Below are 53,386 nucleotides of genomic sequence, written 5' to 3' on the forward strand. Positions count from 1 at the left end.
CGCCACCGAGGGGGATACCACCACCATCAGTAAAAAGGCTGCCCGACTGCGCAAAACCTTCCTGCCACCACGCCCACCACAAGACGGGGTACGCATCCAACGCAGCGAACAACACGACAAATTCATCATTCGGCTCACCGGCCCAACCAACGACCTGCAGGACCTGGTCACCACCTTTGAAACCCCCGGCGAGGATGGACACCCCATCGACCCGATCGACTGGCTGGTCAATAACCGCCACATCGTCCAAGCCCCCGTCGCGGTACACGCCATTATCACCGACAAGGACATCGACCACGTCCTTTCCGGCACCGACGATAAACCCGACCAAGAACCGGTCGTGGTGACCAACACTGGTGTGAAGATGACCACCAGCCAGGTGCTACGCCGGCATATCCTGCCGGATGGCTACATCACGCTGGCCGCACCACACTTAGGTCCCATTAACACCCACCGGGCACGCCTTGCCTCACCGGTGCAGCGCCTCGCACTGGAGGCGGACTCGCCAACCTGCTGCTGGCCGGACTGCACCACCCCGATCTCGAAATGCCAGGCCCACCATTTGACCGACTACGCCCAGGGTGGTGAGACCCACCCGTCGAATATGTGCTGGCTGTGCCCGCACCACAACGCGGTCAACGGCCAGCCAGACCGGGGCCGGATGGCGCGCATCGACGGCCGGATCGCCTGGATCGGCCCGAAATACGGCACACCGAGATTCACCGGCCGCGACTACATTGATGCCGAAACCATCATCGGCGGACCCGCCCAAGGCGCACCACCTAGAGGATCAGGTTAATCACCACGGTCAACAGCGCGACCACGCCGATGAGCGCCGCCATGTACCAGGAATCGGACTCCTGCGGTTCGCTGTCCTCGGGGATCACTCCACCCGCCGCCGTCGGCGGGGGTTTCGGCGCGCCCGCAAACGCCGGGCTGACGGCGAAGTAGTCGACGAACGCGTCCGCCAGCTCGTCTGCGATGTCGCCGCCGTCAGCGGTCGTGGCCCCCAGCAGCATCGTCTTCGCCTCGCCGTTGAGGTTGTTGCGCCCGGACACGGTCGCGGAGTGCACGCCGAGGAACCCGCGGCCCGGCACCCACACCGGCCCGCCGGAGTCGCCAGCTTTGCCCGGCGCAATGTCCACGAGGAAGGAATTGCCCACCCGCGCGTGGAACACCCCGCACGTGGTCGCCCGCGTCGCCTGGCCGTAGGTGCACACCTGCTCGCCGGGGCGGACCGCATCCAGCGCCACTGCCCCATCGCCGCTGTACTCGTTGGGCCCGACCTCGACGCCCGCGTCCCAGTCGATGCGCGCCCAGTCGTTCGTCGTGCCCTCGCTCGCGGCGGAGGTGGTGAGGGTGCCGGTGGGTGGGGTGAGCGTGCCGTCGGCAAGCAAAAGGCGCACCCGGTCGCCACTTTCCCCGCAGTGCGCTGCGGTGTAGCTGGATGCGCCAAGGTTAAAGCCGACGGTGCACGCGGAACCATTCACGACGATCCCGTCGCCCTGGTCCACCACCGTCGGCTCCGCCGCGGTCGCCGCAGTGTGAGACAGCGCAAGCGCTACTCCACCGCAGGCCACAACGAGTTTTTTCACCCCGCCGAGTCTACCCGAGCACCCGGGTGGGCAAAATAACCGCTAGGAGATGACCACCACCAGGTCGCCGCCCTCCACCTTGGTCGGCTGGCTAAACGCGAGGCGCTCGATCGTGCCGTCCTGGGTGGCGGAAATACCGGCCTCCATCTTCATCGCCTCGATCGTGGCGACCTGGTCGCCGGCCTTGACCTCGTCACCCACCTTGACGGTGAGGTTGACCACGCCCGCGAACGGTGCGGCCACATGGCCCGGGTTCGAGGTATCGGCCTTCTCGGCCTCCGCGACCGTGGACTCGGCGCTTTCGTCGCGCACCAGCATCGGACGGATCTGGCCGTTGACGGTGAGGATGACCTGGCGCATGCCCTTCTCGTCCGGCTCGCCGACGGCGTCGAGGCGCACAGACAGCGGCGGGCGCTGTTCGTCGATCTCGCCGTACCAAATCATGGTCTCCTCGCCCTCGACAAGGCCGTAGAAGAAGGTCTTGTCGGAGAGCTGGTCGGTCACACCGTAGGTGCGGCGGTGTTCGAGGAACTCCGCGTACTGCTTCGGGAACAGCAGCTTGTCCAGCGCCGCGCGGCGGGTGGTGTGGTCCTCGGAAGCGAGGTCGCCCTCGAGCTCGGCCGGGACCTCGACCGTGTGGTCGACGGGGCTGCGGTCGGCGAGTGCCGCGTCGCGAAGCAGCGGCCAGCCGCCCGGAGGCGTGCCCAGCTCGCCCTGCAGGAAGCCGATGACGGACTCGGGGATGTCGTACTTGCGCGGGTTTTCCGCGAAGTCCTTCGGGTCCACGCCCGCGCCCACCAGGTGCAGCGCCAGGTCGCCGACGACCTTCGAGGACGGGGTGACCTTGGTCGGGCGGCCGAGGATCTCGTTGACCGCGGCGTAGTAATCCTCGATCAGCTCGAAGCGGTCGCCCAGGCCCAGGGCGTTGGCCTGCGTGCGCAGGTTGGACAGCTGGCCGCCCGGGATCTCGTGCTTGTACACGCGACCGGTCGGGCCGGGGATGCCGGACTCGAACGGCGCGTAGACCTGGCGCACGGCCTCCCAGTAGGGCTCCATGTCGGAGACAGCCTGCAGCGAGATGCCGGTGTCGCGCTCCGTGTTGGCAAACGCCGCGACGAGGGCGGACATCGACGGCTGCGAGGTCGTACCGGCGAGCGGGGCGGATGCCACGTCAACCACATCAGCGCCGGCGTTGGCGGCGGCGAGGTAGGTGGCCAGCTGGCCGCCCGCGGTGTCGTGGGTGTGCACGTGGACCGGCAGGTCGAAGCGCTCGCGCAGCGCGGTGACAAGCTTCGCCGCCGCGCCCGGGCGCATGAGGCCGGCCATGTCCTTGATGGCAAGGACGTGCGCGCCGGCGTCGACAATCTGCTCCGCCAGCTTCAGGTAGTAGTCCAGCGTGTAGAGGTCCTCGGCCGGGTCGAGCAGGTTGCCGGAGTAGGCCATGGCAACCTCGGCGACGGTGGTGTTGGTCTCCAGCACGGCGTCGATGGCCGGGCGCATCTGGGAGACGTCGTTGAGCGCGTCGAAGATGCGGAAGATATCGATGCCGGAGTTCGCCGCCTCCTGCACGAACGCGCGGGTCACGTTATCCGGGTACGGGGTGTAGCCGACCGTGTTGCGGCCGCGCAGCAGCATCTGGATGTTCACGTTCGGCATCGCCTCGCGCAACTCATCCAGGCGCATCCACGGCGACTCGTGCAAGAAGCGCATGCCCACGTCGTAGGTCGCGCCGCCCCAGGCCTCCACGGAAGTCAGCTCCGGGGTGAGGTGTCCGACATGCTTCGCCGCTGCGACGAGCGTGTTCGTGCGGATACGGGTGGCCAGCAGCGACTGGTGCGCGTCGCGGAAGGTCGTCTCGGTCACGCCGAGCGCGGTCTGGTTGCGCAGCTTCTCCGCCCACTTTGTCGGGCCGAGCTCGAGCAGCTCGTCGCGGGAGCCGCGCGGGGTCTCGCCGTAGTCAGCGGTGGGCAGCTTCTTCGACGGGCGGATGGCCGTCGGGCGCGGGCCGTTCGGCTGGTTGACCGTCACGGAGGCGAGGTAGTCGAGGATCTTGCCTGCGTCGTCGGCAGCCGGCGGGGCCTCAAGCAGGAAGGGGTGCGCGGCAATGTAGCCGGTGTTAATGCGCTCCTTCTGGAAGTCCTGCTGCGACAGCAGCGCGCGCAGGAAGCCGATGTTGGTGGAGACACCGTTGACGGTGAACTCGTTGAGCGCGCGCAGTGCGCGGTCGACGGCGACCTGGAAGTTGCGGCCGCGGCAAGTCATCTTGACCAGCAGCGAGTCGAAGTTCGGGGTGATCACGGTGCCGACGGCCACGGAGCCGTCGAGACGCACGCCAGCGCCGCCCGGGGAGCGGTAGCCGGTCACGGTGCCGGAGTCCGGGCGGAAGCCGTTGTTCGGGTCCTCGGTGGTGATACGGCACTGCAGGGCGGCGCCGTTGACCTCGATGAGGTCCTGCTCCAAGTGGATGTCCGACAGCTTCGCGCCCGCCGCGATGTACATCTGGTTCTTCACGATGTCCACGCCGGTGACCTCCTCGGTCACCGTGTGCTCGACCTGCACGCGCGGGTTCATCTCGATGAAGACGTGGTTGCCCGCCTCGTCGACGAGGAACTCGACGGTGCCGGCGCCCTCGTAGTTGATCTCCTTACAGAACGCCACGGCGTCGGCGCAGATGCGCTGGCGCTGCTCCTCGGTGATGTGCTGCGCCGGCGCGATCTCGACGACCTTCTGGTGGCGGCGCTGCAGGGAGCAGTCGCGCTCGTAGAGGTGGACCACGTTGCCGTAGGAGTCGGCCATGATCTGCACCTCGATGTGCTGCGGGTTAATCACGGCGCGCTCGATGTAGACGTTCGGGTCGCCGAAAGCGGCCTCCGCCTCGCGGGATGCCTCAGCGGCCAGCGCCTCGACGTCCTCCGGCTTCTCAATGAAGCGCATGCCACGCCCGCCACCACCGGCGACGGCCTTGACAAAGACGGGGAACTGGAATTCCTTCGCATACTCGGCCAACTGCTTCGGGTCGGAAGAGGGCTCGGAGTCCTTCAGCGTGGGCAGGCCGGCGCGCTCGGCGGCGTGGACGGCGGCGGCCTTGTCGCCGGTCAGGTCCAGGGTCTCGGCAGACGGACCGATGAACTTGATGCCGTTGGCGGCACAGGCGCGGGCGAGGTCAGCGCGCTCGGAAAGGAAGCCGTAGCCCGGGTAGACGGCGTCGGCGCCGGTCTGCTTCGCGGCGCGGATAATCTCGTCGATATCCAGGTACGCCTTGACGGGCTGGCCCTCGGTACCAATCTGCACCGCCTCGTCCGCGAACGGGCGGTGGAAGGAGTTGCGGTCCTCCCGGGGGTAGACGGCGACTGTCTTCGCCCCGGTCTCAAACGCGGCGCGGAACGCGCGGACGGCGATCTCACCGCGGTTCGCAACCAGAATCTTCTTGAATGCGGGCAGGTCATTGAGAGGAAGCGTGTCCACTGGAGGTAGGTCCTTTCGCTTTTGTGCCAGGAGCGCGCGGTTCGCATGTCGAACACAGCAGATCGATCATACCGCTAATCCCGACTGTAATGGTCATTTTTGTTTGGGAAATCTGCGAAACGGGGGTGGGCCCACACACGCCGCAGCCCGCCGGCGGCGAAGCGGCGCGGCGGGCTGGGGTGAGCGGGGCGTCGAGAAGCGGCAGGCGCTTAGAGGTGACGCTCCTCCGGGCCGTTGTAGGCGGACAGCGGGCGGATCAGGGAGTTGTTCTCGTACTGCTCAATGATGTGAGCGATCCAGCCGGTGATGCGCGCCATGACGAACAGCGGGGTGAAGAACTCGATGTCGAAGCCCAGGATGTAGTAGGCCGGGCCGGACGGGAAGTCCAGGTTCGGGCGGATCTTGATGGAGGTGTTCTCATACATGGTCTTGGCCATGATGTCGTAGATCTCCACCCACTTCTGGGCGTCCTTCTCCGGGTGCTCGGCAGCCAGCTTCTTGAACGCGGCCTCCATGGTGGGCACGCGCGAGTCGCCCTTCTTGTAGACGCGGTGGCCGAAGCCCATGACGAGCTCCTTGTTCTTCAGCTTGTTCAGCGTCCACTCCTCCGCGTTCTCCGGGGAGCCGACGTCAACCATGTTGTGCATGACGAACTCGTTCGCGCCGCCGTGCAGCGGGCCCTTCAGCGCGCCGATGGCCGCGGTGATGGCGGACCAGGCATCCGCCTGCGTGGAGGTGACGGTGCGCGCGGTGAAGGTGGAAGCGTTGAAGGAGTGCTCCGCGTACAGGATGAGCGACTTCTCAAACGCCTCGATGTCGGACTTGATGGTGGCCGGGGAACCCTCCTCGTCGCCGAAGACCATCCAGAGGAAGTTCTCGGCGAAGCCCTTGTCCTTGGTCGGGGCGATGTAGTCCTTGCCCTGGCGGCGGCGGATGTCGGTGGCCACAACGGTGGGCAGCTGGGCGAGCAGCTGGGTACCGATCTTGCGGATGTGCTCAGAGTTCGGGGTGAACTTGTACTCGTCGCGGGTGCCCAGGAAGGACACTGCGGTGCGCAGCACGTCCATCGGGTGGCAGTCCTTCGGCAGGAAGTTGATGACCTGAATGAGCTCCTCGTCGATGTCGCGGTTGGTCATGCAGCCGTTGCGGAACTCCTCGCGGCCTGCCTCGTCCGGCAGCTCGCCGTGCCACAGCAGGTAGGCGACCTCCTCGAAGGTGCAGTTCTCGGCCAGCTCCTGGACCGGGTAGCCCTGGTACAGCAGCGAGTTGGTCTCCGGGTTGACCTTGGAGATGGCGGTGTAGTCGGCGACGACGCCGGCGAGGCCCTTGCGGATTTCCTGATCAGACATGATGTGTACTCCTTTTTGGAAAGAAATGGGTTGGGGGTTGGCTGCTTCTGCCCTACTCGAAGGTGGACTTGTAGCTGTCCTTGGAGTAGGTGAAGACGGATTGGTCGAACTGGTTGTACTCGTTGTAGCGGACCAGCTCGTAGAGGCGCGAGCGGTGCTGCATCTTGTCCAGCCATTCGGTCTGGATGCCGGTTTCTGCGATGTCACGCAGCATCGCTTCGGTCTGTCCCATGGCGATGCGGAAGGTGGTCACCGGCCAGATCACGGCGTTGTAGCCGAGGTTCTGCAGGGTTTCGGCCGAGAGCAGCTCGGTCTTGCCGAACTCCGTCATGTTGGCCAAAAGCGGCGTGTCGACGGCGGCGCGGAACTTTGCAAAGTCCTCCTCCGAGTACAGCGCCTCGGTGAAGATGAGGTCCGCGCCCGCATCCGCGTAGGCTTTCGCGCGCTCGATGGCCTCGTCGATGCCTTCGATGCCGGCGGCGTCCGTGCGGGCGCAGATGACGAACTGGTCGTCGGAGCGCTCGCGCACCGCGGCGGTGATGCGGCGGACCATCAGGTCCCGCGGCACGACCTCCTTGCCGTCGAGGTGGCCGCAGCGCTTCGGGTTGACCTGGTCCTCCAGGTGCAGTGCGGCCAGGCCGGCGGCTTCGAATTCGGCGACTGTGCGGGCGGCGCTCATGGGCTCGCCGAAGCCGGTATCAGCGTCGATGAGCACCGGCAGGTTGGTGGCGCGTGCGATCTGGCCGCCGCGGTTGGCCACCTCAGAAAGCGTGGTCAGGCCGATGTCCGGCAGACCGAGGTCGTTGGCCACCACTGCGCCGGAGACGTAGACGCCTTCGAAGGCGCCGATGTCCTCGATCAGGCGCGCGGTCAGCGGGTTGAACGCGCCCGGCAGCTTCGTGATGGTCTCCGCGGCGAGCGATTCGCGCAGTGCTTTACGACGCTCATGCGGCGTTTTTTCTGGTGCAAACATTTAGAAGATACCTCCCGGGATCTCGGGTGCGTTTGCCTTCGCTTCGTCGTTCACCACGACGTTGAGTTCGGACAGGTCTTTCAGGTTTTCCAGGTCCTGCACGGCTGCGAGGAAGCGGTCCTGCTCCTCCGGGGTGACGATGCCCTCGGCCAGGGTGCGGAACTTGGTGATGTAGTTTTCGCGCTCGAACGGGCGGGCACCGAACGGGTGGGCGTCGGCAACTGCCATCTCGTCTTCGATGACGGTGCCATCCGCGAAGGTGATCACGGCGCGGCAGCCGAAGGCCTTCTCGTTCGGGTCCTGCGAGTGGTAGCGGCGGGTCCACTCCTCGTCTTCGACCGTGGAGATCTTGTGCCACAGCTCGACGGTTTCCTTCCGGCCGGCGCGCTCCGGGGTGTAGGAGTTGACGTGGTGCCAGGTGCCGTCCTCGAGCGCGACGGCGAACATGTACATGATCGAGTGGTCCAGGGTCTCGCGCGAGGCGGTCGGGTCCATCTTCTGCGGGTCGTTCGCGCCGGTGCCGATGACGTAGTGGGTGTGGTGCGAGGTGTGCAGGACGATCGACTCGATGTCGGTAGTGGACTTGCCGGCATCGGCGATGGTCTGCTTCATGCGGCGCGCCAGGTCGATCGGGGCCTGCGCCTGGTACTCGGCGGAGTGCTCCTTGGTGTAGGTCTCCAAAATGGCGCGCTTGGCCTCGCCGTCTGCGGGCAGCGGGACGATGTAGGTGCGCTCCGGGGAGTGCAGCATCCAGGCGATGAAGCCGTCCTCGCCCTCCCAGATCGGGGCCGGGGCGCCCTCGCCGCGCATGGTGCGGTCGACGGCCTCGATGCCCATCTTGCCGGCGAACGCCGGGGCGGAGGCCTTCCAGGAGGAGATCAGGCCCTTGCGAGACTGACGGGTCGCGGTCGTGGTGTGCAGCGCCTGGCCGACGGCCTGGTAGATGGTGTCCACGTCCAGCTCGAGCATGGTGCCGATACCTGCGGCAACCGACGGGCCGAGGTGGGCGACGTGGTCGATCTTCCACTCGTGCAGGCAGATGCCCTTGACCAGGTTGACCTGGATCTCGTAACCGGTGGCAATGCCGCGGATCAGCGCCTTGCCGTCGAGCCCCTTGTGCTGGGCCACGGCGAGCAGCGCCGGGATGTTGTCGCCCGGGTGGGAGTACTCGGCGGCGAGGAAGGTGTCGTGGAAGTCCAGCTCACGCACGGCAGTGCCGTTGGCGAAGGCGGCCCACTCTGCGGAGAAGGAACCGTCGATGCCGAAGATCTGCGCGCCGCCCTCGGCGACCGGGTGCGCCTCGGCCATCGCGCGTGCGGTGGCGACGGGGCGGCGGCCGTAGGAGGCGACCGCGACCGACGCGTTGTCGATGATGCGGTTGATGATCATCTCGCGGGTGTCTTCCGGGACCTCGACCGGGTCAGCGGCAACCTTGGCCATCTTGTACGCAAGGTGCTCTTCGATGGGGAAGTCGTCGGCGGACTTCCGGGTGCGAACTTCATGGTTGATCATTGTGAGTGCAACTCCTCGGCTTGTGTGGGGACGAGTGGGCGTCGATAAGCGATGGCCCTGTTGTCGGAACTCATACTAGGGCCGTAAATGTGTGCCAGGTCATTCTCCAATGTGTGAAAATTAGTGTCACGGGCGCGTAACTTTTGTAAACTTTGTAAACGCACAGTTCAGGACAAGGAAGCAAAGGCGAAACGCGATGGCCAAGCACTACGCGGGGGCAAGAATTCACACGCTGCGTACCACCGAAGGGCTCACCCAGGTGGACATGGCGCGCAAACTCGGCATCTCCACCAGCTACCTCAACCAGCTCGAAAACGACCAGCGGCCACTCACCGTCACCGTGCTTTTGCAACTCACCCAGGTCTTCGGCCTCGACGCCAGCTACTTCTCCCCCGCCTCCGAACAGCGCGTCGCCGGCGAGCTCGCAGAACTGCTCCCCGACGTCCCCGACGCCGACCTCGCCGACATCGCCCTGCGCTACCCCGCCGTCGCCGAAGGCATCAAAGCGCTGCCCGCACTACTCGCCGGTACCGCCAACAACCCGCACATCGTGGTCCGCGACTTCTTCCAGCAGCACAACAACTACTTCCACGACCTCGACTGCGCCGCCGAAGACTTCGCCGCCGGCGCCCACGCCCGCCAACTGCGGCTCACCCGCATCGCCGGCGCGCTCGACCGCGACTACGGCTACACCGTCCGCTTCAACCAGGCAACCGCCGGCGAGCGCTCACTCGCGGATGCCGCAAGCCGCGAAATCCGCGTCCGCGCCGGGCTCACCGAAGCCCAGCAGTGCTTCGAGCTGTCCTACCACTACGCGCGCATCGCGCACCGCCCGCTTCTCGACGCCCACGTCTCCCCCATCGCCGCACCCCGCGCCCGCCAACTGGCCCGCCACGGACTCGCGCAATATTTCGCCGCCGCCGCCACCATGCCCTACTCGCTCTTTTTGGAGGCGGCTGAAGAGACCCGCTACGACATCGACGTCATCTCCGCCCGCTTCGGCACCGGCTTCGAATCCACCTGCCAGCGCCTCGGCACCCTGCAGCGCCCCGGCGCCGCCGCAATCCCCTTCGTATTCATCCGCACCGACCGGGCGGGCAATATTTCGAAGCGGCAGTCCACCACCTCGTTCCACTTTTCACAACGCGGCGGCACCTGCCCGCTGTGGGTCGTACACCGCGCTTTTGAGACGCCAAACCGCGTCACCCGGCAGGTCTCCGTCATGCCCGACGGGCGCACGTACATGTGGGTGGCGCGGATGGTGCAGGGCCCGGCCGTGGAATTCGGCGCGCCCCGGAAAGAAAACGCGGTGACGCTCGGCTGCGACGCAGCCCACGCCGACCGCATGGTCTACGCCGACGGGCTCGACCTCTCACCGGACTCCGCCACCCCGATCGGGCCCGGCTGCGAGACTTGCCCGCGGCACGAATGCCCGCAGCGGGCGTTCCCGGCGCTGTGAACTAGTCCAGGTCTAGTCCAGGTCCGACTTCTTCACCAGGCGGCGCGCCGCCTCCGTCACGGACCCGGACAGCGACGGGTAGACCGCCATGGAATTGGCCAGCTGCGCGACGGTGAGATTATTCGCCACCGCGATGGTTAGCGAGTGGATGAGCTCGGAGGCGGTCGGCGCGACGATCACGCCACCGACGACCTGGCCGGAGCCCTTGCGGGCGAAAATCTTGACAAAGCCGTGCTGCAGCGAGCGCATCTTCGCGCGCGCGTTGGTGGCCAGCTCGAGTTTGTACACGTCGGCGGCGATCTTGCCGTCCTTGATCTCCTGCTCGGTCACGCCCACCGCCGCGATCTCCGGCCGGGTGAACACGGCGTTGCCGACAGTCTTGATGCGCAGCGGTTTCACGCCCTCGCCGAGCGCGTGATCGACGGCGATGCGGCCCTGCTGCGCGGCGACAGAGGCCAGCGGCATGAGGTCGGTGCAGTCGCCCGCCGCGTAGATACCGGCGACGTTGGTGCGGGAAACACGGTCGACGTGGATGTGGCCGGACGGGGTGGTCTCCACGCCCGCAGCTTCCAGGTTCAGGTCGGCGGTGTTCGGGATCGAGCCAATCGACATCATCACGTGCGAGCCCTCGATGGCGCGCCCGTCGGTGGTGTGGACGATCACGCCGTCACCGGTGTTTTCCACGCGCTCGACGCGCGCGTCCTTCTCCAGCTGCACGCCCAGGTTGCCCAGGACGGTCTCGAGTACGTCGGCGGCGTCCGCGTCGTCGTGCGGCAGGATGCGGTTGCGCGAGGCGACCATGGTCACCTTCACACCCAGCTCGGCGAAGGCGGAGACGAACTCCGCACCGGTGACACCGGAGCCGACCACGATCAAGTGGGTGGGCATCTCGATCAGGTTGTACATCTGGCGCCAGTTGAGGATGCGCTCCCCATCCGGCTCCGCACCCTTGAGCACGCGCGGGCTCGCGCCGGTGCAGACGAGTACCATGTCGCAGGTGATTTCCTCGGTCGTGCCGTCGGCAAGCTCGACCTCGAGGCTGTGGGTGGTGTGGCCCTTCTGCTCGTCGGTAAAGCGCGCCCGCCCGTCGATAAACTGCACGCCCACGCGGTCGAGCTGCTCGCGGATGTCGCGCGATTGTTCGGCGGCCAGCGCCACGACACGGTTGTTCAGCGCGCTCAGCGCCAGCTTCGCCTCGCCCAGGCCGTGGTTGAGCCCCATGTCGTCGGCGCGGCGCAAGTCCGTCTTAATGTTGGCGCCCGCAATGAAGCTTTTCGACGGCACAACGTCCTTCCGGATCGCCGAACCGCCAGCCCCCTGGTCTTCCACCACGACGATTTCCGCGCCGTAGTTCGAGGCGACCAGCGCCGCCTCGTAGCCCGCCGGGCCTCCACCAACAATGACGATCTTCTTCGACACCGAGTTCTTCTCCCCTTATGTACGTGAATCTAGATTTTTCCTGAGCCAGTCTACCGGCCAGGCGCAGGCGACGCTGATTGCGCGTTGAAGTACTGCTCCACCACCGAGCCGAAGAAGCGCACGCCGACGGCAATCGCGCGCTCGTCGATGTTCAGGTTGCCCTGGTGCAGGTCGTACTTCTCGCCCGCTCCGCTCCACGCACCAAGCCGCACCATCGCGCCCGGGACGTGTTCGAGGTACCAGGAGAAGTCCTCCCCGCCGGAGGACTGCGGGGCCGTGACGATCGCGTGCGGGTCGACTGCGCGGCCGGCGGTGGCGGCGAGGGCGGTCGCCGCGTCGTCGTTAAGCACTGGCGGCACCCCACGCACGTAGTCGAGGTGGTAGGTGCACCCCGTCGGCGCGACGACCAGGTCGATCAGGTCCGTGAGCAGGTCCTCGAGGCCACGCCAGGTGGTGATGTCCGCAGTGCGGATCGTGCCTTCGAGCACACCCGCCTTCGGGATCGCGTTCGGCGCATCCCCCGCATCCACGTGTCCGAAGACCAGCACGGTGCCGGTGCGCGGGTCCACGCGGCGCGACAAGAGCGCCGGCAGCTGGGTGATCAGCGCGCCGAGCGCGTAGACCACATCGGCGGTCAGCTGCGGACGCGAGGTGTGCCCGCCCGGGCCCTCGACGCGCAGGCGCAGCACGTCCGAGGCCGAGGTGATCGCCCCAGCGCGCACGCCGACCTGGCCGACGCGCAGCTTCGGCTCCGCGTGCAGCGCGTAGATGGTGCGCACGCCCTCGAGGCCGCCCCACTTGATCACGTCGAGCGCGCCGCCGCCCATGACCTCTTCGGCCGGTTGGAAGATGATGCGGACGCCGTGGGGCAGGTCGACGTCGGCAAGCGCGCAGGCGAGCGCCAAAGCCACGGTGGTGTGCACGTCGTGGCCGCAGGCGTGCGAGACGCCCTGCACGGTCGAGGCGAAAGGCAGACCGGTCTGCTCGGTGACTTTCAGCGCATCGATGTCCGCGCGAAACGCGAGGCGCTCCCCCGTCTCCGGGCCGATGTCCACGTACAGGCCGGTGCCGGGAAAGGGCACCGGCTGCAGACCGTGGGCGACCAGCACGCCGTGCAAAAACTTGGTGGTCTCCACCTCTTCGTTGGACAGCTCCGGGTGCGAGTGCAGATGGCGACGCCACCCCAAAATCTCGTCGTGGTGCTGCGTCACCCAAGCGTCGACGGCCGCGGCGATTGATGCCGTTTCTGCCACTGCGCCTCCTTCTGCCTCGATCTCGGTGTTGAACGTGTTAAGTCTACGCGCACCCTTACACGTCAATGTTGCGCGGCCCGTACAGGCGATCGCCCGCATCGCCCAGGCCCGGCACGATGTAGGCCTGCTCGTTGAGGCTCGGGTCAATCGCCGCAGTGATCAGCCGGACCGGCCCGCCGTGGGCCTTTAGCTTCTCGACGCCCGGCTGCGCACTCACCATGCACACGCACGTAATATCGTCCGCCCCGCGCGCAACCAGCAGGTCAATCGCGTGGATGAGCGAGCCGCCGGTGGCCAGCATCGGGTCGACCAGGAACACCGGCTGACCGGACAGGTCCTCCGGCAGCGCCTCCAAGTACGGCACCGGCTCGTGCGTCTCCTCGTTGCGCGCCATGCCGATGAAGCCGACCTGCGCGTCCGGGATCATCGACAGCGCCGGGTCAATCATGCCGAGGCCCGCGCGGATGATCGGCACGATGATCGGCGGGGTACGTAGTCGCGAGCCGCGCGCGGTGGCCACGGGCGTGGCGGTGTCGAAGGTCTCCACCTCGAGGTCGCGGCAGGCCTCGTAGATCAGCATCGCACCCAGGTCAGCGAGGGCGGCACGGAAGGCGGCGTTGTCGCTGCGCTCGTCGCGCATAATCGTCAGGCGGGAGGCGGCCAGGGGGTGTTCCACAATCGTGATGTCCATAGGCACCAATGGTAGACGAGGTGCTTTCCCGCCTTTGAAAAACTTTTTTGGCGCCCGAGGGAACCGGGCCCGTGTTGCGTGCGTCTAACAATGCATGGACGTATTTGAACTTGAAGCCTCGCTCGTAAACTCGCACACCGACTCGCTGCGTGCCGACGCCGGCGCGCTCAACCACCTGACCCACCTGCCCATCCCGGAACTCGGTCCCGTGGCCAACTTCGCCCGCGCCGTCGATAGCGCCATCGCCTGCGCCAACGGCAAGGCCGACGAGCTGCGCGAGGCCGCCCACCGCATCGCCGGCAACATGGATCTCACCGCCCAGGCGGCCTACCACGTCGATGAGACCACCGGACAGTGTCTGGAGGGAGGACTGTGAGCACGCCAACACTCGGTGCCGCGCTGACCCAATTTGCCAAGCACCCCACGGTGGACGCCACGCTCAACGTGGTCAAAGGCTCCCCTATCGACCCGGTCTACGCCATGGGCAAGATCCTCGGGGCCTGCCCCGAGCCGATCCCTACCCTGCCGCCGTTTTCCACCCCAGGCTTCGACGACTTCACCGCGCTGGCCGCGATGGTCGGCGGCGACCCGCAGCGCTTCCAGGAGGCCGCCGTGTCCCTGACTGCGCAGCGCGACGAGATCAGCGACCTGGTTGTTGCCGGCGGCGTCTACGTCGCCACGGCTGTCGCCGAACTGGTCGCCACCGCCAACTCAATGGTGCGCAACGCGCTCGCCGCAGCTGGTGCCGCCACCGCGGGCGGCCCGCTCGCCCAGCTCGCCGCGGCCGCGCCAGTCGTCACCGCGGGCCTGACGCGGGCCGGGCTCATCCTGGATACGCTCGGCAAGGACCTCGATAGTCTGGCCAACCAGCTCAATGAGACGACGGCGGCGCGTCAGGCACAGCAGGCGCTCAAGGCGTCGCCAATTGCCCAGCAAGCCGAGCACACGCTGCGCTCGCTTGCCGACGCCCCACAGGTCACCCCCACCGCCGCCTCCGCAGATGTCGCCCCGCCGGAGCCGAACCAGCCGGTCTCCGACGAGCTGGGCGAGCGCCCCAACGCCGCGGGCAACGCCGCAGTGCAGGCCGCAAAGTCGCAGCTAGGCACCCCGTACGTGTGGGGCGGCAGCCAGCCGGGCGGCTTCGACTGTTCAGGGCTGACCTCCTGGGCCTACAACCAGGCCGGGGTAGACATCCCGCGCACCGCCGCGGAACAAGCCATCGGCCAGCAGGTCGCCTACGAGGACCTGCAGGAAGGCGACCTGGTGGTGTGGGACGGGCACGTGGCCATGTACGCCGGGGACGGGATGATGATCGAGGCGGGCGACCCCGTCCAGCTCAACCCGGTGCGCACCGAAAACATCGGCATGCCGTTCCGCGGCTTCTGGCGGCCGACTGCCTAGCGCGCGGGCTGGGTGTGGTGCGCGCGCTGGGTTTTAGTAGAGTTTGCGTTCATGAGCACGCGCGCAATCCTCCCCGTGAAAATCTCGCTGACCCAGGGCGACTTCTACACCCTGTGGGCTCCTACCTGGAAGGAACACGGCGCCGAATGGCAGGCGTTCCTGGGCGATGACGAATCCGTGTTGGTGTTCGACTCACCAGCCGAGCTGCTGGCGTACCTGAACACCCACGCCAAGCACGACCTGAGCGACCACCCGAAGTGGAAGGCCTTTAGCGCCCAGGGCGACGACCGGGTTGTTCCGGATGAGAAGCACACCTTCGACATCATCGGCGCGCCCGAGTACTTGGCTGGGCGCCCGAGCCATGTGAACGTGTCGTCGTTAAGCGGCGTGCTGCAGGTCGCGCGCTCCCTGGCTGATGTGGCGAGCGCCGAGCAAGCGCAGATCTTCTTCGCCTCCCACTCGGTGCTGGGCAACGTCGCCCGCGGCTCGGAGCACTACTCCGGCGACAACGGCATGGACGAGTGGTCCGGCGTCGGCCACGTCGTGCTGGCGAATTGGAAGGACGTTGTCGCCTCGCTGGATGACTCGGTGCGCCGCGTGCCGGCAAGCGAACTCGACGCGACTGCGGTCAGCGCCGCTCAAAGCGCCATCGAATCCGCCGAGGCCGCCCGCGCGCAGGCGAAGCAGGCGGAAGAGTCCAAGGCGCGGGAGCAGGCCGCTGCCGCCGACCCGTACGACTCCACGCTGTGGGCCACCGCTGGCATCGACCCGGTGAAAATCTCGGTGCAGGGCAAAAGCGTCTACACGCTGCGCACCTACCTGGGCTCCACCCCGGTGTTCTTGGGCAAGTTCGGTGAGATCTTCACCTTCCCCACCGGCAAGCACCTCACCCGCTGGATCCTGGAGCACGACGACCACGACCTGGGTGGGGTATCCACCTGGCCGGATGTGGTCAGCGCGGCAAACGCCGGCACGCTGAAGGTCGAGGTCCACCCGGACAACTCCTATTCCTTCAACGGCCTGGCTGAGGACATTGCCAAGGGCGTCGACGCGGTGGACACCCAGCAGATGGCGAAGGCCTACGAGCTGCTTGCCGACGCCGCCGACTGGGCCAAGGACGACTCCCTCAACGAGTTTTTGCTGGCTAACCCACGCTTCCAGGACTACCTGGCGTACATGCTCGGCTCCACCGAGGCCGCCGGTTACGTGCCGTCGGCGCCGTTTACGGATAAGGCGCAGAGCTGGCGCGAGATGGAAGACCAGCTGATCAAGCGTTTCTCCAAGTTCTAGGTCGCACTCTTCGGCCGCCGCCACTGGTCATCTCTTAGAATGTGGTGCTATGACTGCCGACCAAGTCGATCCGCTCATCACGTCCATCTACCGCTGGTTTGACGTATCCGGCGTGCTGCTGATGGGCGTCATCGGCGGCACGCTCGCCCGCCACCGCGGCTACGACATCATCGGCTTCTTCTTCATCGCCATGCTGTCCGCCCTCGGCGGCGGCATGCTTCGCGACGTCCTGATCAACGAAGGCACCGTCGCCGCCATGAGCCAGCCGGAGTACCTCATCCTCGCGTTCACGGGCGCGCTGATCGCCCGCTTCACCTATTTCAAGGGCAAAGCCTGGGAGTTCCTCCAGAGTCACGGCGATGCGCTGGTGTCCGCGCTGTGGGCGTCGACAGGCGCATCGAAAGCGATCCAATACGGGCTGCCAATTCTGCCCACGATCATGATGGGCGTGTTTACCGCGACCGGCGGCGGCATGCTTCGCGACGTTGTCACCGGCGGCGTACCCTCCATCTTCGGCGACAACCAACCCACCGTCATCCCCGCGGTCGCCTGCTCGCTGATCACGCTGCTCGGCAGCGCCACCGGGTATATGGCGCTCGGCATGATCCTGGGACCCGTGGTGAGTTTTGCGCTGTTCCTCATCGGTTACTACGGCAACTGGCGTGTGTCCACCAACTCCGAATACGCCCCGGTAAACCAGGGCGCGGCCCAGGTGGCCACGCTGGCGAAGAAGGCGGAGCACCGCTCCCGCGCCGTCGCCCGCGAGCTGGAGCCGACGCGCGTGCGCTCCTGGCGCCACCGCCAGATGGAAAAGGCGCTGCAACGCCGGATCGAAAACGAGGTGAAGAAGGGCAAGCGCCGCTCCACCGCCCAGCACGAGGCGAACGATTTCCTCGAGGATTTCACCACCGAGTTCGCCGCGATCGACCCGTCGATGCTCGCTGAGGCGGGCATCCCGCAGCCCGAGTACGCCAAAGAGGAAGAGAGCCTGTTCGACGGCCTCGGCGTCGACCTCGCCGGCGACTCCTACGACGACTACGACGCAGAAACCCACACTACCGGCCAGTTCGAGGCCGTCGATCCGGAGACGGTGGCGATGCACAACGACATGTTGGACACGATCCTCGCCGACGAAAAACTCACCGACGAACTGATCGAACGCCTCGCCGCCCGCTACGCGCAACGCGATAAGGAGGCGTAGCGCGTGCCGCGCCACTGCCCCGCGTGTCCGGCGGCGTAGCATCAGTCCCTGTGCCTGGAAACGCTCATCTTTCACTCTGTCTCTCCGCGCTGCTGCTCAGCGCCCCGCTCGCGCTCGCTTCCCCGGCTGCCGCGCAAGAGCCCGATCCGCTGACGGAATGGCCCCTGGAGCCGGTTGAGGGCTACTTCGCCGACAACGGCGAATGGATCCCGCCTGTGCGCATCGAGGCACCCAACACCGATAATTGCCCGAACGCGCAGCACCCGCCCCGGGCCGTGTCCACCTCGGAGCGGCTCGCGCCGGGCGCGCCTACCCCACCCCCACTGCCGCAGGACTACGACGGCCCGTGCGGCATCAGCGCCCCGGCGGGCTACGAGGTCCCCGACGACGTCTACGCCTCGGCCTGGCTCGTCGCCGACGCGGACACCGGCGAGGTCGTGGCAATGAAGGATCCGCACGGGCGCTACCGGCCTGCGTCGGTGATCAAGGTGCTCCTCGCGCTCGTGGCCATCAATGAGCTCCCCCTGGACAAGCAGGTCACCGTCTCGGCGGAGTCCGCGGACCAGGAAGGCTCGCGCGCAGGCCTCGGCGCGGGCGGCACCTACACCGTCGACGACTTGCTGCACGGCCTGCTCATGTCGTCCGGCAACGACACGGCGCACGCGCTCGCCCAGGAGCTCGGCGGCGACGAGGAAACCCTGCGCAAGGTCAACGCGCTCGCCCACGAGTTGGGCATGCGCGACACCTTCGTCGCCTCCTACTCCGGGCTCGACGCCCCCGGCATGTCTTCTTCCGCCTGGGACCTGGGCCTGGCCTACCGCGCCGCCTTCAACAACCCCGTCTTCACGGCGACGGTCGACACGGAGTCCTACCCGTTTCCTGGCTTCGACGACACACCCGGCTTCGAGATGTGGAACGACAACCAGCTCTACCTGCAGGACCCGGACGGGATCGGCGGCAAGACCGGGTTCACCGACGACGCGAACCACACCTTCGTCGGCGCCGTCAACCACGACGGCCGCCGCCTTTTTGCCGTCGTCCTCGACACCACGATCGGTAAGCACCGCGCGTGGGGCCAGGCGCAGGAGCTGCTCCACGCCGCCTACCCGATCGCCGCAGGTGCGGGCGTCGCCTCGCTTATCGACGCCGCGCCAACCCCCACCCCCCCGCCTACTCCCACCCCGACCGCTGCCCCTGCAATAGAAGAAACACCGGCAACAATCCCGTGGCTGTCCATCGGGATCGTCGCCGGTGTCACCGTGCTCGCGCTTGTGGCGCTTGTGCTTAGTCTCGGGTCAAGAGGGAAACGACCCCGACACCGAGCGCGCCAATAGCCGCGCCAACACCGACCGCCTTGCCGGTACCAGTGCTGCGCGTTTCCTGGCGGGCGGCACCCGCGCGCACGTTAATCACTGCGGGCTCCGGCACCTCTGCCGGTGCCAGGCGCAGGCTCTCCTCCGTCGTCGCCGTCCAGGCGGAGACGTAGAGCACCACGCGCCAGATCAGGTACATCACGACCATCAACGAGATCAACGGGCCGAAGATGGCACCGGCCGGGTTGCCCGTCAGCGAGCTGATGATCACGCCGGCGAACTGCTTGATCACCTCGAAGATGACCGCGCCGAGCAGTGCGCCCTTCATACCGGATTTCACCGGCACCTTCGTGCGTGGCAGGAACATGACCACCCACAGCATGACCAGGAAGTTCGCCAGCACGCCGACGAGCAGGCCAACCACCCACACCAGCACACGAGCGCCCGGTACCTCGTCGAGACCGACGTACTCAAGCAGGGTATTAGTCCAGCTGGACACGCCCAGCGCCGTGACCGCAAACGCGACGACGAACAGGACGATCAGGCCAATGAGGCCGAGCAGGTCCCACAGCTTCTTCGTCACGAAGTTGCCGCCCTCGTCCGCGTCCAGGTTCCACATGGCGGACACACCGACGCGCAGGTTATTCATCCAGCCCAGGCCGGACCACAGGGTGGTGAGCAAACCGATCCCGGCCACGGCCCCGCGCTGATCAATCGCAGAGGCGATCAGGTCGTTAACCATCTCGCCCAAGTCCCCGTCAATGCTTTGGGTGACCTGATCCTGAATCTGCTGCATTAAGTCAGGCCGCGCGTTGAGGAAGAAACCAAGGCCAGCGAACACCAGCATCAAAAGCGGGAACAGCGACAGCACGGAGAAGTACGTCACTCCGGCGGCGAACTGGTTACCGCCCTGCGTAGCGAAGCGCTCGTTCATGCGCATCAGGTGGCCGACGGCCGGGGCCTTCTCCGCGAGCTCGTCAGCGGCGCCCTCCTGCTGCTGCTTCGTTGCGCGTTCGATGCCATGGTCGTCGGTGTACGCCTTGGTTGGCGACGTCGATGTTGCCATACGGCAGTCCTTCCTCAAGTTCAGTGAGCTGGTGTCAGGAACTCAATCGTAGAGGAAAGACGCAGCCGTCGATAAGCGAGCGCCTAGGCGCGCTTGAGAAAACCGGTCTTCTCGTAGACCTCGGCGAGCAAAGGCGCAGCCACCTCGCGGGCGCGGGCCGCACCGCGGGCCAGGATCGCCTCGAGCTCCGCGCGATCCGCCATCAGCTCCTCGTAGCGGGCGCGCAGCGGCGTGGTGAAGGCCTCGAGCGCGTCCGCGGTGTCCACCTTGAGCGCGCCGTAGCCCTGCCCCTCGTAGCCGGCGACCAGGTCGTCGATGGACTTGCCCGTCAGCGCCGACTGGATGACCAAGAGGTTCGACACGCCCGGCTTGTTCTCCTTGTCGTAGGCGATCACGCCGTCGGTGTCGGTGACCGCGGAGCGGATGCGCTTCGCCGAGGTCTTCGGCTCATCCAGCAGATTAATCAGGCCCTTCGGGTTCGCGCCCGACTTGCTCATCTTGGAGGTCGGATCCTGCAGGTCGTAAATCTTCGCCGCGCCCTCCGGGATGAAGCCCTCCGGCACCACGAAAGTCTCGCCGCGCTTCGCGTTGAAGCGCTCGGCCAGGTTGCGGGTCAGCTCCAGGTGCTGGCGCTGGTCCTCCCCCACCGGCACCAGGTGCGGCGAGTAGAGCAGAATGTCCGCCGCCATCAAGACGGGATAGGTAAACAGACCCACCGAAGTGCGATCCTGCCCCTGCTTCTGGCTCTTGTCCTTGAACTGCGTCATGCGGCTGGCCTCGCCAAAACCAGTCAGGCACTGCAGCACCCAGGTCAGCTCGGCGTGCTCCGGCACGTGCGACTGCACGAACAGCGTTGACTTCTCCGGGTCAATGCCCAGCGCAATCAGCTGCGCGCAGCCAGCGATCGTGCGCTGGCGCAGCTCATCCGGATCCTGCTCCACCGTGATCGCGTGCAGGTCGGGGATGAAGTAGAACGCCTCATAGTCGTCCTGCAGGTCGATCCACTGCTTGAGCGCACCCAGGTAGTTCCCCAGGTGGTAGGAGTCGGCGGTGGGCTGGATTCCGGAAAGGACGCGTTGCTTCGACATGGCTCCTTAGTCTATCCGTAGCGCGGGCGGAAGAGCGGGTTTGGGTGGGAAAACTCCCGGCGGTTCAGTCTCCGCCGCCCTTCACTTTGGCCAGACGCACCACTAGGGTTTTGGCATGACAAACGCGCCGTTGGACAAATCAGGAGCGGAGCTGAGCTCGCGTCCCAGAGTGGCGGAAAGAGGCTGCTGAACTGGACGCAGCAATCCGACTTTACTGAGCCCTCCAGGATCTCTAACGCTCCAACCACTCCGAGCGCAGCAGCCCGTGGCGGGAGCAGCAGGCCTCCCACCCGAAGGGGCTGATTTTCACCACCATGCGGCGCTCGCAGACCGGGCAGATCCGCGGCGCGTCGTAGGGGCGGTTCGGGTTGACGGGCAGCTGGAGCTCGCCGGACAGGATGGCGTCGGCAAGTTCAGTGCTGTCGGGTACGCGCATTAGAGGGCCTTGATGGTGTCGTAGAGCGCGCCGTGGCCGGACTTCATCTTCTGGCCGACCGGGGTGATGCCCAGGTCGAGCACGCGGTCAACGGCCTCGCGGTCCTGCTCGATCGGGCGGCCCAGGGTGGTCAGGTAGTTGCCGCCGATAATCGCGTTGGCGCCGCCAAGGAGGCCGGCTTCGGTGCCGTCGTCACCAAGCGCGAGCTCGGTGCCGCCGGCAAAGCGCAGCTGGGCGGTCGGCATAGCCAGGCGGAACGCGGCCACGGCGCGCAGCGCCTCGCCCTGCGGAACCAGCGGGCGGTCCTCAAACGGGGTGCCCGGGCGCGGGTCGAGGAAGTTCATCGGAACCTCGTGCGGCTCGATCTCGGCGAGCTGGGCAGCGAACTCGGCGCGCTGCTCCAGGGACTCGCCCAGGCCGATGATGCCGCCGCAGCAGGTCTCCATGCCCTCTGCCAGCACGTACTCGAGGGTGTTCTTGCGCTCCTCCCAGGTGTGGGTGGTCACCACGTTGGGGAAGAAGGACTTCGCGGTTTCGAAGTTGTGGTTGTAGCGGGACACGCCCATCTGCTTGAGCTGGCGTGCCTGGTCCTGGGTGAGGATGCCCAGGGAGGCGGAAATAGAGATGTCCACTTCCTCTTGGATGGCGGTGACCGCTTCGGCGACCTGGTCGAGCAGCTGCTGGGTCGGGCTCTTCACGGCGGCGACGATGCAGAACTCGGCCGCGCCCATCTTCTCGGATTGCTTGGCGGCCTCGACGAGCTCGTTGATGTCCAGGGTCACGGCGCGGACCGGGGACTCGAATAGGCCGGACTGGGAGCAGAAGTGGCAGTCCTCGGGGCAGCCGCCGGTCTTCAGGGAGATGATGCCCTCGAGCGAGACGTCCACGCCGCAGTGCTTGATACGGGTTTCGTGCGCGATCTCCAGCAGTTCCTTCAGGTCCTCGTCCGGAACTCGGAGGACCTGGAGGATCTCCTCCTGGTTCAGGCCTTCGCCCTTTTCCAGGGCCTTTTCGCGGGCGATATCAAGAATTGGTGCATGTGACATGGGTAATACTCCGTTCTCAATGTAATGACTGACAAAAGGCTACCGCATACCTTGAACACCGTTCAGTCAATCCCCGAAAAAAGCCCCGCCTCCCCAAATCTGGGGGCGGGGCGCGCGTCTTAGTTTTCTGAGCCGCGGCGCTCGCTGTTCGGAGGCAGCCGCATCTTCCGCAGGCCCCGGTACGCCGTCCGGGCACCCGGGATGCGGCGGGCACGCTGATACAAAAACGTGGTCAGCGCATCGCGGGGGTCGTAGGCGGCCGCAGCCTCCTCGTCGTACTCGTAGACGGGCAGGCTCCAGCCCCGCTTCAGGGAGAGCAGGCGCACTCCGAGGACTGCCGCCAGTGTGGCCAAGATGACCACCCATTCGTGCGCGCCCAGCCAGTCAAGCCCCCACCACACCATGACGCCGATGACGGCGGCCGAGGCGTACATCTCCTTGTGGAAGACGAGCGGGACGCGGTCCGAGAGCACGTCGCGGAGCACGCCGCCGAACACGCCCGTGGTCACTGCCGCCACGCACGCGATGATGAAGCCGTGCCCGTGACTCACCGCGGTCTGGATGCCCAGCACGGCGAAGGTGGCCAGCCCGATCGCATCGGCGACGAGGAAGCTGCGCCGCAACCGCACCATCAACCAACTGATCCGCACCGTCACAGCCGCGGCGATAATCACGGTGAGCAGGTAGAGCGGCTGTTCGACCCACGTGACCGGGTAGGTCCCCAGGACGACGTCGCGGACCGTGCCGCCGCCGAGCGCGGTGAGCGCGCCCAGGGTGATCACACCGAACAGATCCATGCGCATCCGGCCTGCCGCCACCGCCGCGGTCATGGCCTCGGCAATAATGCCGATGAGGTAGAGGATGACCAGCAGGTGCTCAGTGCTGAAGCCGGCGAAAAAATCAGCGATCATGCTCAGCCCTCCGCGTACTCCACCAACAGCGGCGAGTGGTCCGACCAGCGCAGCTCCACCGCCTCCGCCTTTTCCACCCAGCTGCGCTGGGCCCGCGCGAGCATGTCGGCAGTGGCCGCCTGGTAGTCGATGCGCCACCCCGCGTCGTTATTAAAAGCCTGACCGCGGTACGTCCACCACGTGTACGGCGCAGCGTCCGGCGACAAGCGACGGGCCACGTCGAACCACACCGGCTCGGTCGCAGCGGTACGCGCAGCGGACACGGTGCCGGTCGTGCCGTACTCGACCGCGCCCGCCCAACCGGCCACGTCTTTGTCCTCTATATCCTGTGCCTCCTCGTCCGGGAACGCGCCGAACACCGAGTCCATAAACGCGCGCTCCGAGGGCAGGAAGCCGGATTTCTTCCGGTTGCCCTTCCAGTTCTTCAGGTCCTCGCGGCGGTGGCAGATGTTCCAGTCGCCGCCGATCACCATCTGCGGGTACTGCACGGCCCACTCGCGAAGCAGCGGCTCGAAGCGGTCCAAGAACTCGTATTTTTCGTCCTGCTTCGCGGTCTCGGCCGCGCCCGACGGCAGGTACAGCGAGGCGACGCGCTCTCCGCCCGGCAGGGTGGCGGCGATGAGTCGGCCGGCGGTTTCGAAGCCGGGGAGGCCGATCTGGGCGTCGATAAGCGGGCGCTTCGACAAAATGCCAACCCCGGCCCGCCCCTTGGCCTCGGCGGGTGCGACGAGAAGCTCCCAGCCCTCCTCCAGCGCCGGGGCGAGGGCGGCGCGCGCCTGCTCCTCGGTCGCGCGGACCTCCTGCATCAGCACCACCTCGGCCGGGGTGTGCCGCAGCCACTCCAACATCCCGAGATTGCGCTCGTTGCGGACCTTCGTAGCGGCCCGAATCCCGTTGACATTCACAGAAGCGATAGTGAGACTCATGCCCCCGAGACTACCTATTACAGGACAAGCGGTATGCAAAAGCTGTACGCTGAAGAGTTGAATACTGCCAACCTGAGTTATGAGGAGCACAATGGCTAAGATCATCTGGACTCGCACCGACGAAGCGCCGCTGCTGGCGACATACTCCCTCAAGCCGATCGTGGAGGCTTTCGCTTCCCGCGCCGGCATCGACGTGGACACCGCCGACATCTCGCTCGCCGGCCGCATCCTCGCGCAGTTCCCGGACCGCCTCGGCGACAAGAAGGTCGACGACGCGCTCGCACAGCTCGGCCAGCTGGCGAAGACGCCCGAGGCCAACATCATTAAGCTGCCGAATATCTCCGCTTCCCTGGTGCAGCTGAAGAAGGCCATCGCTGAACTGCAGGCCGCGGGCTTCGACATCCCGGATTACGAGGACGCGCAGGAGAAGTACGACGCCGTCAAGGGCTCCGCCGTCAACCCGGTACTGCGCGAGGGCAACTCGGATCGCCGCGCGCCGGAGGCCGTGAAGAACTACACCAAGAAGCACCCGCACTCCATGGGCGAGTGGTCGAAGGACTCCAAGACCAACGTCGCCACCATGGACGCCGGCGACTTCCGCCACAACGAGAAGTCCGTCATTATCCCGGCCGAGGACACCCTCACCATCAAGATGACCGACGGCACCGTGCTCAAGGAGGGCCTGAAGGTCCAGGCCGGCGAGGTCATCGACGGCACCTTCATGTCCGCGAAGGCGCTCGACGCTTTCCTCGAGGAGGCCGTCAAGCGCGCCAAGGAAGAGGGCGTGCTCTTCTCCGCGCACCTGAAGGCCACCATGATGAAGGTCTCTGACCCGATCATCTTCGGCCACGTCGTGCGCGCCTACTTCAAGCCCGTCTTTGACAAGTACGGCGAGGAGCTTTTGGCGGCTGGCCTGAACGGCGAGAACGGCCTCGGTGCCATCCTCGACGGCCTGTCCGAGCTGGAGAACGGCGAGGAGATCCGCAAGGCCTTCGAGCAGCAGCTTGTCGACGGCCCGGCGCTCGCCATGGTCAACTCCCACAAGGGCATCACCAACCTGCACGTGCCGTCGGATGTGATCATCGACGCCTCCATGCCGGCCATGATCCGTACCTCCGGCCACATGTGGAACGCCGACGACCAGGAGCAGGACACCCTGGCCGTCATCCCGGACTCCTCCTACGCTGGCGTCTACCAGGCTGTTATCGACGACTGCCGCGCCAACGGTGCCTTCGACCCGACCACCATGGGTACCGTCCCGAACGTCGGCCTCATGGCGCAGAAGGCTGAGGAGTACGGCTCCCACGACAAGACCTTCAAGATCCCGGCCGACGGCACCGTCCAGGTCGTCAACTCCGCAGGCGACGTGCTGATCGAGCACGATGTCGAGGCCGGCGACATCTGGCGCGCCACCCAGACCAAGGACGCCCCGATCCAGGACTGGGTCAAGCTGGCCGTCAACCGCGCCCGCCTCTCCGGCATGAAGGCCATCTTCTGGCTCGACGAGGAGCGCGCGCACGACCGCAACCTCATCGACCTGGTGAACAAGTACCTGCAGGACCACGACACCGAGGGCCTGGACATTTCCATCCAGTCCCCGATTGAGGCCACCAAGACCTCCGTCGAGCGCATCCGCCGCGGCGAAGACACCATCTCGGTGACCGGCAACGTGCTGCGTGACTACAACACCGACCTGTTCCCGATCCTCGAGCTGGGCACCTCCGCGAAGATGCTCTCCGTCGTCCCGCTGATGGCTGGCGGCGGCCTGTTCGAGACCGGTGCCGGCGGCTCCGCCCCGAAGCACGTCCAGCAGGTCCAGGAGGAGAACCACCTGCGCTGGGACTCGCTTGGCGAGTACCTCGCACTGGCTGAGTCCTTCCGCCACGAGAAGAACACGAACGGCAACGAGCGCGCCGGCGTCCTGGCTGCCGCGCTGGACAAGGCCACCGAGCAGCTTCTCGACGAAGGCAAGTCCCCCTCCCGCAAGGTCAATGAGATCGACGACCGTGGCTCCCACTTCTGGCTCTCCCTGTTCTGGGCAGAGGCACTGGCCGCCCAGACCGACGACGCCGAGCTGGCCTCCGTGTTCGAGCCGATCGCCAAGGACCTGCGCGACAACGCCGAGACCATCGACGCAGAGCTCCTGGACGCCCAGGGCAACGCTGCCGACCTTGGCGGCTACTACTGGCCGGACGAGGAGAAGACCTCCGCGGTCATGCGCCCGTCCGCAACGTTTAACAAGATCATCGACGCGCTGGAGAAGTAAGCGTTAGGTCTTCACTGTCCAGGCCCCGGTCGCTGCGTTTTCGCGGCGGCCGGGGCTGTTTTCTTGCTCCGTAACCGGAAAAGGGTGCCAAAACGACCCCAGAACACCCCCAAAACCTTCGCTGCCTGCGGAAACGTTTTCTTGCCTCTTTCTTGCTTCTAGAGGATACTTGAGGCATGTCGCCACTTAATTCCACGTCGGAGCCTCAACTCATTGCCAGGATTAAACGATTCCTCGCTTTGCCTGCGGAACTCCCCTGGCTGGAGTTTAAGGAAAACAGCGCCACGACCGGCCCGGAGATCGCCAAATACGTGAGTGCGCTGGGCAACTCGGCACGCCTTCATGATGAACCAGCAGGCTATCTGATCTGGGGTGTAAGTGACGCTCATGAGATCGTAGGCACTTCGTTCCAATGGGAGACCACGAAAGGCAAGGGCAACGAAGACCTTTTCCCGTGGCTGCAGCGTGTAGTCTCCCCCACGCCAACTCTCTCCTTCGAGGCGGTCACAATCGAAGGCAAAACTGTGGTACTCCTCCGGATTCCGGCTGCACTCTCGGCCCCTTACGCCTACGACGGAACTCGGTACTTCCGACAGGGCAGTTACACCAAGAACCTGATGGACTTTCCAGATCGCGAACGCGAGTTGTGGAGGAAGCTCAACCAGTTCGAGTTTGAAACCAGCAATGCCGCAGAAGGCCTCGAGCCCGAAGAGATCACCGAGCTCCTCTCCTCCGACGCTTTCTTCAACAACCGGCCGGAATTGCCGCGCAATGTTGGCAGCGCCCTCGTCGACACAATGCGAGCGGCGGAAGCGATTACATATTCCCACGAATCGGGCTGGTGCATTCCCGCTTGGTCCGCACTGATGTACGCGCGCTCCCTCAAAGACTTCCCTCAGCTCGCCAGCTTGGCCCCACGCGTGATGCATTTCGACGACACGTCGAGGAAACAGCTGCAACGAGAGTGGGAGTTTGATGAGGGATACGCCACGTCGTTTAGCAAGATTGTCACCTTGGTGAACACAGTAAGGCCTGGTGGGGAGACCATCGATTCAAGCGGACGCCGAGTTGAAACTCCGCTGCTACCGACGGTGGCATTTCGCGAAGTGTTTGCGAATGCGCTCATGCACCAGGACCTAGAGCAGCGCGGTCAATACTTAACCGTTGAGGTGTTCAGTGATCGAGTCGAAGTGACCAACCCTGGAACCCCGTTAGTCGATCCCCAGCGTTTTATTGACTCGGCTTCTACAACTCGCAATCCACGCCTCGGCGAAGCGCTTCGCCTGGCACACTTCGTCGAGCAACGTGGAAGCGGTTGGGACAAGATCGTTGCATCGCTGGAAGCAGAGCACTTTCCGCCGGCGCTCATTCGATCAAATGGCACAACCACCGTCACGCTGAGTGCCTACCGCCCGTTCAAGCTGATGACTACGGATGAAAAGATCGAAGCTGTCTACCAGCATGCGTGTCTTGGCTTTCTGGATAATCGCGCCGTCACGAATGCATCGGTGCGAAGTCGCTTCGGTCTCAGGGATACGCAGACCGCCCAGGCGACCCGTCTCATTAACGCGACTGTGGATGAAGGCCTCATCCGGCTCTACGACCCGAATGCCGGAGCTCGCAACCGCCGCTATGTCCCTTTCTGGGCCGAGTAGTTTTCTTGCTCGGTAACCGGGAAAGGGTGCCAGAATAGCCCGAAAACCACTCCAAAAACTCTCCTACCTGGAGAAACGTTTTCTTGCCTCTTTCTTGCTTTTTGGGCGGGTTCCAGGGGATCCGCCCCGCGCTCAAGCCGCGAAGACCTACCCCGCGTTGCGCAGCGCTGTGGCGAGACCGTTCATGGTGACCTGAATCGTCTTGGAAACGAGGAAGGTTTCGTCGCCGGCGCGGTAGCGGCGCAGCAGCTCGAGCTGCACGGCGTTGAGCGGCAGCAGGTATGGGTAGCGGCGCTTCAGTGAGCGGGCCTGGCGCTGGTTCTCGGCGACGAGATCAGCGTGGCCGGTGATGCGGAAGTAGACCTGCTTGGTGTGCTCGAACTCTTCGGCGATGAGCGTGTAGATGCGCTCGGCCACCTCGCGGTCTTCCACCAGGTCGGCGTAGAGGCGGGCCAGCGACAGCTCAGCCTTGGCCATGACCTGGGCCATATTCGAAAGTACGGAGCGGAAGAAGGGCCAGTCGCGGTAGAGTTCGCGCAGGTCATCCCAGCGTGCTTCGCTCTCGCCTGCCCAGCGCTCGACGGCGGTGCCGACGCCGAACCAGCCGGGCACGTTGGTGCGCGACTGCGCCCAGGACAGGACCCAGGGGATGGCGCGCAGGTCGGAAATCGCGGTGGTCTGTTTGCGCGACGCGGGGCGGGAGCCGAGGTTGAGCTCGCCGATCTCGTGCAGCGGGGTGGATTGGGTGAAGTAGTCGATGAAGCCGGGGTCGCCGATGAGTTCGTTGTACTTTTCGCCGGAGTAGGCGGCGAGTGTGCGCATGATGTCGTAGGCACGGGTCGGGTCGGCGATCGGTTCAGTATCCAGGAGAGAGGCCTCAAGGGTGCCGGCAACGAAGGCCTCGAGGTGACGGCGCGCGGTCTCGGGCGAGCCATACTTAGCGGAGATGATCTCGCCCTGCTCGGTGATGCGGATGGAGCCAGCGACGGCGCCCTTGGGCTGGGCGAGGATGGCGTCGTAGGTGGGCCCGCCGCCGCGGCCGACTGCCCCGCCGCGGCCGTGCGCGAGCCGAAGGCGGATGCCGTGTCGGTTGCAGAGTTCGACGAGGGCGAGTTCGGCGTCGTAAAGCGCCCAGTTGGCCTGCAGGTAGCCGCCGTCCTTGTTGGAGTCGGAGTAGCCGAGCATGACCTCCTGGACGTCGCCGCGGGCGCGCAGGTGTTCGCGGTAGAACGGCAGCGACCAGAGGTCCTCGAGGATGCGGGCGCCGTGCGCGAGGTCCTCGATGGTCTCGAACAGCGGCACAACGTTGACGCTGCCCAGGCCGACCTCTTTGAGTAGGACCATGGGCTCGAGGATGTCGGAAACCGTCCCGGTCATGGCGATGATGCACTGCGCGATCGCGCCCTGGCCCAAGTCCTGGACGGCACGAGCGGCGGCGGTGAGGATGCCCATTTCCTTGCGCGTGTCGTCGCTAAGCTGGGCCGAGGCGCGCAGCAGCGGGCGCGGGGTGCGCAGCTCCTCGACGAGCATCTCCACGCAGTCCTCCTCGGAAAGCGCGGCGTAGTCCTCGCACACGCCGGCGACCGAGAGCACCTCGGCTACGACCTTCTCGAAGGATTCGGAGTTTTGCCGCAGGTCGAGCGTGTAGAGGTGGAAGCCGAAGGTGGTCACGGCCGAGCGCAGGCGGTTCAGCCGGTCGTTGGCGATGATCGCGCCGCCGTGGGCGCGCAGCGAGGCGTCGATCACGTCCAGGTCGGCGAGCAGCTCCCCCGGGTCCGCGTAGGGCGAGTCCGCAGTCGCCGAACCGGCGAGCTGCTCGCGGGTGGCGGCGACGCGGTGGCGGATGCCGTAGATGGCACGGCGGTAGGGCTCATCGACGCGGGACTCGGCGGTGTTGTTGGCGGCGTCGGCAAGCTGCGAAAGCTCCGCCGAGCAGGTGGAATAGCGGTCTGAGAGGGACAGCTCGCGCTCCAGCTCGCCCAGCTGGTCGATGTAGTGCGCGAGGACCGTGTCTGCGGCCTGGCAGGTGGCGTACGTGAGCGTTTCGGCGTTCACGTAGGGGTTGCCGTCGTGGTCGCCGCCGATCCAGGAACCGGGGCGCATCACGGGGGTGAGCGAGAGGTCGCGGTCGAAGGTGTCTCGCAGTTCGTAGCGGATCGCGCGGTTGAGCGCCGGGATCTGCTCAAGCAGGGAGAGTTTGTAGTAGCGCAAGCCGACGTCGATCTCGTCCTCCAGGCGCGGGCGCGCGATACGGATGAGCGCGGTTTGCCACAGCAGGGTCATGCGCAGTTCCATCTCGCGCTCGATGGCGGCCGGGTCGGCGCCGGCGTGGAGTTCGCTGAGCAGGCGCTTGATGTGCGTCTGAGTGTCAAAGACGGTGCGGCGGCGGGTCTCGGTGGGGTGCGCGGTGAGCACCGGGGAGACCTGCGCCCCGGCAACCAAATCGGCGACCTTATCGGCGTCCACGCCGCTCTCTTTCAGGTGCGCAAAGCTGGTGCGCAGCGAGACCGGCGCGGCTGCCTTTTCGTCGTCGAGGTCCTCGACCAGGTTGGTCAAAAGGGCGAAGTGGCTAAACGCGCGCGCGACCAGGTTCATCTTCGTGATGTCCATGTCGCGAAAGACGGCGAGCAAGTCTTCCGGGGTGGCGTCCCCGTGGGCGATGTCGAAGGCGGTGCGCCGGGTGGATTCGACCAGGTCAAAGATCTCCTGGCCTTCCTGCTCGGCGAGCACGCGGCCGAGCACCCGGCCCAAAAGTCGGATGTCTTCGCGGACGTGATCGGCGGGCTGGACGGACACGGAGGTCTCCTTTGACTAAGGCGCAGCTCAAGCGGCACTCAAGCGGCGCGGACGTGACGTGCTAGTTAAGGTAGTCTAGATCACACCTCCTGTCTCGGGAACGGAGGTCACACCATCGCGAGCTGGGGTATCTGCGAGATTTTTATTCAGCCCCTTAACTCGCAAAACAGACCGCTTGGTTCATTTTGCACCGACCGCACATTACGGTCGGGAGCCATGAGCAACTACGACAACTCCAACGCCAACGAGTGGGCCTTCGCCACCCGCTCCATCCACGCAGGCCAAACCGTCGACTCCGATACCGGCGCGCGCAACCAGCCGATTTACATGACCACGAGCTACGTCTTCGACGACGCGCAGCACGCGGAGAACCGCTTCAACCTCTCGGACGCAGGCCCGATCTACACGCGCCTGACCAACCCCACCCAGCAAGCGCTGGAGGACCGCCTCGCTTCCCTGGAGGGCGGCGTCGCTGCCCTCGCTTTCGCCTCCGGCATGGCCGCGGAGACCGCCGCGATCCTCAACCTCGCCTCGGCTGGTGACCACATCGTCACCTCGCCGCGCCTCTACGGCGGTACGGAGACCCTCTTCCAGGTCACGCTGCCGCGCCTGGGCATCGACGTCACCTTCGTGGACAACCCGGACGACCCGGCCAGCTGGCAGGACGCCGTTAAGCCCAACACCAAGGCGTTTTACGGCGAGACCTTCGGCAACCCGATCGCGGATGTGCTGGACATCCCGGCCGTGGCCGAGGTTGCGCACGCGAACCAGGTGCCGCTGATCGTGGACAACACGATGGCCACCGCCGCCCTGGTGCGCCCGCTCGAGCTAGGTGCTGACATCGTCGTGGTCTCCACCACGAAGTTCTACACGGGCAACGGCGCGGCCATCGGCGGCGCGATCATCGACGGCGGCAACTTCGACTGGACCGTCCAGCGCGACGGCAAGGACGTCTTCCCCTACTTCACCACCCCGGACCCGGCCTACCACGGCCTGAAGTACGCCGACCTGGGCGCGCCCGCCTTCGCGCTCAAGGCCCGCGCCGGTCTGCTGCGCGACACCGGCGCCGCCATCTCCCCGTTCAACGCGTGGGTCGCGCTCCAGGGCCTGGACACGCTCCAGCTGCGCGTGAACAAGCACAACGAGAACGCCGCGGCCGTCGCCGAGTTCCTCGCCGGCCACGAAAAGGTTGCCAAGGTCAACTACGCCGGCCTGCCGGATTCCCCGTACAAGGCCGTCAAGGAGAAGCTCGGCATCGAGCACACCGGCTCCGTGCTCTCCTTCGAGGTCGCGGGCGATCCGGACGACCGCACCAACGCCTGGGCGTTCATCGACGCGCTGAAGCTGCACTCCAACCTGGCCAACATCGGCGACGTCCGCTCCCTCGTCGTCCACCCGGCCTCCACCACCCACTCGCAGTCCACCCCGGAAGGCCTCAAGCGCGCGGGCATCAGCCAGGCCACGGTCCGCCTGTCGGTTGGTATTGAGGACATCACCGACATCATCGACGACCTCAAGCGCGGTTTCGCGGCGATCTAGATGCACACTCTCGCCCCGGAAGGTCAGCTCGCGGTCGTCGATATCGGCTCGGTGCACACCGAGGCCGGTGCCCAAATCGACGAGGTGCAGATTGCTTATCGACGCTGGGGCGAACCGGCCGGTGACCCCCACGGCAGCAACAACATCCTCCTCGTCGAGCACGCCCTGACCGGCGACACGGACGCCTCCGACTGGTGGTCCGAAGCCATCGGTCCGGGCAAGGCCCTCGACACGGACCGGTGGTGCGTGATCTGCACCAACGCGCTGGGTTCCTGCTACGGGTCGACTGGGCCAGCCTCAGCGCACCCGGACGCCGACGGCACGGCCTGGGGCTCGCGCTTTCCGGCCGTGTCCATCCGCGACATGGTGCAGGCCGAACACCGGTTCTTAGGCGAGCTCGGTTTCTCCCGCGTCCACGCCGTCCTCGGAGGCTCCATGGGTGGCGCCCGCGCGCTCGAGTGGACGCTGCTGCACCCGGAGCAGGTGGACTACGCCCTGGTCATCGCCGTGTCCGCGCGCGCGAGCGCCTGGCAGATCGGCGTGCAGACCGCGCAGATCACCTCGATCACGCACGATCCCGCCTGGCAAGGCGGCGACTACCACGGCACCGGCCGCTCCCCCGACGCTGGCCTCGCCGCCGCGCGCCGCCTGGCGCACCTGACCTACCGCGGCGAGATGGAGATCGACGAGCGCTTCGGCACCTCCGCCCAAACCGGCGAGAACCCACTCGGCCCCTACCGCGCCGACGGCGAGCGCTTCGCCGTCCAGTCCTACCTGGAGCACCAGGGCCGTAAGCTCACCGAGCGCTTCGACGCTGCCTCCTACGTCACGCTCACCGAGGCGCTCAACCGCCACGACGTGGGCCGCGGGCGCGGCGGGCTGAACAAGGCGCTGGCCTCATCGACGGTGCCCACCATGATCGTCGGCGTGGACACCGACATCCTCTACCCCTATCACCAGCAGGAGCACCTCTCGCGCAACCTGGGCAACCTGCTGGCAATGTCGAAGCTGTCCTCCCCCGTCGGCCACGACGCCTTCCTCGTGGAGGCGCGCCAGATGGACCGCGTGCTGCGCAACTTCATCGCGCTGACGCACGAAACCCCGTCCGCGCACGACGTCGCGGTCACGCGCGGGGATTATGACATATAGGAGATGTCCACGGTGGCGTCGTCAAGCGCGGCGCACAGGCTCGCGCTGCCCATCCCCACCCAGCTGATGGGCACCGCCGCCTCCAGCTGCAGACGCTCGTGAACGTGCCCGAGCGCCCAGGCGTCGTAGCCACAGGCCTCGAGCTCCGCGACGCTGCAGGGCAGGCAAGGGTTGTTGGAATACTCGCCGGTGACGGAGGAGTGCAGGAGTCCGAGGTTGGGAGCGCCGTCGACAGGCTGCGGGAACGAAGGCACAAGCCGGCGCGGGTCGCGGTCGACCTCGACGGCGGCGGTGTGCAGCGCCCACTCGCCTGCCCGCAACGTCTGCGGGCGCGGACCGGCGACCGCGACGCCGCGCGGGATCACGTCGGAAAGGTCGTGGTGCACGTCGTGGTTGCCGGCGATGAACACGGTCGTGTCGAAGAGCTCACAGGCGCGGTTGAAGAAGCGGGTGACCTCGTCGAAGGTGGCGTCTGTGAACCGTTTGCGGTCGATGACGTCGCCAAGCATCACCATGTGCCCCGCCCCAGCTTGCGCCCCGCGCTGCAGCGCCTCGAGCGCCCAGTCAATGCCCGGGCCGGTTTTCTTCGCGCCCGACTGCGGGCGGCCGAGGTGGATGTCTGCGAGGACGAGAAGTGGTGCGGTCATTACCCCAGGCTAACGCGCGTGGCGGGACTGCCACCACCGCACGCACACGAGCACGATGGTGGAGGTGCCAACGCCGATGAGCGTCATCGCCATCGCCTCTGCGCGATGTCCTTGGTCGTACTGGTTCATGATCCAGGGCGCGAGCAGGTTGATGTTGCTCGGGCGGATCAGCGAGGACATCACCAGCTCGCGGATGCCCACGAAGAATGCAAGCAGCCAACCGGCGAACAGCCCGGGCGCGAGCAACGGCACGGTGACGCGGGCAAAGGTCTGCCACGGCGTGGCACCGCAGATCGCGGCCGCCTCGAGCATGGTGGGCGACATGGATGCCGCTGAGGTTTTCACGTTCTGCACCGCCATTGGGGTGAACAGGACCGTAAACGCCATGACCAGGATGAACTGCGTGCCGTACGGCGTCCACGGCAGGCTCGGCGAGTTCCACAGGAGGATAAAGCCGATGGCCAGGACGATCCCCGGCAGCGTGTCGGGGGCGACGGCGAGAAAATCGGTCACCTTCGCCAGCGCGCCGCGCTTCCGCATCGTCATGAGCGTGACCGCCAGGCCGAGCAGCACGGCTGTGGTCGCGCCGATCGCGCCCAGCACGATGGAGCGGGTGAGCGCCTCCTGCGCGGACGGCATCGCCAGCACGATCCCGAAGTAGTCAAACGTGAGGTTGTCCAGGGTCGGTGCCTTAGACCGCAGAATCGTCATCGCCGCCAGAACGATCGAGATGTATGGAATGAACACGGAAAGCGCAAACACGACGAAGCTGTAGATCCACGCCAGCGCCATTGCGCTTCTCGACGCCCGCAGCCGCACCGGCCGCGCAGCCCGCCCACCACCGGTGAGGTCTTTCCGGCTCGCCCATTGCTGGATCGCCCACGCGGTCACGCCAAGGGCGAACAGCACACTTGAGGTGGCGGCCGCGTTGGAGAAGCTCAGCGGGTCGATCGTGACGTCCTCGTAGATAGAGGACACGAGCACCTTGTAGCCAATCGCGTTGCCCAAGGTCACCGGGGTGCCGAACTCGCCGGCTGCCTTGATGAAGACGATGAGCGCGCCCAGCGAATAGGGCCTAATCACCATCGGGGCGATGATGCGCGAGCACTGCTGCCAGCGGGATGCGCCCGCCACCTGCGCCATCTCCAGCTGCGAGGCGGGAATCCCCGCGAAGCAGTTGCGCAAGATGAGGTACAGGAATGGGAACAGTTCCGCCGCCATGATGAACCCCATGCCCCACACGGAGTAGATCGCGTCGTGAGCGAGGCTGCCGAGGGCCTCGCCCAGCAGCATCTCGGCCACGCCGCGCACGCGGGTGAAGTCCATCCACGCCATCGCGGCCGCGAACGGCGGGGTCATAAACGGCACCATGATGAGCACCTCGACCCACTCGGCCTTGCGCATGGGCGTCCAGGCGCGGAAGAGCGCGAGCGGTGCAGCGAAAAGGGTGGCGAAGAACACCACGATCAGCGAGAGCACCACCGTGTTGCCGAGCACCCCGAGCATCTCGGGTTCCGCCAGCGTCCCCAGCGCCGAGGGCTCCTCGCGATACCCGGTCACCGCGGTGACCAGTACCGATGCAAGTGGGACGGCGACGAGCACAAGCAGGATCAGCAGCACCGGGTAGATGCCGAGACTTAAGCGCCTGCGGCGCTTGGTGGGGCGGGCTTGGTTGGTGGCCGGCGCGGTGGTCGTCGTCAAGTGTCTCTCGCTTCTCGCACGGGCAGCGCATCACGCGCCGCAGGGTTTTACAGGTAGCGCTCCGCGAACTGCTCGCGGACGTTCTTGGACTCGGAGGAGATGGCCTCCCAGTCGTCAGAGATCTGCGCGATATCGGCGAGCTTCGGGCTTTCCTTCGGCTCGACCTCCGGGTTTGCCGGGATCATGTACTTGGATGCGGAGATCTCCTGCGCTTCCTCGGAGAACATGAAGTCCACGAAGGCCTTTGCGGCCTCCTTGTTGTCGGAGGTCTTCATGATCATGACCGGGCGCGGGGACACAGTGGTGCCCGACAGAGGCAGGTTGATCTCCAGGGATTCACCCTTGTCCTTCTTGGAGTAGCCGGAGTAGTCCACGCCACCCAGCACGACGCCCTTGGAACCGGAGGTGACCTTGTCCAGGGCCGGGCCGTTCGCGCCCTCAACGATCATGCCGTTGTCAAAGAGCTTGTCAAAGAGCTCCCAGGTCTTGTCCTCACCCCACTCGGCGACCATGGCGGCGAGCAGGTCAGCCGCGGTGCCCGACTCGCGCGGATCCGGCATGATGACCAGGTCCTTGTACTTCGGGTCGGCCAGGTCCTCCCAGTCGGTCGGTGCCTCGTCGATGACGTCGGTGTTGGCGATGAGCGTCAGCGCGGAACCGTCGCGGCCGTGGAAGGTATCGTCCGGCGCGTTCCAGTCCGGGTTGGAGTTCTCGATGTTGGCCGGCTTATAGGGCTCCAGCGCGCCATCTTCCGCCTGCTTGGAGGCCGCCTTCCAGGACGCGAGGTAGACCACGTCAGCCTGCGGGTTGGCTTCTTCCGCCTTAAGCTTGGCGGTGATCTTGCCGGTGGTGTCGGCAAACACGTTGACCTTCACGTCGGTGCGCTCCTCGAACGCCTCGACTAGCGCGTCGGTCAGGCCCTGCGGGTTCGCCGAGTAGTAGTCCAGCTCGCCGGAAAGCCCTTCCGGTGCCTCCCACTTGGCGGCGGAGGTTTCGCTCTGCGCGGCACCAGTGGATTCTGCGGACTCGTCGACGGACTCGACGGAGCCGCAGGCGGTCATGGTCAGCGCCGCAGCAACACCTGCGATAACGGCAGCAAACTTCTTCATCTTCTTCTCCTTGAGAGTTTTGGTCTTCGCAGGCAGACGCGCCTGTGAGGAAACGTGAATTTACGGGTTGGTCACGGTCAGCAGGACGGTGTCGCCGCGGCCAATCGGCGCGCGGGTGTACGCCAGCCACGGCTCGGGTGCTCCATCGACAAGACAGCGGATTTCGTACCGGCCGCCGGTGTATTGGCGCTCGACGACCTCACCCAGGATGGAGTTCTCCGGATACGAGACCGGGCGCTTTCCATCCTCCAGCACCGTGACCTGGACATTTTCGGGCCGATTGTCCGGCAGCGTTGCGTGGGTGTTGGTCACGCCCACGAACCCGGCCACGAACGCATCGGCCGGGTGCTCATAGAGCTCCACCGGCGCGGCGAACTGGCGCACCTCGCCCGCGTCCATCACGGCGACGCGGTCCGACATCGCCAGGGCCTCGGCCTGGTCGTGCGTGACATAAATGACGGTGAGGTTCAGGTCGTAGGCCAGCCGGGTCAGCTCGCTGCGAATCTGGGTGCGCAGCGCCGCGTCCAGCGCGGACAGCGGCTCGTCCATGAGCAGCAAATCTGGCTGCGAGACCAGTGCCCGCGCAATAGCGACGCGCTGCTGCTGACCACCGGACAGTTCGTTCGGCCGCTGCTCGGCCTTCGAGGAAATGTTGACCATGTCCATGGCCTCCGACACGCGCCGTTGGCGTTCTTTCGCATCCACCTTGGCGGAACCGGTGGTGAGCGGGAACTCCACGTTCTTCGCCACCGTCATGTGCGGCCACAGCGCCAGATCCTGGAACACCATCGACAGATTGCGCTTGTTCACCGGGGTATTCGTCTTCTGACCGAACACCTCGCGACCGGCAAACCTGATCGTGCCGGCATCCGGCGTCTCCAGCCCGGCGATGCAGCGCAGCAGCGTCGACTTGCCGCAGCCAGAGGGCCCGAGGATCGAGACAAACTCGCCCTTCGCAATGCTTATCGACGTCGCGTGCAACCCCGTGCCGTCAGCAAACTCACGCCTGACGTTCTCCAACTCAACCTGCGCGGTCGCAGTTTCCGTAGCGGCCGTCACTGTTGCCACCCGCTTGCAAGGACTGTGCCTGTCTTAAAAGCGTCTTCGTGCTCGAGCAGCCCGGCCTTTTCAAGCTCCGCGATCAGCGTCTCGCGCTTGCGGATAGCATCCTTGCGGGAGGTGTCCTCTTCCGAAATCTCAACCCACACCTGGCTACCGAACGTGGCCACCTCGAGGTCTGTCTTGATGCCTCCCACTTCAACTCGCCATGTCTGCTGGTTGACGGTACGAGACATCTTCAGATCAGCGGCTGCAAGCGCGGTGCCCGTTGCCTTCTTCAGCTTCCCAGGCTCCAGGTCAGCCACAATCGCTACCGCGTCGTCTACCGAAGGAATCTCGCACTGCGAAGTGACACACGCGGCGCTTTTCTTGTTACTGAAGTCCAACGTCGACGTTGCAAAGCTTGCGTTGACCTGAGCGTCGTAGTTCGTATCTGAGGAGTCGAAGTTCTGCTTTCGCGCCCGCTCCAAGCCGTCCTCCACGGTGCTCTTGGACAGGGAGTTGTCCCCCAGGGGAAGCCGGTACTTGTACGTAATGTCGTAATTTTCCGCATCGTCTTTATGCCGCAGACGCGCCGTCCATCCATGGTTAGCCAGCATCCCGTCGGCAGTGTCGAAATAGACTGCTTGTTCCGATCCGGACTCGCTCAACACGTCAAAGTATGAACGGAACTGCGGAGACGGCTTGCCTTGAGCATCGACTGCCGCATCGCTTAATCGCAGCTTGACCTGGTAGTCCGGAGTTGCCACCGCCGCAGCATCCGCGTCCGGCGCAGCACAGAGCACCGACGCGATACAAACAGCTAGCGCGGGGATTGCCCGTTTCTTCTTGAAAAACACCGGCATGACGTTAGGCAGCCAATGTAACTTCCGTTCAAATTAGATGTGAAGCTTATGTAAATTCTTTCCGCTTAAGACCCCAGCGAGTCCACCGTCCACGCAAGCGTGACCATCCCTAGCCCGCACAGCGTGCAGAACGCCGCGTCGGCCTTGCGTGAGCGCACCGCGAGCAGGCCGAGGATGCGCGAGTCGCACAGGTAGCGCAGCGCCGCCAGCCACAGCATCGACGCCCCCAGCGTGAAGGTGGCGCGGCGCCAGTGCTCCGTGGCCGCGAACAGCCCGGAAGCGACAAACCCCACGACAAACAACGCCACCAGCGCCCACTGCACCATTTCTGGCAGGGGCGAGGGCGGGTTGCCGTGGTCGTGGGGGTTGTCGAGTGAGAGCACGAACCTAGGCCTCGGTCAGCCCTGCGGCGCGCTCGGCGCTTTCCACGATGTTGCGGACCAGGAAGGTACGCGTCATCGGGCCGACGCCGCCCGGGTTCGGGGAGACCCAACCAGCCTTCTCCCAGACATCGGGGTGCAGGTCGCCGACGGTTTTGCCGTCGACGCGGGAGACACCGACGTCGAGAAGCGCGGCCCCCTCCTTAATCATGTCTGCGGTAATCATGTGGGGCTTGCCTGCTGCCGCAATGATGACGTCGGCCCGGCGCGTCTCGGCGGCGAGGTCCTTGGTGCCGGTGTGGCAGAGCACAGCGGTGGCGTTGACGTTGCGGGAGGTGAGCATGAGCGAGATCGGGCGACCGACGGTCACGCCGCGGCCGATGACGCACACGATCGCGCCGTTCAGATCGACGCCGAAGCGCTCGAGCAGCTTGATGGAGCCGTTCGGGGTGCACGGCAGCGGGGCCGGCTCGTTGAGGACGAGCTTGCCCAGGTTGACCGGGTGCAGGCCGTCGGCGTCTTTGTCCGGGTCGATAAGACCGAGAATGCGGTTTTCGTCCAGGTGCTTCGGCAGGGGCAGCTGAACGATGTAGCCGGTCACAGCGTCATCCTCGTTCAGCTCGCGGATGACCTCCTCGAGCTGCTCCTGCGTGGTGTCCTCGGGCAGCTCCTTCATGATGGAAGCGATGCCGAGCTCCTCGCAGTCGCGGTGCTTCATGCGCACGTAGTTCTGGCTCGCCGGGTCCTCGCCCACCAGCACGGTGGCCAGGCTCGGGGTGACGCCGCGCTCCTTCAGCGCAGCGACGCGGGTCTTCAGGTCCGCGAAAATCTCCTCGCGGTAGAGTTTTCCGTCCAATTTGATCGCAGTCACGCACCCCATCCTAGACTGTCGGTGTGTGCGCACTTCACGTCATCTTTGATAACCCCGTCATCCCAGGCAACACCGGCAACGCCATCCGGCTCTGCGCCAATACAGGTGCGGTGCTCCACCTGGTCGAGCCACTCGGCTTCAATTTTGATGACAAGCATCTCAAGCGCGCGGGCCTGGACTACCACGACCTCGCCGATGTGCAGATCCACCCGGATATCGACGCCTGCTTCGACGCCCTCGGCGAGGCGCGCATCTTCGCATTTACGACGAAAGCCACCTCCTACTACCAGGACGTGGCCTACCAGGACGGCGACGCGCTACTTTTCGGCACCGAGCCGACCGGGATGCCGGAGGCACACAGCCACCACCCGAAGGTGACTGACCAGGTGCGCATCCCCATGCTGCCGAGCCGGCGCTCGATGAACCTGTCGAACTCCGCGGCCGTCGCGGTGTTTGAGGCCTGGCGGCAGATGGGGTTCGCGGGCGGGGTGTAAGCGGAAAGCCGTGAAAGATTTTACATAGCTTTCCTACCCTTTTTACGTTTCCGCTGGTCGGAAGCTCCGGGTAAAATTCCAACGTCGGATTCTTCACGGGCCGCGCCCTAAAACTCACCCAAACCGAGCATCCAGTCGCTCCTGGTAGAGCGGCGGCATGATGCGCAGCTCCCACAGGCGCCGGGAAAGCTCCTTGTCCCCCATCTTCGCGCGGAAGGCCTCGCCCATGGTGAAGCCGTGGTCGGGCTCGTCAAGTGCTTCGATCGTGTCGCCCGGCGCGATTGTGCCTTCCTTGTTCACGCGGAAGTAGCAGCCGCAGTCCCCGCTGCGGGTAAAGGCTTTGATCCACTGCGGCTCGCTCATCCACGCCGCGAAGGTACGGCACGGAGTCCGGGGCACGCTGACCTCGAGTTCTACCTCGCCGATGCGGAAGCGCTGGTTGATCAGCACCGCGGTCCAGTCGATGCCTTCGGTGGTGAGGTTTTCACCAAACATCCCGTTGTCCAGCGGGTAGCTCAATTGGTTGCCCCACCAGTCGAGGCGTTCGCGACTAAAGGCGTAGACCGCCTTCTGGGCGCCGCCGTGGTGGGCGGTGTCGCCGATAACATCGCCGACCACACCGCTGCCGTCGCCGTAGTTCGGCCCCGGGGCAACGACATCGAGGCGCTCGGCAGGCTGTTTATTGATGCCACTTTGCCGCGGCGCCCCGCCGGGGTCTGGCTGTGGGCGGGCAATATTCACGCTCAGTACACGGTTCATGCTGGCCAAGGCTACCTGCGCTCAGCAGCGCCCCATCGCTTTTTCATGCAACTGTTAGAATTTTTTCCTGTTCCCAGACCGACACACCCAAGTGAGCCCCGCCATGCATTCTCCCGCGCCACGTTTCCGCCTGATCGCCGCACTTGCTACCTCGGCGCTGCTTGTAGCCTGCGGGGACTCCTCCGACGCTGACTTGGAGGCCTACAGAGCCGAGCAGGACGCGGCCGTGTCAGAAATTGCGGACATGCTGCAGGACTCCTACACGCCACAGCCCAGCACCACTGCCACCCAGCAGTCGCACTACCAGACGGAGCCGGACTACCAGGACCACCAGAGCTACCCCAGCCAGCACGCGGAGCCACCGATCCAGCGCGAGGTCATCGACCCGCGCAACGACTCCTCCGGGCAAAGCGGCCGCGACGACAACCGGGGCGTGTACTACCACAACTCCGTCGACTGGGAATGGCTGAAGCAACCCGGCGGGGTCGTGCCGGGCGGCAGGATCTACAACGAGACAGGGAACATGAACTGCTCGACGGGCTTTTTGGCGTCTCGGGGCGAGCGCGTCTTCATCATCACCGCGGGCCACTGCGGTGGGCGCGGCGACCAGTTCTATGTGGAGGACTCCCAGGGCAACTGGGCGTACGCAGGTGAAATGGTGGAATCCTACCTGGAACAGGCCGCCGACGGCAGCGTCATCGGCGCGGACATCGGGCTGATCGAGCTCACCGGCAACGCCCAGTACTCCTCAACGCTCCCCGTCGACCTGCCGCTACGCGGCTGGATAACCCCGCAGGAAGCGCAGGCCCGCGGCATGATGATCTGCCGCCTGGGTGCGACCACCGGCTACTCCTGCGGCGAGTTCGACAGCGTCGGTAACAACGGCCTGTTCTACTTCCGCAGCATCACCGACCGCGGTGACTCCGGCGGCGCGATCTTCGCCGTCGATAACTCAGGCGTGTGGGCCGTCGGCGTCAACTCCAATGTCTCCGACTCCAACAAGACCCTCGTGGGTGCCATGGAGATCGGCAGCGCCATCGAATACTGGGGCCTGACCATCCACGGCTAATCGGCAGGAGCGTCCGGTACGTCCGCGGGTTCCAGGGCGGGCAGGGTGCGGGTGCGCAGGGCGTCGACAAGCGAGCGAGCCTGCGCATCTTCTACATCGCGCGCGGTCATCCGCACCGCGCCGGGCACGAGGTCGAAGCGCACGTGCGCGAGGCCGAGTCGGCGCTGCAGCGGGCCTTGCTTGTAGGTGAGCTCCTGGATGTGCGGGATTTTGACTACCTGGAAGCGGCGGGTCAGCCGCCCGAAGGTCACGCGCGCTGTGCCGCGGACGCTGTCCACGGTGACGCTTTGCTGCCGCCAGTCCACCGGCGAGACCCAGCGGGCCTTGCGCGGGCTGCTTGCTGCAAACGTCGCGTCGTCTGCCGCAGGCCTGGTGAGTTCTGCGGCGGTAAGCGGGCCGATCGCGTCGATGACCTGCGCGGCCTGCGCGTACGTGCCCACCGGCAGCAGCTTGGAGGTGCCCGAGGCCTTGTTCATCTCGGAGCCGTAGCCGGCGAGCGTGACCGTCACTTGCCACCAGCCGAACGCGCGCCACAGCATCGGCCGCTTGAGTTGGACTGCGTGGATGCGGTCGATGGGCACTGCTTGTCGACGCCGATTTGCCAACCCGTACGTCAAGTTGATCACCTCACCGTCGACGGACGCGTGGAAGCGCCACGACTGGTCGATCGTGCGCCAGATCTGCGGCACGAAGCTCACCAGCACCGGCACGACCGCGGCGATGCTCAGGCCGGACCAGACCGGGATGGTCGCCCACGCCACCGTAAACAGGGTGGAAAACTGCAGTGCGGCCGCGGCTAGGGAGCGCTTGATCGGGATTGGATCGACGAGCGCGGGTGCTGCGGTGGGGACGTCGAAGGTGGCATCGTCAAGGTTGTCATGCAGGTCCTGGCCCTGCATGCGCGCGAGGATCTCCTTGCGCAGCGCCTCGGCCTCGGCGCGCGGAAGGTAGGCGATCTCGATGTTGGCCTGCGCGCCGCCGGCCGCCTCGATACGCACCCCGGCGAGCCCGAACAGGCGCGGGGCGAAAGGCTCGACGATGTCTACGGCCTGGACGCGGTCGTAGCGCGCGGTGCGGATCTGCGTGGTGAGCACGCCGCGGCGCATCTCGATTTCCTCGTCGTCCACGCGGAACCCGGTGCGCGCCCACCACAGCTGCGAGACTCCGAGAATCACCAGTAGGGCGAGTACGACGGCTCCGAGCGCCCACGCGGCCGCGGTGAGCCCGTACTCCCCTTCTGACAGCCAGTTGTAGATGGGCATGGTGAAGTTGAACGCGGCGATGGCAAGCAACGCAAGCAGCGTCGCCCACACACGCAAAAGCGGGCTTAAGCGGTGGACTCTGCGATACTGGTGCTCTTTCACAGGCCGCTCATCCGTTCGCGCGCCTTGACAGCCAGGCGGTCGCGCAGCGCGTCCGCATCTGCTGCGGGCAGGCCGGGCAGGCTCGCATCCGAGGTCGTCGATGCCGTGTTGACCTCCAGCTTCTTCAGCCCCAGGGCGCGGGAGATGGGGCCCGAGGTGACGTCGACAAATTGCACGCGCCCGTAAGGCACGACCGTCATGGTGTGCCACATCTTGCCCTTGCTGAGCACGAGGTCATCCTCTGTTTCCAGCCACCCCATGTTGCGCACCTGGAAGGGGATGAGGAAGTACTGCCAGACGAAGTAGACCGCGCACACCCCGAGCGGGATGGCCCAGCCCCACCCCCACTTCCACCAGGCGAAGCCCAAAAAGCCCAGCACGATCAGCGCCCAGATCGTGTTGGAGACTAGCTTCGGCACCATCAGTTTCGGCGAGACGCGGTGCATCTGCTCCACGGATGTCGGCAGCTGCGGGGCTGCGGGTTCTGGTGTGAGCGGGGTGGTTGACATGGTGGTCAACCTACCAAAGACCTCGCTTGGTCTTGCTGCGAGTCGGTGATGTTAGGGCTGATGGACTTTCAGCTGTACACACTGCACTCAGACTCAAGCTCATCTAGGGAAACAGTTTCGATCTCTCCTCGGCGTACTGCTTCTGCTTCCGCCTCGAGCGCAGAAATGTATTCCCGTGCATCCGGTCGCTGCCCCTGCTCCATATTCACGAGTTTACGACACCGCTCCTCTACCGGAAGTCACGCGAGCCGCGCGAGAACCACTCGGCCAGCTCGAGCGGCTCGAACTTGTCGGCCACCACGCTGACCGCACCCGTCGCGTTCTGCACAATCCCGCGCACGATCAGTGCCCGCGCCGTGCGCGCGAGCACCCGCTGCTTCTTCCACAAACCGGGTGAGACCATCACGTTGAGCAGCCCCGTCTCGTCCTCCATGCCTAAGAAGGTCAGGCCCTGAGCCGTGTTTGGGCGCTGCCGGTGCGTGACCACCCCGGCGATGCGCACGCGTGTGCCGTCTTCGACGCGCTTCAAGTCCGCCGCGCGCACAATCCCCGCGGCCTGCAGCTGGTCGCGCAGCGCCTCCATCGGCTGCATCTGCGGGGTCACCCCAGTTGCGGCGACGTCGGCGGCGAGCAGCTCGAAGGCGTTCATCCCCGGCAGCGCGGGCGCGCTGATCGCGGAGAGCCCGGGCAGCATCCCCTCGCGCTCGGTCGCGGCCACGCCGGCCTGCCACAGTGCTTGCCTGCGGTCCACGTCGAAGCAGTCCAGCGCCCCGGCGCGCGCCAGGGCCTCGACCTGTTCCACTTTCAAATCCGCCCGGCGCGACAGGTCCGGGATCCCGCTGAAAGGTTGGGCGGCCTCGATGCGCTCGGCGGCCGCCTCCCCTAAGCCGCGCACCAGGTTGAGACCCACCCGGATCGTCTCGTTATCCAGGCAGCGCGCCTGGCACCCGGACTCGTTCACGCTCACCGGCAGCACGCGCACTCCGTGGCGCCGCGCGTCCTGGATCAGCGACTGCGGTGAATAGAAGCCCATCGGCTGCGCGCGCAGAAGCCCCACGCAGAACTGCGCCGGGTAGTAGCACTTGAACCAGGCGGAGAAGTACACCAGCGAGGCGAAAGACTGCGAGTGCGACTCCGGGAACCCGTAGGCGGCAAAGGCGACGATCTTGGCCCACAGCTTCTCCGCCACCTCCTCGCCGATCTGGTTGGTCTCCCAGCAGCCGCGGAAGAAGCGGGCTTTGAGCGCCGCCATCTTCGCGGGCGAGCGCTTCGAGCCCATCGCACGCCGCAGCGCGTCCGCCTCCCGGCCCGAAAAGCCCGCGGCGTCCACGGCGACCTGCATGAGCTGCTCCTGGAACAGCGGAATGCCGAGCGTTTTGCCCAGCGACTTCTCCAGCACCGGGTGGTCGTATTCCACAGGTTCGAGCCCATCACGCCTGCGCAGGTAGGGGTGGACGGACCCTCCCTGGATCGGCCCGGGGCGGATCAGCGCGACCTCGACGACCAGGTCGAAGAACACGCGCGGTTTCAGCCGCGGCAGCGTGCTCAGCTGGGCACGCGACTCGACTTGGAAGACGCCGACGGCATCGGCGCGGCAGAGCATGTCGTACACGCGGGCGTCGTCAAGCGAAAGCTCCCACAGGCGCACCTCGCGGCCGGTGGTGTCGCGCACGAGGTCGATCATGTGATGCAGCGCCTCGAGCATGCCCAGGCCCAGCATGTCGAACTTCACCAGCCCGGCCGACGCGCAATCGTCCTTGTCCCACTGCACCACCGAGCGGCCTTCCATGCGCGCCCACTCCACGGGTACCACGTCGGCGATCGGGCGGTCGCAGATCACCATGCCTCCCGAATGGATGCCCAAGTGGCGGGGCTGGCCCTCGAACTGCGCCGCAAGCTTATCGACGCCACGCGGCACCTCCTCCACCCCTTTGGCCCACCCATCCGCAGCCCCCTGGGCGTACCCCAGCGCACGCGCCGCATCGCGCACCGCGCCCTTGCGGCGGTACGTGATCACGTTGGCTACCTGCGCGGCGTTATCGCGCCCGTACTTGGCAAAGACGTACTGGATGACTTCCTCGCGCCGGCCGGACTCGATGTCGATATCGATGTCGGGCGGGCCCTCCCGGTCCGGGGACAGGAAGCGCTCGAAGAGCAGCCCGGCCGAGATTGGCTCTGCGTTCGTAATACCCAGCGCGAAACAGACCGCCGAATTCGCTGCCGAGCCCCTGCCCTGGCACAGGATGTTTTCGCGGCGGCAGAACTCCACGAAGTCGTGGACGATGAGGAAGTAGCCGGGGAAGTTCAGCTCCTCGATCACGTCCAGCTCGTAGCGGATCTGCGCGAGCGCTTTTGTGCGCACGTTCTCGGGCCAGGCGGCGTAGCGCATTTTCGCGCTGGCGAGGGTGAGCGCGCGCAAGTGCTCCATCTCGCTGCGCCCGTCCGGGGTGGCAAAGCGCGGCAGCTCCGGGGCGACCAGGTTGAGGGTGAACGCGCACGCTCGAGCAAGCTCGAGCGTGTAGGCCAATTTCGACTCGCAGCCCGGGAGCATGCGTAAAAGCTGCTCGCCGGAGCGCAGCCAGTTCGCGCCCATCGGGTGCAGGTGCCCGTTCGCCTGTGCGAGCGAGTCGCGCCTGGCCAGCGCGCGCTTGGCCTGGGCGAGGCGCGCTTGTTCCCGGGTGGCCGCACCCGGGGCGGCGGTGACGATCGCGGGAAGCGCGTCGTAGCGGTCCAACAGCTCGTGGCGCTCCGCGTCCTGCGGGGTCATGGAAACCTCGTACTCGCGCACGACGTTGTCCTGGCCGAAGGCGTCGACGAGACGGTCCATCGCGCCGCGTTCTTCCGCCCACTGCCAGCCCGCCAGCGCGACACACGTGCCACCGAGCGCTTCCCCGATCAGCTCCAGCGGTGGGTAGGCCACCTTGTCCTTTTCGCGTGTCGCCATGTGCGCGTCCGCCATGAGGTGCGACAGGCGCTTGTACCCTTCCGGCCCGCGCGCGATGACGGGCAGGACGCGATCGTCCAAGGTCAGCTCCGCGCCGAACACGGTGGCGATCCCGGCGTTTGCCGCGGCCTCGGCGAACTTCACCGCGCCATAGAAGCCGTCCCGGTCCAGCAGCGCAAGCGCCTCGACCCCCAGTTCGGCGGCCCGGGCGACCATCTCCTCCGGCTCGCTCGCGCCAGAGAGGAAGTTGTAGGCGCTCACGGCGTGCAGCTCAGCGAAAGGGACGCGTGGGGTGTTTGGCGCGTGCTGCCGCGTATGGGCAGGCGCGGTATGCTGCACCGGCACGGGTGCAGCCGTCTCCTTGCCGGAGAGGATCCGCTCCAGCTTGGACCACGAAAGTGGCGCACCTCCATTGAATCGCATGTTCGAAACGTTAACAGGCTTCGAACCTTCGTGCTATTTACCCCAGGGGGTGACGTACTCGTTAGGCTCCCACCCCTCGGCTGCGGCAAGGAGCTCAGCCGCCTGCGCACCATCGAGTTCCTCGCGAATGATGTCCGCATGTCCCGCATGCCGCGCAAATTCTTCCACGTAGTGCACATAGAGGTAGCGCAGCTTCGCCGGACGCGCCTCATCCATGCCGTACCAAGGGAAGGGGCCGACAGGCAGCTCCGCTTCCACGTCGCCGCCACGACTCATCTCCATAAATTCAGTGCGCACCGCATCAAAACGTTCCAGCAACGCCTCCAGCGTCTCCCCCTCGGCTGGCACAAAGCTCGAGGCAAAATCAGCAGCCTCATTTTTGTACTCTTCGTTGCCGGCTCGAAAAAGCGACTGCGCCATCACAAACGTGACGTGCTTGAGAATGCCGCTGATGCTCAGACCGCTACGCAGGGGCGTGCGGCGCGCAGCAGCGTCGTCAAGCCCAAAGGCGCTGGCACGGACCGCATCAAGTTGCACGTCGAGGTAGTTGCACAGCGTATCCAACTCATTGTCCTTGCATGGGAAGTACATCAGGATTCCTTTCTGTCGAACGATGACACCGCTACCCTAGAGTGCTTTCCGGACAGTTTTTGTCCGGAGCGTGAAGCACAATAGAGCAATGGCGGATACAACACAGCGAGTCCTCCAGCTCCTCGGACTCTTGCAAGCGCGCACCACCTGGCAGGCACACAAGCTCGCAGCGGAACTCGGCGTCACGGAACGCACGATTCGCAGAGACATCACCCGTTTGCGAGACCTCGGTTATCCAGTCCATTCGAGCCGCGGCCTCGACGGCGGCTATCAGCTCGGCGCAGGTCGACATCTGCCGCCACTGCTACTCGACGATTCCGAGGCCATCGCGCTCGTCGCCAGCCTGCGCATGAAAGCACTTTCCGGCACCGACGAATTTGGCGAGGCCGCACTCCGCGCCCTTGCCAAGCTCGACCACGTCATGCCGCCGCGGCTGCGAGCCATCACACATACCCTCGAAGAGGCCTCGGCCTCGCTCCATCACGAGTATTCCGCCGCGCAACAACGAACAAGCGATCTCAAGCTACTCCAGCAGCTCACCAACGCGCTCCGGGATCGCGTACTGGTGCGCTTTACGTACCACAAGCCGTCGGCCAACCCGACGGAGCGCGAGGTTGAGCCAACCAAGCTCTTGACCCAGGGAGAGTACTGGTACCTCCAAGCATTCGACAGAGGCCGCAACGATTGGCGCACGTTCCGGCTTGACCGAATCACCAACCTCCACGTCACCACCTGGACGTTTACCCCTCGCGCAGCCCCACCCCCAGCCTTAAGCGTCGATATCGCACAAAGATTCCGCTGTGCGGCTCGCGTCCAGCTCGCAGCAGCACCGGAAGAGGTCGCCGCCCGTATCCCCTCCGCGTACCGCTCGGAGATAGAAGCTACCGATCACGGTTCGCGCTTCGTCACCGGTGCGCCGAACTGGGACGATCTTGCATGGCATTTGCTCTGGGTATGTCGCGATTTAGACACTCACCTACTTCTGGACGCCAGCCCCGAAGCAGACAATCTGCGCGACGCGCTGCGCCGCATTGCAGCAGACGCGCACGATGCCGAAGTAAACACTGCTCACGCAGGGACGCACGACCCCAATTCCAAAGCAGGGATAGACAGCTTGGTAAACAATATCCCGCAAAAATAGACTAAGCGGTACATCAGGTGCTAGGTTTTTACCCGTCATAGATTCCCTAAAAGTTTTAAAGGAGACTCCATGCGTATCTCGCGCACCATCGCCACGATCGCGGCCTCCGCTCTTGCCGCCACCAGCCTTGTCGCCTGCTCTAGCGAGTCGGACGACGCCACCAACACCGAGGCAGGCGGCGACGAGAACATCACCGTCAAGATCGGCACCACCGACGCCGATCAGAAGGCCTGGTCCGTCTTCTCCGACCTGGCCGCAGAAGAGGGCATCGACCTGGACATCGTCCAGTTCTCCGACTACGCCCCGGTCAACGAGGCGCTCGCGCAGGGCGAGCTGGACCTGAACAAGTTCCAGCACATCCTCTACCTGGCGTCCTACAACGCGGACTCCGGCAACGACCTGCAGATCGTCGGCTCCTCCGAGATCTACCCGCTGGCCCTGTTCTGGAAGGACCACGACTCCCTCGACGGCATCGAGGGCGAAGAGATCGCCATCCCGAACGACGACACCAACCAGGGCCGCGCCATCAACGTGCTGGTCCAGGCTGGCCTGCTCAAGCTGAAGGACGGCGCAGACGAGCTCGCCCCGGCTCCGGTGGACATCGACGCTGAGGCGTCCAAGGTCTCCGTCGTACCGGTGGATGCCTCCCAGACCCCGTCGGCGTACGGCGAGGGCCGCCCGGCGATCATCAACAACTCCTGGCTGGACCGCGCTGGCATCGAGCCGGGCGACGCCATCTTCCAGGACGACCCGGGCTCCGAGCAGGGCGAGCCCTACATCAACGTCTTCGCCGCTCGCGCCGAGGACAAGGACAACCCGACCTACGCCAAGCTGGTTGAGCTGTGGCACGACCCGGCCGTGACCGAGGCTGTCCAGGAGGACTCCCGCGGCACCGCTGTCGAGGTCACCCGCCCGGCCGAAGAACTCAACGACATTCTGCAGCGCCTGCAGGACCAGAAGTAACCCCTCCCCTGAGCGAAGGAACACACCACATGCGCTTCAACCGTATCCTTGCCGCCGCAGCGGCCTCCGTGCTCGCCACGACCAGCCTCGTGGCCTGCTCCTCCGACTCCTCCACTGAGGCAGACGGCGCCGACGGCGACGCCGTCACCGTGAAGATCGGCACCACGGACGCCGACATGCTGGCCTGGACCGCCTTCGAGGACGAGGCGGAGAAGCTCGGCATCGACCTCGATATCGTCCGCTTCTCCGAGTACCCGCAGGTCAACCCGGCGCACGTCGAGGGCCAGATGGAGGTCTCCAAGTTCCAGACCATCAACTACCAGGCACAGTACAACGCTGACTCCGGCGAGGATCTGCGCATCATCGGTTCCGGCGAGATCAACGTGCTGGGCCTGTACTGGAAGGACCACGACTCCCTCGACGGCATCGAGGGCCAGGAAGTGGCCATCCCGAACGACCCGTCCAACCAGGGCCGCGCGATCAACGTGCTGGTCCAGGCTGGCCTGCTCACGCTGAAGGAGGGCACGCCGAAGCTCACGCCGACCCCGGTCGATATCGACGAGGCCGCCTCCAAGGTCACGGTCGTCGCAGTCGACGCTTCCCAGACGCCGAACGCGTACAACGAGGGCCGCCCGGCTGTGATCAACAACAACTGGCTGCAGCGCGGCGGCATCGACCCGGCGTCCTCTGTGGCCGCCGACGACCCGAACTCGGAGCTCGCAGAGCCCTACATCAACGTCTTCACCGTCAAGGCCGAGGACGTGGACAACGAGACCTACGCCAAGCTCGTCGAGGCGTGGCAGTCCGACGCGGTGACCGAGGCCCTCAACGAGGACTCCAACGGCACCGCCGTCCAGGTCAAGCGCTCCCCGGAGGAGCTGAACACAATCCTCGATGAGCTTGTGGAGGAGTACAAGTAATGCCAGCTACCGGCACCCGGATCGAGTTCCGGGACGTATCCAAGGTTTTCAAATCCGGCAACCGCGAAGTCACCGCTGTCGACGGCGTCACGCTCACCGTTGAGCCGGGCGAGATCCTCGGCGTCATCGGCTACTCGGGTGCCGGCAAATCCACGCTGGTCCGCCTGATCAACGGCCTCGATGCCCCCACGGGCGGGCAGTTGCTTCTCGACGGCACCGACGTCGTCGGCAAGTCCGAACGCCAACTGCGCGGCATCCGCCGCAACGTCGGCATGATCTTCCAGCAGTTCAACCTCTTCAATTCGCGTACTGCCGCTGGCAATATTGAGTACCCATTGAAGCTCGCGGGCGTCGATAAGCAAGAACGCAAGCGTCGCGTCGAGGAACTGCTCGACTTCGTTGGCCTATCCGAGCGCGGCAAGAACTACCCCGAGCAGCTCTCTGGCGGGCAGAAGCAGCGCGTCGGCATCGCGCGCGCCCTGGCCACCAACCCCTCGCTGCTGCTTGCCGACGAGGCGACCTCCGCCCTCGACCCCGAGACCACCCAAGAAGTGCTCGAGGTGCTGCGGCGCGTCAACGAAGAGCTCGGCATCACGATCGTGGTCATCACCCACGAGATGGACGTCATCCGCTCCATCGCCGACAAGGTCGCCGTCATGGAGGCCGGCAAAGTGGTCGAATACGGCAGCGTCTACCAGGTCTTTTCCGACCCGCAGACCGCCGTGGCGCAACGCTTCGTGGCCACCAGCCTGCGCAACACCCCCAACGAAATCGAGGCACAAGAGCTTCTCGACGCCGCACCCGGCCGCCTCTTCACCGTCGACCTCTCCGAGGACTCCGGCTTCTTCGGTGCCGCATCCAAGGCCCGCGAGGCCGGCGTGAGCATCCAGCCCGTCCACGCCGGCATCGCCACCCTGCAGTCGCACTCCTTTGGCAAGATGACCGTGCGCCTCAACGGCGACAACGAAGCCATCAACGAGTTCCTCCACACCCTGCAGTCCACCACCGACATTGAGGAGATCACCCGATGAACGAAATGATCCTCGCCGAGCCCAACTGGGACCGCCTCGGCCCCACCTTTGTCGAATCCATCGGCGACACCCTGTGGATGGTGGGCATCACCATGGTCGTCGGCGGCATCTTCGGCCTGCTGCTCGGCATCTTCCTCTACACCACCCGGCCCGGCGGCATCCTGCAGAGTTCCCCGGTGTACTGGATCATCAACATCGCCGTGAACTTCTTTAGGCCGATCCCGTTCATCATCATGATCGCCATGCTCTACCCCATCACGCTGTCCGTGGTGGGCACGACGATCGGCCGCGGCGCCGCCACGTTCGTCATGTGTTTCTCCGCCACGTTTACCGTGGCCCGCATCGTGGAGCAGAACCTGGTGGCGATCGACCCGGGTGTCATCGAGGCGGCCCGCTCCATGGGCGCGGGCCCGTGGAAGATCATCACCTCGGTCATCCTGCCGGAGGCGCTCGGCCCGCTGATCCTGGGCTACACCTTCATCTTCATCGCCGTGATCGACATGTCCGCGATGGCCGGCTACATCGGCGGCGGCGGTCTTGGTGACTTCGCCATCGTCTACGGCTACCGCCAGTTCGAGCCGCAAGTGACCTGGGCGGCCGTGATCGTCATCGTGCTCATCGTCCAGCTCGCGCAGCTGCTGGGCAACGTGCTGTCGAAGAAGGTCATGCGCCGGTAGGTTTTGGTGCCCTTGGCGCTATTTGACGAAACCCGCATGACGAAGATCCCCAAAAATCCCCGGCCCGATCATGCGGTGGATGCGCCACGA

The 53,386-nt window shown here is 65.6% G+C and carries 45 protein-coding genes; 18 read left to right on the plus strand and 27 right to left on the minus strand.

Annotated elements, in window-relative coordinates; genetic code table 11:
* A partial coding sequence (locus tag HMPREF2990_RS13050) for an HNH endonuclease signature motif containing protein (protein WP_168167146.1) occupies positions 1–799 on the plus strand: 799 nt, incomplete at its 5' end.
* On the opposite strand, the gene HMPREF2990_RS10875 is transcribed toward HMPREF2990_RS13050, so the two are convergent.
* The 5 genes from HMPREF2990_RS10875 to prpD form a co-directional block, all read right to left on the minus strand.
* Positions 783–1,595, minus strand: a complete 813-nt coding sequence (locus HMPREF2990_RS10875) for a chymotrypsin family serine protease (protein WP_141757888.1) — start codon at positions 1,593–1,595, stop codon at positions 783–785. The two genes, HMPREF2990_RS13050 and HMPREF2990_RS10875, sit on opposite strands and share 17 nt — an antisense overlap.
* A 42-nt stretch (positions 1,596–1,637) precedes the next feature.
* On the minus strand, positions 1,638–5,060 hold the full coding sequence (locus tag HMPREF2990_RS10880; RefSeq protein WP_070764637.1) for a pyruvate carboxylase: 3,423 nt from the start codon (positions 5,058–5,060) through the stop codon (positions 1,638–1,640).
* Between the two features lie 209 nt (positions 5,061–5,269).
* Positions 5,270–6,409, minus strand: coding sequence for a bifunctional 2-methylcitrate synthase/citrate synthase (locus tag HMPREF2990_RS10885; protein ID WP_038588681.1), 1,140 nt, complete (start codon positions 6,407–6,409; stop codon positions 5,270–5,272).
* Positions 6,410–6,461: 52 nt separating this feature from the next.
* The gene (gene prpB / locus HMPREF2990_RS10890; RefSeq protein WP_038588678.1) at positions 6,462–7,382 is read right to left on the minus strand and encodes a methylisocitrate lyase; all 921 of its coding nucleotides are present in this window, start codon (positions 7,380–7,382) and stop codon (positions 6,462–6,464) included.
* A complete protein-coding gene (gene prpD / locus HMPREF2990_RS10895; protein ID WP_070764638.1) occupies positions 7,383–8,894 on the minus strand; it encodes a 2-methylcitrate dehydratase PrpD in 1,512 nt (503 codons plus the stop codon). It abuts the gene before it with no gap.
* Positions 8,895–9,090: 196 nt separating this feature from the next.
* Here prpD and HMPREF2990_RS10900 point away from each other — a divergent pair, with 196 nt between their 5' ends.
* Positions 9,091–10,353: a short-chain fatty acyl-CoA regulator family protein gene (locus tag HMPREF2990_RS10900; RefSeq protein ID WP_070764639.1), complete on the plus strand. Its 1,263-nt coding sequence runs from the start codon at positions 9,091–9,093 to the stop codon at positions 10,351–10,353.
* 12 nt (positions 10,354–10,365) lie between these two features.
* On the opposite strand, the gene HMPREF2990_RS10905 is transcribed toward HMPREF2990_RS10900, so the two are convergent.
* The 3 genes from HMPREF2990_RS10905 to upp are packed head-to-tail and all read right to left on the minus strand — an operon-like array spanning position 10,366 to position 13,716.
* Positions 10,366–11,772 carry an NAD(P)H-quinone dehydrogenase gene (locus HMPREF2990_RS10905; protein WP_070764640.1) on the minus strand — a complete coding sequence of 469 codons (1,407 nt, stop codon included), beginning with the start codon at positions 11,770–11,772 and terminating at the stop codon, positions 10,366–10,368.
* 50 nt (positions 11,773–11,822) lie between these two features.
* Positions 11,823–13,025: an amidohydrolase gene (locus HMPREF2990_RS10910; RefSeq protein WP_246817535.1), complete on the minus strand. Its 1,203-nt coding sequence runs from the start codon at positions 13,023–13,025 to the stop codon at positions 11,823–11,825.
* Between the two features lie 55 nt (positions 13,026–13,080).
* A complete protein-coding gene (gene upp / locus HMPREF2990_RS10915) occupies positions 13,081–13,716 on the minus strand; it encodes a uracil phosphoribosyltransferase (RefSeq protein ID WP_070764641.1) in 636 nt (211 codons plus the stop codon).
* A gap of 94 nt (positions 13,717–13,810) precedes the next feature.
* Here upp and HMPREF2990_RS10920 point away from each other — a divergent pair, with 94 nt between their 5' ends.
* Genes HMPREF2990_RS10920 through HMPREF2990_RS10940 form a run of 5 tightly spaced genes read left to right on the plus strand, consistent with a single transcriptional unit; the run spans position 13,811 to position 18,942 of the window.
* Positions 13,811–14,092, plus strand: a complete 282-nt coding sequence (locus HMPREF2990_RS10920) for a hypothetical protein (RefSeq protein ID WP_070764642.1) — start codon at positions 13,811–13,813, stop codon at positions 14,090–14,092.
* A complete protein-coding gene (locus HMPREF2990_RS10925) occupies positions 14,089–15,117 on the plus strand; it encodes a C40 family peptidase (RefSeq protein ID WP_246817537.1) in 1,029 nt (342 codons plus the stop codon). Before HMPREF2990_RS10920 ends, HMPREF2990_RS10925 begins: the two co-directional genes overlap by 4 nt.
* A 51-nt stretch (positions 15,118–15,168) precedes the next feature.
* Positions 15,169–16,407, plus strand: a complete 1,239-nt coding sequence (locus HMPREF2990_RS10930; protein WP_070764643.1) for a hypothetical protein — start codon at positions 15,169–15,171, stop codon at positions 16,405–16,407.
* A gap of 49 nt (positions 16,408–16,456) precedes the next feature.
* Positions 16,457–17,608 (plus strand): trimeric intracellular cation channel family protein, encoded by a 1,152-nt coding sequence (locus HMPREF2990_RS10935; protein WP_038588659.1) that lies wholly within the window; start codon positions 16,457–16,459, stop codon positions 17,606–17,608.
* A 50-nt stretch (positions 17,609–17,658) separates the two neighbouring features.
* Entirely contained in the window at positions 17,659–18,942 is a 1,284-nt protein-coding gene (locus HMPREF2990_RS10940) for a D-alanyl-D-alanine carboxypeptidase family protein (protein WP_246817539.1), read from the plus strand.
* Here the strand turns inward: HMPREF2990_RS10940 and HMPREF2990_RS10945 are convergent.
* From HMPREF2990_RS10945 to HMPREF2990_RS10970, 6 genes are all read right to left on the minus strand, one after another.
* Positions 18,893–19,987 (minus strand): YhjD/YihY/BrkB family envelope integrity protein, encoded by a 1,095-nt coding sequence (locus tag HMPREF2990_RS10945; protein WP_070764644.1) that lies wholly within the window; start codon positions 19,985–19,987, stop codon positions 18,893–18,895. The genes HMPREF2990_RS10940 and HMPREF2990_RS10945 overlap by 50 nt on opposite strands.
* A gap of 83 nt (positions 19,988–20,070) precedes the next feature.
* Complete coding sequence (trpS, locus tag HMPREF2990_RS10950; protein ID WP_038588653.1) at positions 20,071–21,075, minus strand: tryptophan--tRNA ligase; 1,005 nt, start codon at positions 21,073–21,075, stop codon at positions 20,071–20,073.
* Between the two features lie 232 nt (positions 21,076–21,307).
* On the minus strand, positions 21,308–21,511 hold the full coding sequence (locus tag HMPREF2990_RS10955; RefSeq protein ID WP_070764645.1) for a biotin synthase auxiliary protein BsaP: 204 nt from the start codon (positions 21,509–21,511) through the stop codon (positions 21,308–21,310).
* Complete coding sequence (gene bioB / locus HMPREF2990_RS10960) at positions 21,511–22,557, minus strand: biotin synthase BioB (protein WP_070764646.1); 1,047 nt, start codon at positions 22,555–22,557, stop codon at positions 21,511–21,513. The genes HMPREF2990_RS10955 and bioB overlap by 1 nt, the downstream gene beginning before the upstream one ends.
* A gap of 119 nt (positions 22,558–22,676) precedes the next feature.
* Positions 22,677–23,468 (minus strand): trimeric intracellular cation channel family protein, encoded by a 792-nt coding sequence (locus HMPREF2990_RS10965; RefSeq protein WP_070764647.1) that lies wholly within the window; start codon positions 23,466–23,468, stop codon positions 22,677–22,679.
* 2 nt (positions 23,469–23,470) lie between these two features.
* Positions 23,471–24,394 carry an exodeoxyribonuclease III gene (locus HMPREF2990_RS10970; protein ID WP_070764648.1) on the minus strand — a complete coding sequence of 308 codons (924 nt, stop codon included), beginning with the start codon at positions 24,392–24,394 and terminating at the stop codon, positions 23,471–23,473.
* A gap of 91 nt (positions 24,395–24,485) precedes the next feature.
* Between HMPREF2990_RS10970 and HMPREF2990_RS10975 the strand changes: the two genes are divergently transcribed.
* Positions 24,486–26,660, plus strand: coding sequence for an NADP-dependent isocitrate dehydrogenase (locus tag HMPREF2990_RS10975; RefSeq protein ID WP_070764649.1), 2,175 nt, complete (start codon positions 24,486–24,488; stop codon positions 26,658–26,660).
* A gap of 176 nt (positions 26,661–26,836) precedes the next feature.
* Complete coding sequence (locus HMPREF2990_RS10980) at positions 26,837–28,315, plus strand: RNA-binding domain-containing protein (RefSeq protein ID WP_070764650.1); 1,479 nt, start codon at positions 26,837–26,839, stop codon at positions 28,313–28,315.
* Positions 28,316–28,462: 147 nt separating this feature from the next.
* On the opposite strand, the gene ppc is transcribed toward HMPREF2990_RS10980, so the two are convergent.
* Positions 28,463–31,111 (minus strand): phosphoenolpyruvate carboxylase, encoded by a 2,649-nt coding sequence (ppc, locus tag HMPREF2990_RS10985; protein ID WP_070764651.1) that lies wholly within the window; start codon positions 31,109–31,111, stop codon positions 28,463–28,465.
* Between the two features lie 216 nt (positions 31,112–31,327).
* On the opposite strand from ppc, the gene HMPREF2990_RS10990 reads away from it, so the two are divergent.
* Together HMPREF2990_RS10990 and HMPREF2990_RS10995 are read left to right on the plus strand one after the other, a co-directional pair.
* The gene (locus HMPREF2990_RS10990; RefSeq protein ID WP_070764652.1) at positions 31,328–32,650 is read left to right on the plus strand and encodes an O-acetylhomoserine/O-acetylserine sulfhydrylase; all 1,323 of its coding nucleotides are present in this window, start codon (positions 31,328–31,330) and stop codon (positions 32,648–32,650) included.
* Positions 32,651–33,799 (plus strand): homoserine O-acetyltransferase MetX, encoded by a 1,149-nt coding sequence (locus HMPREF2990_RS10995; RefSeq protein ID WP_070764653.1) that lies wholly within the window; start codon positions 32,651–32,653, stop codon positions 33,797–33,799.
* Here the strand turns inward: HMPREF2990_RS10995 and HMPREF2990_RS11000 are convergent.
* The 7 genes from HMPREF2990_RS11000 to HMPREF2990_RS11030 form a co-directional block, all read right to left on the minus strand.
* Positions 33,787–34,446: a metallophosphoesterase gene (locus tag HMPREF2990_RS11000; protein ID WP_070764654.1), complete on the minus strand. Its 660-nt coding sequence runs from the start codon at positions 34,444–34,446 to the stop codon at positions 33,787–33,789. The genes HMPREF2990_RS10995 and HMPREF2990_RS11000 overlap by 13 nt on opposite strands.
* 9 nt (positions 34,447–34,455) lie before the next feature.
* Positions 34,456–36,147 (minus strand): ABC transporter permease, encoded by a 1,692-nt coding sequence (locus HMPREF2990_RS11005; RefSeq protein ID WP_070764655.1) that lies wholly within the window; start codon positions 36,145–36,147, stop codon positions 34,456–34,458.
* 47 nt (positions 36,148–36,194) lie between these two features.
* The gene (locus HMPREF2990_RS11010) at positions 36,195–37,256 is read right to left on the minus strand and encodes an ABC transporter substrate-binding protein (RefSeq protein WP_070764656.1); all 1,062 of its coding nucleotides are present in this window, start codon (positions 37,254–37,256) and stop codon (positions 36,195–36,197) included.
* Between the two features lie 60 nt (positions 37,257–37,316).
* Positions 37,317–38,324 (minus strand): ABC transporter ATP-binding protein, encoded by a 1,008-nt coding sequence (locus HMPREF2990_RS11015; protein WP_168167147.1) that lies wholly within the window; start codon positions 38,322–38,324, stop codon positions 37,317–37,319.
* A complete protein-coding gene (locus tag HMPREF2990_RS11020) occupies positions 38,312–39,154 on the minus strand; it encodes a CYTH domain-containing protein (protein ID WP_141757890.1) in 843 nt (280 codons plus the stop codon). Before HMPREF2990_RS11020 ends, HMPREF2990_RS11015 begins: the two co-directional genes overlap by 13 nt.
* 71 nt (positions 39,155–39,225) lie before the next feature.
* Entirely contained in the window at positions 39,226–39,543 is a 318-nt protein-coding gene (locus tag HMPREF2990_RS11025; protein WP_083317157.1) for a DUF3017 domain-containing protein, read from the minus strand.
* Between the two features lie 4 nt (positions 39,544–39,547).
* Positions 39,548–40,411, minus strand: coding sequence for a bifunctional methylenetetrahydrofolate dehydrogenase/methenyltetrahydrofolate cyclohydrolase (locus tag HMPREF2990_RS11030; protein WP_210399984.1), 864 nt, complete (start codon positions 40,409–40,411; stop codon positions 39,548–39,550).
* Between the two features lie 23 nt (positions 40,412–40,434).
* On the opposite strand from HMPREF2990_RS11030, the gene HMPREF2990_RS11035 reads away from it, so the two are divergent.
* The gene (locus HMPREF2990_RS11035; RefSeq protein ID WP_070764659.1) at positions 40,435–40,905 is read left to right on the plus strand and encodes a tRNA (cytidine(34)-2'-O)-methyltransferase; all 471 of its coding nucleotides are present in this window, start codon (positions 40,435–40,437) and stop codon (positions 40,903–40,905) included.
* Positions 40,906–41,019: 114 nt separating this feature from the next.
* On the opposite strand, the gene HMPREF2990_RS11040 is transcribed toward HMPREF2990_RS11035, so the two are convergent.
* The gene (locus HMPREF2990_RS11040) at positions 41,020–41,664 is read right to left on the minus strand and encodes an MOSC domain-containing protein (RefSeq protein WP_070764660.1); all 645 of its coding nucleotides are present in this window, start codon (positions 41,662–41,664) and stop codon (positions 41,020–41,022) included.
* A 103-nt stretch (positions 41,665–41,767) separates the two neighbouring features.
* Here HMPREF2990_RS11040 and HMPREF2990_RS11045 point away from each other — a divergent pair, with 103 nt between their 5' ends.
* A complete protein-coding gene (locus tag HMPREF2990_RS11045; RefSeq protein WP_070764661.1) occupies positions 41,768–42,733 on the plus strand; it encodes a S1 family peptidase in 966 nt (321 codons plus the stop codon).
* Here the strand turns inward: HMPREF2990_RS11045 and HMPREF2990_RS11050 are convergent.
* The 4 genes from HMPREF2990_RS11050 to HMPREF2990_RS11065 form a co-directional block, all read right to left on the minus strand.
* Positions 42,730–44,097 carry a PH domain-containing protein gene (locus HMPREF2990_RS11050; protein WP_070764662.1) on the minus strand — a complete coding sequence of 456 codons (1,368 nt, stop codon included), beginning with the start codon at positions 44,095–44,097 and terminating at the stop codon, positions 42,730–42,732. The genes HMPREF2990_RS11045 and HMPREF2990_RS11050 overlap by 4 nt on opposite strands.
* Positions 44,094–44,543, minus strand: coding sequence for a PH domain-containing protein (locus HMPREF2990_RS11055; RefSeq protein WP_070764682.1), 450 nt, complete (start codon positions 44,541–44,543; stop codon positions 44,094–44,096). The genes HMPREF2990_RS11050 and HMPREF2990_RS11055 overlap by 4 nt, the downstream gene beginning before the upstream one ends.
* Positions 44,544–44,835: 292 nt before the next feature.
* Complete coding sequence (locus HMPREF2990_RS11060) at positions 44,836–47,973, minus strand: error-prone DNA polymerase (RefSeq protein ID WP_070764663.1); 3,138 nt, start codon at positions 47,971–47,973, stop codon at positions 44,836–44,838.
* Positions 47,974–48,006: 33 nt separating this feature from the next.
* On the minus strand, positions 48,007–48,564 hold the full coding sequence (locus HMPREF2990_RS11065) for a mycothiol transferase (RefSeq protein WP_070764664.1): 558 nt from the start codon (positions 48,562–48,564) through the stop codon (positions 48,007–48,009).
* Between the two features lie 88 nt (positions 48,565–48,652).
* On the opposite strand from HMPREF2990_RS11065, the gene HMPREF2990_RS11070 reads away from it, so the two are divergent.
* The 5 genes from HMPREF2990_RS11070 (at position 48,653) to HMPREF2990_RS11090 (ending at position 53,296) form a co-directional block, all read left to right on the plus strand.
* A complete protein-coding gene (locus HMPREF2990_RS11070; protein ID WP_070764665.1) occupies positions 48,653–49,705 on the plus strand; it encodes a helix-turn-helix transcriptional regulator in 1,053 nt (350 codons plus the stop codon).
* A 69-nt stretch (positions 49,706–49,774) separates the two neighbouring features.
* The gene (locus HMPREF2990_RS11075; protein WP_070764666.1) at positions 49,775–50,668 is read left to right on the plus strand and encodes a MetQ/NlpA family ABC transporter substrate-binding protein; all 894 of its coding nucleotides are present in this window, start codon (positions 49,775–49,777) and stop codon (positions 50,666–50,668) included.
* Positions 50,669–50,697: 29 nt separating this feature from the next.
* Positions 50,698–51,588, plus strand: a complete 891-nt coding sequence (locus HMPREF2990_RS11080) for a MetQ/NlpA family ABC transporter substrate-binding protein (RefSeq protein WP_070764667.1) — start codon at positions 50,698–50,700, stop codon at positions 51,586–51,588.
* Positions 51,588–52,619 carry a methionine ABC transporter ATP-binding protein gene (locus HMPREF2990_RS11085; RefSeq protein WP_070764668.1) on the plus strand — a complete coding sequence of 344 codons (1,032 nt, stop codon included), beginning with the start codon at positions 51,588–51,590 and terminating at the stop codon, positions 52,617–52,619. Before HMPREF2990_RS11080 ends, HMPREF2990_RS11085 begins: the two co-directional genes overlap by 1 nt.
* Positions 52,616–53,296, plus strand: coding sequence for a methionine ABC transporter permease (locus tag HMPREF2990_RS11090; RefSeq protein WP_038588584.1), 681 nt, complete (start codon positions 52,616–52,618; stop codon positions 53,294–53,296). Before HMPREF2990_RS11085 ends, HMPREF2990_RS11090 begins: the two co-directional genes overlap by 4 nt.
* Positions 53,297–53,386 lie beyond the last annotated feature (90 nt).

The sequence above is a fragment of the Corynebacterium sp. HMSC071B10 genome (genome assembly GCF_001814825.1).
Lineage (GTDB): Bacteria > Actinomycetota > Actinomycetes > Mycobacteriales > Mycobacteriaceae > Corynebacterium.

Coding starts and splice junctions, on each gene's coding strand:
- HMPREF2990_RS10990 (WP_070764652.1), top strand. CDS start 31,328: ATGAGCAACTACGACAACTCCAACGCCAACGAGTGGGCCTTCGCCACC.
- prpD (WP_070764638.1), bottom strand. CDS start 8,894: ATGATCAACCATGAAGTTCGCACCCGGAAGTCCGCCGACGACTTCCCC.
- HMPREF2990_RS11090 (WP_038588584.1), top strand. CDS start 52,616: ATGAACGAAATGATCCTCGCCGAGCCCAACTGGGACCGCCTCGGCCCC.
- HMPREF2990_RS10900 (WP_070764639.1), top strand. CDS start 9,091: ATGGCCAAGCACTACGCGGGGGCAAGAATTCACACGCTGCGTACCACC.
- HMPREF2990_RS10920 (WP_070764642.1), top strand. CDS start 13,811: ATGGACGTATTTGAACTTGAAGCCTCGCTCGTAAACTCGCACACCGAC.
- HMPREF2990_RS11060 (WP_070764663.1), bottom strand. CDS start 47,973: ATGCGATTCAATGGAGGTGCGCCACTTTCGTGGTCCAAGCTGGAGCGG.
- HMPREF2990_RS10935 (WP_038588659.1), top strand. CDS start 16,457: ATGACTGCCGACCAAGTCGATCCGCTCATCACGTCCATCTACCGCTGG.
- HMPREF2990_RS10945 (WP_070764644.1), bottom strand. CDS start 19,987: ATGGCAACATCGACGTCGCCAACCAAGGCGTACACCGACGACCATGGC.
- HMPREF2990_RS10980 (WP_070764650.1), top strand. CDS start 26,837: ATGTCGCCACTTAATTCCACGTCGGAGCCTCAACTCATTGCCAGGATT.
- HMPREF2990_RS11055 (WP_070764682.1), bottom strand. CDS start 44,543: ATGCACCGCGTCTCGCCGAAACTGATGGTGCCGAAGCTAGTCTCCAAC.
- HMPREF2990_RS10955 (WP_070764645.1), bottom strand. CDS start 21,511: ATGCGCGTACCCGACAGCACTGAACTTGCCGACGCCATCCTGTCCGGC.
- HMPREF2990_RS11085 (WP_070764668.1), top strand. CDS start 51,588: ATGCCAGCTACCGGCACCCGGATCGAGTTCCGGGACGTATCCAAGGTT.
- HMPREF2990_RS10975 (WP_070764649.1), top strand. CDS start 24,486: ATGGCTAAGATCATCTGGACTCGCACCGACGAAGCGCCGCTGCTGGCG.
- upp (WP_070764641.1), bottom strand. CDS start 13,716: ATGGACATCACGATTGTGGAACACCCCCTGGCCGCCTCCCGCCTGACG.
- trpS (WP_038588653.1), bottom strand. CDS start 21,075: ATGTCGAAGCAACGCGTCCTTTCCGGAATCCAGCCCACCGCCGACTCC.
- HMPREF2990_RS10970 (WP_070764648.1), bottom strand. CDS start 24,394: ATGAGTCTCACTATCGCTTCTGTGAATGTCAACGGGATTCGGGCCGCT.
- bioB (WP_070764646.1), bottom strand. CDS start 22,557: ATGTCACATGCACCAATTCTTGATATCGCCCGCGAAAAGGCCCTGGAA.
- HMPREF2990_RS11075 (WP_070764666.1), top strand. CDS start 49,775: ATGCGTATCTCGCGCACCATCGCCACGATCGCGGCCTCCGCTCTTGCC.
- HMPREF2990_RS11080 (WP_070764667.1), top strand. CDS start 50,698: ATGCGCTTCAACCGTATCCTTGCCGCCGCAGCGGCCTCCGTGCTCGCC.
- HMPREF2990_RS10965 (WP_070764647.1), bottom strand. CDS start 23,468: ATGATCGCTGATTTTTTCGCCGGCTTCAGCACTGAGCACCTGCTGGTC.
- HMPREF2990_RS11065 (WP_070764664.1), bottom strand. CDS start 48,564: ATGTACTTCCCATGCAAGGACAATGAGTTGGATACGCTGTGCAACTAC.
- HMPREF2990_RS10930 (WP_070764643.1), top strand. CDS start 15,169: ATGAGCACGCGCGCAATCCTCCCCGTGAAAATCTCGCTGACCCAGGGC.
- HMPREF2990_RS11010 (WP_070764656.1), bottom strand. CDS start 37,256: ATGAAGAAGTTTGCTGCCGTTATCGCAGGTGTTGCTGCGGCGCTGACC.
- prpB (WP_038588678.1), bottom strand. CDS start 7,382: ATGTTTGCACCAGAAAAAACGCCGCATGAGCGTCGTAAAGCACTGCGC.
- HMPREF2990_RS10885 (WP_038588681.1), bottom strand. CDS start 6,409: ATGTCTGATCAGGAAATCCGCAAGGGCCTCGCCGGCGTCGTCGCCGAC.
- HMPREF2990_RS11070 (WP_070764665.1), top strand. CDS start 48,653: ATGGCGGATACAACACAGCGAGTCCTCCAGCTCCTCGGACTCTTGCAA.
- HMPREF2990_RS11000 (WP_070764654.1), bottom strand. CDS start 34,446: ATGACCGCACCACTTCTCGTCCTCGCAGACATCCACCTCGGCCGCCCG.
- HMPREF2990_RS11045 (WP_070764661.1), top strand. CDS start 41,768: ATGCATTCTCCCGCGCCACGTTTCCGCCTGATCGCCGCACTTGCTACC.
- HMPREF2990_RS11040 (WP_070764660.1), bottom strand. CDS start 41,664: ATGAACCGTGTACTGAGCGTGAATATTGCCCGCCCACAGCCAGACCCC.
- HMPREF2990_RS10995 (WP_070764653.1), top strand. CDS start 32,651: ATGCACACTCTCGCCCCGGAAGGTCAGCTCGCGGTCGTCGATATCGGC.